Genomic DNA, 57,671 nt, shown 5'->3' with positions numbered 1-57,671 from the left:
TTTTTAGGAGGAACAAGTGTTTTTCAGCGGGCAGAAGCACGAAATGCAGAATGCGCGCGCGAAATGATGCAAAACAAGGAATGGATTGTACCAACTTTTAACGGAGAACTGCGTACCGATAAACCGGCAATGGAATATTACGGAATGATAGCGGGGTATTGGTTATTAGGTACAAACGAGGCAGGTGCCCGCTTATTTTCGGCTTTATGCGGGTTATTGGTGGTACTGGCAACTTTCTGGATTGCACAACGCCACTTTGGCGAAAAAGCTGCCTGGTGGTCGGCGTTAACCATGTTGGCTTCCATGCACTTAATAATCCAGTTCCGGCTGGCTACCCCCGATCCGTATCTGATTCTATGTCATACTCTTTCTATTTATTTCTTTTATGAAGGATGGCATTCGCGTAAATGGAAGTGGTTTGCCTTGATGTATATTTTCATGGGATTAGGAATTTTTGCCAAAGGACCGGTTGGTTTGTTATTGCCGGGATTGACAATTTTGCTTTTTATGCTGTTTACAAAAACGCTTACCTGGAAACGTTTTCTGGAACTAAAACCATGGTGGGGAATTATACTGGTTGCGGCCGTGGCCGTGCCGTGGTATTACGCAGTGCACATAAAAACAGGCGGCGAATGGACACGAATTTTCTTTTTCGAGCACAATTTAAACCGATTTGATTCAGGCATAAGTGGGCATCACGGACCGTTTTTTATGCCTTTTATTTTTGTGTTGGCAGGATTACTTCCTTTTTCGGTATTTTCAATTCGTGCTTTCAAAGAAACGTGGAAGCAACGTAAAAACAATCCACTAATGGTTTTAGCTGCTTTATCAACACTAGTTGTTGTTGGGTTTTATGCCCTGTCGCAAACCAAGTTGATAAATTATACTTCGCCGGCCTATCCTTTTTTGAGTTTGATGATTGGGAGTACCATCGCCGGACTTATTAAAAATCCTGAATCGCTTCGCAAAACAAAAATCGAAACATATATTATGGCGTTTTTGGCAATAGCGATACCTGTTGCCATATTCTTTTTTCTGAAATATTCCCCGTTACAAAATATCAGTTGGATAGCCTGGTTTATGGTTACGTTGCCCATCGGAGGAATTCTTGCTTTGGTGCTAAGAAAAAAATCTTCAGCGTATGGCTTGCTTTCTATTGCCGCGGCTTTTATGCTTTCTACATTTATAATTTTCTGGAAACCTTTTCAGATTATTGATAATCAATCACCGGTTCAGAAATATGGAGAAACAGTAAGCGCTCATAAACATGTGGTTGCCTACAAAGATTTTCACCATGCCTTTGCTTTTTATGCCAATACAAGAATTCCTGTTTTTCAAAATGAACAGAATTTGTTAGACTACCTGGCCAAACACGACGATGTAGTGGTATTGAGTAGAAACCATGATTTGAGCTATATGGATGAAATACCCGATTTAGAGCAAATTGGTGTAGGCAGAGACTTATTTAGCCGAAAGTCGTCAGGGATTTATATAAAACACTAGTGTTAAGTTAAGTCTCAACTTTCGGGGTCGTCATTCCGAACTTGCTTCGGAATGACTATTGATGAAGAGATGCTGAAATAAATTCAGCATGACGTACAGAAGCATCGTTGGTTTTATCCCAGATTTTTGCGACAACATTAGGTCATTATTCCTTCATCTTTTTAAACCACATGTATTCGCCTTTTTGGTAATACTTGTCCTTTAGTTCCGGATTTTGCTCTAATTCGTCAGATGTATATGGTTTATGAGGAACAAGCACATCGTCGCCTGGCTGCCAGTTCATTGGTGTAAGCACATTTTCTTTTCGAGTAAGTTGCAATGCCTGAACTGTTCGCAGTATTTCATCCATATTTCGTCCCACATTCATTGGGTAAAAAGAAATGGCCTGAATAATATTGTCAGGATCAATAATAAATACACCTCTAACATCTCTTTTGTCGTTCGCTGAATGATGCAACATTCCGTACTTTTTCGATACTTCTCCCGAAAGGTCAGCTACAATAGGGTATTCGATTTTTGTGGTTTTACCTTCATCCTTTAGTACTCTTTCCATAAATTCTTTCCACAATAAATGTCGGTCGATTTCATCAATTGAAACAACGGCAACTTTAACGCCCAGGGCATTTAGCTTTTCCTGGTTGCGGGCCAAACCACACAACTCTGAAGTACAAACAGCTGTAAAATCAAGCGGATGGCTAAATAATATTTTCCAGTTGGTGCCAAAGTCCCCCGGAAAATTCAATAGGCCATTTGTTGATTTTTCGGAGAAAGAGGGAGCCTTATCTCCAATTAACGGAACGCTCGTTCGTTTTGACCAGCTTGTTAGCGAAATAAGTACAATCAGAAAAGTTAATGCAAGTTGTTTCATAATTTCCGAAATTATTTGTTTAAAAAAGTTTACACATTGATTGCGTTACGAATAATAACATATTTGTGAAATGAAGGTTTGTTAACGGGGTGTTATTTTCAATTATTGTTGACTATCAGTGTGTTGTTTTGTAACTTGTTTAGTAAAACAGAAATTAACGGCTATAAAAAAGCATTTAATCACCGGGTTACTTTTTCTGTTGCTGGCTGTTGCCGGCAATGCACAAGGAACTTACTCTATAAGAAATTTGCAACAGGTTTCGAGTGAGGAACTTAACCTGTATTATCAAAAAGCACTGAATTTGGAACAAAAAGGCCAAACGTTGGCTATAACTGGAGTTGCTGCAGGATTAATTGGCATTTTAGGTGCGGCTACACAAAACAACAATTGTTCGTCGGGTGGATCAAGTGTAATGTGCGTAACAGCGGCTACCTTAATATCCGGGGGAGTAGCAGTCACCATAATCGGGTTTACCATGTATATGACAGGGATATCGCGAGTTGATAAAATTCGTAAAGTACAGTTCTCTAATTCGTATAAATTAGAGTTAATTCCGGGTAGATTCTATTGCTCGCATCCCCCAAACTACCCAACTGGAATAACACTCCGGATTACCTTTTAAAAAGCTTTAAATAGTGCGACGTTAACACTTAATATAAGCGAATCGACTGTGCGTACGCATTTGAAAAATATTCGGCAAAAGCTGGGCAGTATTAATTATTTACAAATAATGATTTATGCCTGTCAACACAATTTAATAAGCGATAATCATAAACCAATTTGCCCGAATTGCAGGTTTTCGGTTAACACTTTTTAATGATTTAAATAATTCAGTTGCTGTGCAGCTGAATTATTACAAAATAAAAAGGGTTTCCGTTTGGAAACCCTTTTACCGTTTTTAGTATTGTGTATGCAAAAATATGCTTATTCCGCAACAACTTCAAATTCAATCTCAACCACAACTTCTTTGTGCAGTTTGATTTTAGCTGTATGAGTACCAACTTCTTTGATGCTGTCTTCAGGAATAGTGATCTGTTTGCGGTCGATCTCAAATCCTTTTTTGTTGATCGCTTCAGCCAACTGGATGGTGTTAACCGATCCGAAGATTTTGCCTGAAGTACTTGTTTTTGCACCAATAGAAATTTTCTTGGCAACAATTTGCTCAGCAATTTTAGTAGCTTCTTCTTTCAATTTAGCTTCTTTGTGAGCACGTTGTTTTATGTTCTCAGCCAAAACTTTTTTGGCCGACTCGGTAGCAACAACTGCTTTTTTTGTTGGAATCAGGAAGTTACGTGCGTAACCTTGTTTAACTTCAACAATATCGTCTTTGCTTCCTAAACGCTCTACGTCTTGTAATAATATAATTTCCATTTCAAGTCCTCCTCTTATTTCATCATGTCGGTTACAAATGGTAACAATGCAACCTGGCGGGCGCGTTTTACGGCCTGGCCAACTTTGCGCTGATACTTTAACGAAGTTCCGGTGATACGACGAGGTAAAATTTTACCTTGCTCGTTAAGGAATTTCTTCAAAAACTCAGGGTCTTTGTAATCAACATATTTGATTCCGTTTTTCTTGAAACGGCAATATTTTTTCTTTTTGATCTCTACTGACGGTGGAGTCAGGTATCTGATTTCACTTCCTTGTGCCATGGTTTAATCCTCCTTTTTTTCTGATTTTGCTTTCTGAAGTTTTCTTCTCTTCTCGCTGTATGCAACTGCATATTTGTCGAGTTTTACAGTCATGAAGCGGATAACGCGTTCGTCGCGACGGAAATCTGTCTCCATTTTTGTAATGAATGCAGGATCGGCTTTAAACTCAAATAAGTGATAAAAGCCAGTAGATTTCTTTTGAATTGGGTAAGCCAGTTTTTTCATGCCCCAATCTTCTTCATGGATCATCTCACCTCCATTGGCTGTGATGAGATCCCTGAATTTTGTTACCGCTTCCTTTACCTGTGGCTCAGATAAAACGGGAGTACAAATGAAAACGGTTTCGTACTGATTCAACATAATCATCTAATTTTTAAATTATTAAATATAAATATCCAAAATTTTGGACGCGCAAAAATAGAAATAAATTGTTAAGATTCAAACACTTTGGAGGTTTTTTGTTCATCGGAATCGTATGATCTGGTTTGTCGTTGCAAATATACTGTCATTTCGACGAAGAATGAGGAGAAATCTGTAATATTTAGAAACAGATTTCTCAGTCGTTTCTCTCCTTCGAAATGACAGCTTTAGTTGAGCATTCAGATTGATTTTAACATTGATATATATCGAAAAAGAGATTGACCAAAAAGCAATAATTACCTTCAATCAATCTCTTAATATTTTATCTATCCAGATTTATCTTCAATCTGATTCAATCTGAACTTCAATCTACATCAATCTCTGTTAAAGCGGAATGTTTCCATGCTTTTTAGGTGGATTCGATTTCCGTTTGTTCTGCGTCATTTCAAGCGCATCGATCACCTTTTTACGTGTATCGCGCGGATGAATAATTTCGTCGATATAACCCAGCGAGGCTGCTTTGTACGGATTGGCAAATTTATCGCGGTAATCCTGCACTTTGGCGGCTTTTTCTTCATCAGTCATTTTTTCGCGATGAATGATATTAATTGCACCTTCAGGCCCCATTACTGCAATTTCTGCAGTTGGGTAGGCCAGGTTTACATCGGCACCAATGTGCTTGCTCGACATCACATCGTAAGCACCACCATAAGCTTTACGGGTGATTACTGTAATTTTCGGCACTGTGGCTTCCGAGAATGCATAAAGCAGTTTTGCGCCGTGTTTAATAATACCGCCAAACTCCTGTCCGGTTCCAGGCAAGAAACCCGGAACATCAACGAAAGTTACCAATGGCAGGTTAAACGCATCGCAGAAACGAACAAAACGCGCCGCTTTTACCGATGAATTAATATCCAGCACTCCGGCTAAATGACTGGGCTGGTTGGCAACAACACCTACCGGCCGGCCTCCAAAACGGGCAAATCCTACAATTATATTTTGTGCATAATTAGGCTGCACTTCCAGAAAATGTTTATTGTCGATCACATTCTGGATGATTTCGTGCATATCGTAAGGCTTGTTCGGATCGACCGGAACAATTTCTTCCAGTTCTTCGCTAATTCTGTCGGAAGGATCCATGGTCGTTTTTACCGGCGGATCTTCCAGGTTATTCGATGGCAGAAAGCTCAGCAGTTCACGAACCATCATAATGGTTTGTTCCTCGTCGTTACCGGTAAAATGAGCCACACCACTTTTCGAGCTGTGCGTATCGGCACCGCCCAATTCTTCTTTGGTTACATCTTCGTGGGTAACCGTTTTAATAACATCTGGTCCGGTTACGAACATGTGGCTTTTTTCTTTCACCATAAAAATGAAATCGGTGAGGGCAGGAGAGTACACTGCGCCACCGGCACACGGCCCCAATATGGCCGATATTTGTGGAATTACGCCCGATGAAATTACGTTGTTGTAAAAAATATCGGCATAACCGGCAAGGCTTTCAACGCCTTCCTGAATACGGGCGCCGCCCGAGTCGTTCAGTCCAACAAGTGGTGCTCCCATTTTTAGCGCCAGTTCCTGGATTTTTACAATTTTATCGGCGTTGGCTCTACTCAGCGACCCGCCAAAAACAGTAAAATCCTGGGCAAAAACATATACCAATTTGCCATTTACTTTTCCGTAACCCGAAATTAAACCGTCGCCTAGTATTTTTTTTGCTTCCATACCGAAATCGTAATTCCGGTGTGTCATCAGTTTATCAATTTCGGTAAAAGTTCCCGGATCGAGGAGTTGCAGAATGCGCTCGCGGGCCGTCATTTTTCCCGCAGCATGTTGCTTTTCAATTCTTTCTTTACCTCCTCCGAGTTCTGCTTGTTCATTAAATGCATCAAGCTGTTCGTATTTTGCTTTTAAATCCATTTTTTTTCCTTTAGTCCAATTCAATTAATACCTGGTTGCTATCTACTGTTTGCTGGTCTTTTACATGTACTTTTTTAACGGTGCCATCTTTTGGAGCTTTGTATTCGCTTTCCATTTTCATGGCCGAAATGATAACTACAGTTTCACCTTCCTGAACAACATCGCCTTCTTCAACCAACACTTTAACTACTTTGCCCGGCATAGGCGAAGTGATTTTGTTGTCGCCCGGCCCTGCGCCGTTCGCGTTACGGTTTTGCAGGTAGCGTGCTTCGGCATCAATTACTTCAACATTATAACGTTCGTATAAAGTGTAAGCGGTATATTTTTTTTGTGTTTCATCCGGAACCAGTTCGATGTCGTACGAATGGCCACCTTCAAGAATTGAAAATGTACCATCGGCAGTATGCATCAAATCTACATTGTATGTTTTTCCGTCAACTTCAACTTCCAGTATGTTGCCATCTTGTTTTAACAGGTTTACCCAGGCTTTCCTGTCGCCAATTTTAATTTCAACAGCCATAATTTTGGTTTAAAAATGATTTACGTAAGGAATTTTTTTCCAGCGGCTTTGTGCCGGCACAAACTCTTTGGTTACTGTGGCATTGCTTCCCAGTTTATCCAGGTAGTCGATAAATGCAGCTATAATAACCATGTCTTCCGGATTGTCTTTCATTCCGTTCGATAGCAGTTGTTCCTGGTTTTTTTCAATAAAATGAGTGTCGTAATTTCCGGCAATGAAGTTTTCGTTGTTCATTACGCGTTCCAACATTTTTATTGATGTTTTTACACCGGTAATCTTGTATTCGTATAGCGCCCGTCGCATACGTGCAATGGCTTCGTCGCGTGTTTTTCCCCAAACGATCAGTTTCGAAATCATCGGGTCGTAGTAAATCGGAATTTCATAACCTTCGTAAACGTATCCATCGGTGCGCACACCAAGTCCTAGCGGAGTAGATATTTTATACACTTTTCCGGCGCTTGGCATAAAGTTATTGTCCGGGTCTTCGGCATAAATACGGCATTCAATAGCGTGCCCTCTTTGTTTTAAATCCTCTTGACCGAATTCCAGTTCACGGCCTTCAGCAACATAAATTTGTTGTTTTACCAGGTCGATTCCGGTAACACGCTCGGTAATCGGGTGTTCCACCTGCAAACGTGTATTCATTTCAAGGAAGTAGTAATTGAGGTTGTTATCCACCAGAAACTCGATGGTTCCGGCACCTACATAATTTACTGCTTTTGCAGCTTCTACAGCTGCTTTTCCCATCTCATCGCGTAATTCCGGAGTCATTAACGGTGATGGTGTTTCCTCTATCATTTTCTGGTGACGCCGCTGAACCGAACATTCGCGCTCGAAAAGATGAACGGTATTTCCGTGTTGGTCGGCCAGAATTTGAAACTCGATGTGGTGTGGCGAAGTGATGTATTTTTCAATGTAAACGGCATCGTCGCCAAAAGCCGATTTCGCTTCGGAACGTGCTGCACGAACTGCAGAAACCACTTCTGATTCGTTTTTAACCAGGCGCATTCCTTTTCCTCCACCTCCGGCCGATGCTTTTATCATTACCGGAAGACCAATGGTTTTTATCACTTCCAGCGCTTCTGCTTCTGTTTTTATCTCTCCATCGGTGCCGGGCACCACCGGAATTCCGGCAGCAGTCATTGCTTCGCGGGCCTGAATTTTATCGCCCATTTGAATGATTACTTCAGGCGATGGACCAATAAACACGATTCCCTCTTCGGCACAGCGTCGGGCAAAATCGGCATTTTCCGATAAAAATCCGTATCCGGGATGAATTGCATCAGCGCCACTTTGTTTGGCAACTTCTATAATTTTATCAATGTTCAGGTAACTTTCGCTCGATGGAGCTTTACCTACACAATAAGCTTCGTGGGCGTAACGCACATGAAGCGAAGTCCTGTCTGCTTCCGAGTAAATGGCAACCGATTCAAGATCAAGCTCCCTGCAGGTTCGCATAACGCGAATCGCAATTTCGCCCCGGTTTGCGATTAGAATCTTTTTGATTTTCTTCATATAATTTTGAAATCAATATAAGTTTAAATCATCTTAATTTCTGCAACTATAACTCTGTTTTGCAAAAAATGTTTACACTCAAAAATTTTACTGTGGAAGTTACCTGTTGCGAGGTACCTCTGGCTTGGTTAATTGTTAATAAATCTAAAAAACTGTTTTATGTTAGCTTTTCGGGGAGCTGAAATTTGAATTCCAAAAGCAATGGGTCTAAAATTATATTTTTTATGATAAGCAATTGATTTTTGAGAAATATGTTTATTTTTGAAGAGAGTAACAATAAAAAGTTGACATTATTCCAAACCCTGGATTCCTTTTTCTCATTTTTGGTTTGATGATTATTTTTGTTAACAGTTCTTGCAGGCGAAGGAATAAGGCACAACGATATAAATTTTGGAGCTAACTAATTAACCACTTGGATGTACATATTTTTGTTTCAACTTCTAAAAAAAATTTTTCTGACCTCCCTATTCGGAATGTTGTTTCTTTTTGCTTTTGCTCAAAATGCCCAATTAAAGGGAGTTGTAGCAGAAGGCCCTACCGGAATTCCTATAAGATATGCAACTGTAATTGTTGAACCCCGAACCGATACCACTAAAATAAATGGAGATATAACCGGCGAAAACGGGTTGTTTCAAATTAGCGATCTTCCGTACGGAGATTATAAGTTGAAAATTAGTTATGTTGGCTATAATGTGTATCACATTGAAAAAATGGAGCTTAAAGATCCCGAGCTCGATTTAGGCCGGATTGATTTAAAGGTTGATCAAAAAACATTGGATGAAATTACGGTACAATCTAAAAATTCAGGAGTTAGATACGAAGTTGACCGAAAAGTTATTGAGGCGAGAAATTTTCCCGGGGCAAACAAGGCCATCGATTTAATGGAGAATATTCCATCGTTGGAACTGGATGTTGATGGCCGTTTAACTTACCGCGGCGATGGAACATTTTTGGTGTATATAAATGGCCGCCCCGAATTGAATGGAGAAGAAAAATTACGCCAGATTCCGGCAAATAAAATTCAATATATTGAAGTGATAACCAATCCATCATCGAAATATAATGCTGAAGGTACTGCCGGAATTATCCAGGTTATTTTGAAGCGTAATCGTTTGGAAGGTATTGAAGTAAATACCAGCCTGAATCTTTCAACACTGGGATCGTCAGAGTTTATTTTTTCGGTAGATAAAAAAGGAGAGCGCGGCGGTTGGTATTTGAATGGGCAGCTCGACGATTATGTCTCGCAAATTCAGTGGCAGCAAGGTAACCAAACCGTAACCAGTGACAACACCCAATACCAAACGCTTTGGGACGTAAAATCAAAAGACCGTGAGAATAATACTTTTATGGAGCTTGGTTTTAATTACGATTTAACAGATAACGATTACCTCGATTTTAAATTAAGTGCCGATCCGATTCGCCGGTCGAGCACTTCCAACGAGAAAGGAACATACTCATCAGGTGTATATGCAGGTAACAATTTGGAAACTTATGACGAGTATGGCTTTGATAGCCGATACCACCTGTACTACCGCTACCTTAGTGCTGTGGCCAGCTATGAACATGATTTTAATAAAGACCGTTCGAATTTATTGTCGGCATATATCAGCTCATCTACCTATTTGCAACCGCTTGAAGAACAAAAGCGTGACGAACTGATTTACAGCGAACATACTGAAAAATATGGCTACCAGACAAAAGAACACAACGAGTTACTTATTGATGCCAAAGTATCATACGAAAATAAATTGTCGGATAAAAGCCGGTTAGAGGCCGGTCTTGAAATTAACCTGGACCATATTCCAAAGGTGGAAACAGAAAGTGGTACTTTTGATCGCTACAATATTCTGAGTGTTTTTGTGAACAATAAGGAAAACGAAGAGATTGATTTTAAGCAGGATGTGTATGCCGGATATGCAACTTTTAAAAGCAGTTTTGGAAAATTGGAATATCAATTGGGAATGAGGGGGGAGTTTACCCACCGGCAGTCGAACTACAGTTACTACCTGGTTGGTGATAACGAACAGGTAACTGTTCCGGCAACAACACAATTCTGGGATTGGTTTCCAACAGCGCATTTCGTTTATAATATATCGGATGAAAATCAGTTTACCTTAAGTTACTCACGTCGGATTAACCGCCCTGATTACTGGGAACTAATTCCTTTGCAACGATATGAAACACCCTATATTTCCTTTTCCGGAAATGAAAACTTAATGCCATCGTATGTAAATGCCTACGAGTTGGGCTACCTGAAATCGTGGGACGATAATTTTGTTTCGGGAGAGGTATTTGCCCGGCAAACAGATAATCTGTCGCGAAATTATTACCGAACAGGAGAGGGCAACTCCATTGAGTGGACAAAGGAAAATGTTGGCGAGTCGCTGAGTATTGGTGTTGATTTTATGTTTGGCTACCAACTTTTTAAATGGTGGAATACGAACCTGTCAACGAGTACCTATTTTTACCAATTAACTACAACAATTGATGATAAATCGGATGTTCAGGAGATTTTCCGTGGAAGTATTCGCTCCAATAATAATTTCAGAATCTCAAAAACACTGAGCTTACGTTACCAATTGGTATTCCAAAGCAAGGGAATAAATGCCCAGATGGAAAGGGATGGATTTGCATACTCGAACCTTGTATTGCGCAAATCGTTCTTCAACAGAAGGTTGACGACTGAGGTTTCGTGGTCAAATATCTTCGATAGTATGAAGTATCAGACCCGAACTACAGGAGATAATCTGTATGTTGAAACTGACTTTGAAAGAAAGCCATTTGCCTCGTTTAAAGTTTCATACGTCTTTATTAAGCGAAAATAGTTGTGTTCTTGCATTATTGATAACCGCGAAGTTGTAGATTTGCGGAATGAAATTTCAAGATTATATTCCATTTTACAGGCGTAATCTAACCCTGGCGCTGCCGATCGTTTTATCGCAAATCGGACAGGTTACTGTATCGCTCGCCGACAACATGATGGTGGGGCACGTAGGAACCACGGAGCTTGCCGCAGCTTCGTTTGCCAACAGTGTATTCATGATCGGGATGGTTTTTGGTATGGGCGTAACAATGGGGCTTACACCTTTGGTTGGAAAAGCTTTTGGCCAAAACCAATTGCACAAAGCCATTATTTGGTTGAAAAATGGAATTGCAGCACATCTTACAGCCTCGGTGGCTTTAACGGCGCTTATGTTCAGCATTTATTTCTTTTTGCCATATATGGGCCAGCCCGAAAATGTTTTGCACCTGGCTCGCCCTTATTATCTTCTGCTTTGCAGCTCGTATCTGCCTTTTATGTTCTTTTTTACATTAAAGCAGTTTTTTGAAGGAATAGGAAATACAAAAATTGCCATGCAAATTACGCTTATTGCCAACGTAATTAATATTGTGGTGAACTATGTGTTTATATTCGGTAAGTTCGGTTTCCCTGAAATGGGACTTATGGGAGCTGGAATCGGGACGGTGGTTTCACGAATGTGTATGCCGCTGTTGTTTGCCTGGTTTATTCTTCGGAATAATAGGTATAAACGATATTTTGTATTTGCCCGCTATCAAAAAATCTTCAGGAAGGATATTGTAGCATTATTGAGAATCGGAATTCCCATTGGGTTTCAACTAATTGTTGAAGTTGCTGCATTTGCTATTGGAGCAGTAATGATGGGGTGGCTGGGCGAAACTCAGCTTGCGGCCCACCAGGTAGCGCTCGGATTAGCTACATTTACCTATATGATATCACTCGGCATTTCGCAGGCCAATACCATTCGCGTAAGCCATCAAATGGGCGATAAGGATTATGTATCGTTACGGCGGGCTGTTTTTGCATCAACACATTTGGTACTTTTAGTTATGTCGTTATCCGCTCTGCTTTTTATAGTGTCGCGAAAAATACTCCCATTACTATTCACCTCCGATGAGAACGTTATTCAGGTTGCGGCTACTTTATTAATAATTGCCGCCGTATTTCAGCTTTTTGATGGATTACAGGTTATAATGCAAAGTTCGTTACGCGGAATGGCCGATGTTACCACGCCAATGTTAATTGCATTTATTGCTTACCTGTTAATTGGTATTCCAACCAGTTATATTTTTACGTTTGTTTTAAATGCAGGTCCGCAGGGAATATGGTATGGTTATTTGGTGGGTTTGGGAACCGCAGGAGTTTTGTTTTATATCCGGTTTATGCGTTTGCTAAAACGTTTAGGCTAAGGCTGATTCAGTTTTTTTACCAAAAAAAAGCGGGTTATCTTTTGTTGATAACCCGATTGTTCATAGTCTAGTTTAGTTAGATCAGAAAACTTATTGGTCTAATAGAGAAAAGGTAGTTCTAATAAGTATCTAAATCGTTTTATTCATATAAGGCTCCGCTAATATAGTATAAAAATGAATTAAATCTTAAGTATTTTTTAAAATTAATTAATGTTTGTTAAAAAGTGCGTGTTCGAAAGACTTATAATATTGATTGTCAGTGTTTGTGATATTGACAATATGTTTTAGAATAGATTTGATCTTTTTTGAAAAAAATCGCATTTTATTCGAAAAATGCAAATAGCACCCATGTGGTGATAAATGTCATGTTCTTATAGTTGTGTAAACCATCACCCAATAATGTAGCATTTTGTATTATTTTCAGGTCACTGCTGTCCACTTAAAATAAGCTGAGGGACAGCTGGTTATAATTTAGTTCTTTGACATTTTTGTAATCTATATTTGTAAGCAGCTCATTTATAGGAGTTTTGTCCAGTAGTGATATTCCTAAAATTTGTAATATTTCGTAGGTTGAGCGTTCAATTTTCAACTCTTTACCTACAATTGCAACTAAACAGTAGGCTATGATCGCTGAATAAATTTGTATTCTGACTGCGTTTTCTGACGTACCCCAGAATGCTTTAATCTTCAGGTGTTGTTTTATCCATTTAAAAAATAACTCAACCTGCCATCTGTTTTTGTATAGAAGCACAATTTCTTCGGCTGTCAATTCCATGTTATTTGTCAAGTAAACGAAGTAACGGTTTCTTTCAGCATCAAAGAATTTGATTCTCCGTAGTTTATCAGGATAATCTTTTGAGACATAAAAACCAGACAGTTTCCCAATCTGGTCGCAAACCAGACCTGATTGTCTGTCGACTTTATTCGAATACATTCTGTAAAACTTCAGGTTTGCCTTTGCCCTTACTACAAAAAACGCAGAAAGTGTTGTTATCCGATAAAGGCGCTCAAAGTCAACATACCCACGGTCGAAAATGTAATATGCTCCTGTTTCGTAAGGAATAACATCCATTGCGTTGACGTCGTGAACCGAAGCTGCCGTGATGTGGATAAACGCTGGTATTTGTGTGGTAATATCGTAAAGTGTATGGAGTTTTATGCCTCCTTTTGTTTTACGAAAACTTGCCCACCAGAAAACACTTAAACATAAATCGATGGTTGAAGAATCGAAGGCATAAATTTTTCCTTTGATTTCAAAATCATCGTTAGCAAGCTTTTTCCTGGCCAAGTCAATCATGTAATAAGCAAAATCTTCAAAGATTCTGTAATTGCGCTTTTCGTTCGCTTTGGCCAGATTGCTCCTTGTTACTGATTTCCCAAAACCAAGATGATAAGATTTGTTTCGGTGAGCGTCAATAATGACAATCAAGTCACGCAAGCTATCACGGTTGGTCAATTGACCGAAAATCATACACAGCAACTGGTTCCAGCAGGTAAAGTGCCTAACATATTTATTGCCCGTATATTTAGTAACACATTTATCAAATACCCTTTGTGGCAAAAAACTTATTAATTGAGCGAAAACGAATTTTCCGTTATTCATGTGATTTTAAAAATCCACGAACTTAACAGATTCAAATCGTCACGCTTAAGAAAGCCGCGTAAAGTATAGATTTACAATTGTTTCAAAGAACGTTATTTAATTTTTAGTGGACACTAATGTTTTCAGGTAAATTCTCAGGTTTTATAGTGTAGTGGTTTAACGTTTTTCAATGTTATACCTACTAATTCGCAAACGAACTCCGGTAATTTGATCGAATAAATACCTGCAATTTTATAAGAATAAAGAACGAAATAAAGTTAGGTGCTTTTTTATTTGGCACGAATGGTTCCAGATCGTATTTTTATTAAAAATCTTAAAGCGGCAATAAAGCCGGTATTCAATTTGCAAATAGCTAATTCTTTAAAAAATGAAAGCAGTAGTATTAACCGGTATCCGGCAAATGAAGTTAATCGAAACAGCTGAGCCGGTGTTAACCGGCGAGACGGATGTGAAGATAAAAATCTCAACTGTTGGAGTTTGTGGATCAGACATTCATTATTACTCGGAAGGAAAGATCGGCTCGCAGGTTGTTGAATATCCTTTTAAAGTAGGACACGAGTGTTCTGGTGTAATTGTAGAAACCGGCAAAGAGGTAACAAATGTAAGGGTTGGCGATCTGGTGGTGGTTGATCCATCGGTACATTGTGGTACCTGCGACCAGTGTTTGGCAGGCCGTCCGCATACCTGCCGGAACAACAAGTTTTTAGGTTGCCCCGGACAAATTGAAGGATGTTTAGCGGAATACATCGTAATGCCTTCGTTTACGTGTTATCCGGTTACCGATAAATTAAATGCCCGACAGGCAGCGTTGATCGAGCCACTTTCGATTGGTGTTTATGCGGTTAACCTGGCTCAAATTCAGAAAAAGGAAACTACTGTTGGTATTTTTGGTGCCGGGCCAATTGGTTTGAGCATTCTGCTGAAATTGTTAGCTGATAATATAAACAATGTTGGTGTGATTGAACCACTGGAATATCGCCTGAGTAAAGCCAAAGAAATTGGTGCATCATGGTTAATAAATCCTACAAATGAAGATGTAGAGACTGCCGTACAAAAACAAGAAGAACTGTTGCTTGATGTGGTTTTTGAAGCAAGTGGCGAGCAAGATGCGGTAAATAATGCCATAAAAATTCTGAAACCGGGAGGAAAACTGGTGCTGGTTGGAATTCCGCCTGACGCGCAATATATTTTTGATATGGATTTAATGCGCCGAAAGGAATTAACCGTAATCAATGTACGCCGGCAAAATCATTGTGTTGAAGAGGCGATTGATTTGGTAATTTCCGGTGCTGTGCAGGTTTCGAAAATAGTTACCCACGAATTTACGCTGGAAGAAACTCCGGTGGCTTTCGATGTTGTTGAGGGCTACAAATTTGGTGCAATAAAAGCGATGATAAATTTCGAACTATAAAAAAAGGAAGCAGCTGCTTCCTTTTTCTTTTGTCTTATTTAAACTTTTAAGCGTTGTAGGTCGACGATGCGGTGTCGCCACCACGTCCGGTCCAGTTGGTGTGGAAAAATTCGCCACGTGGTTTATCAACCCGTTCGTAGGTATGTGCGCCGAAATAGTCGCGTTGTGCCTGAAGTAAGTTGGCAGGCAAACGTTCGCTGCGAAAACCATCGAAGTAACATAAAGCTGATGTTAATGCAGGCACCGGAATTCCATTAGCCAATGCCGTTGCACAAACACGACGCCAGCCTGCCTGTGCCTCTTCAACTTTTTGTTTGAAGAACGGATCGAGTAGCAAGTTTGGCAATTCCGGATTGTTATCAAATGCTTTCTTTATATCTCCAAGGAAAACCGAACGAATGATACAACCACCACGCCACATCAGGGCAATTCCGCCGTAATTCAGGTTCCAGCCGTGTTCGCTGGCAGCTTCCATCATCAGGTTGTAGCCTTGTGCGTATGAAATTATTTTGGCGCCCAACAATGCACTTTCAATATCATCGATAAATTGTTTTTTGTCGCCATTAAATTCCGGTTTTGGGCCTTCAATTACTTTTGAGGCCTGAACACGCAAATCTTTCTGAGCCGATAAGCAACGGGAAAAAACCGATTCACCAATTAGTGTAAGCGGAATACCCAGGTCGAGTGCTGAAATGCCTGTCCATTTACCGGTGCCTTTTTGGCCGGCAGTGTCGAGAATCATTTCAACTGTTTCCTCGCCATTTTCATCTTTATAGCCTAATATGTCACGTGTGATTTCAATCAGGTAACTGTCTAAAATGCCTTCGTTCCATTTTTTGAATACTTCGTGCATTTCATCGTTGCTCATTCCCAGCAATTCTTTCATCAGCTGGTAGGCTTCGGTGATAATCTGCATATCGCCGTATTCGATTCCGTTGTGCACCATTTTTACAAAATGTCCGGCACCACCTTCACCAACCCAGTCGCAACAAGCTTCGCCACTTTCAACTTTTGCCGAAACGGCCTGGAAAATTTCTTTTACGTGTGGCCATGCATCCGGCGATCCGCCCGGCATAATCGAAGGACCTTTTAATGCGCCTTCTTCGCCACCTGAAACTCCGGTTCCGATATACAGCAAACCTTTGCTCTCCACATATTCAGTACGGCGAATGGTGTCCGGAAAATGTGAGTTACCACCATCGATAATAATATCGCCCGGCTCAAGATGCGGGATAACCATATCGATAAAATCGTCAACCGGCTGACCGGCTTTTACCAACATCATCACTTTACGGGGCTTCTCCAGCGAGGCACAAAACTCCTCGATTGAGTGTGCTCCGATAAAGTTTTTACCGGCTCCTCTGCCATTTACAAATTTGTCAACTTTTTCAACTGTGCGGTTGTAAACGGCCACTGTGTAGCCTTTGCTTTCCATGTTTAGTACCAGGTTTTCGCCCATTACGGCTAACCCGATCAAACCAATATCTGCTAATTTTTTCATGCTATTGCGTATTATTTGTTTTTAATCTGAAATCCTAATTCTATAAGTTTTTCCAAAGTTTTGGTTTCAATATTTTTTGCTTCGATGGTGTAGGTGTTAAACTCCCGACGAACAGGATAATCTCCTCTCAATTGTTCAAATTTCAGGGGCGAATCACGTAGGTCGTCATCATCGTTTTCAATATCGTATGTGCTCAAAATGGCTTCTGCCAAAATTGAATATTCGCGGCGTTGGTTGCCATCAATTTCGATGCTTGTAGTTGCCGGTAGTTCAACGTTTGTTGGTTCCCAATTGTTGATTCCTAAACCAAAAAAACGGCTAATGGCCTGTACACTCATTTTTGTTCCGTTGGCTTTCCCGTCTTTTGAATAGCCTGCAATGTGCGGTGTGCCGTATTCGCAAAGGTTTAACAAATCGAGGTTTATATCCGGTTCATTCTCCCAGCAATCGGCAATAAATCCTTTGATATCACTCGCTTCAATGGCGTTATAGATGGCTTCTGAATCACAAACTTCTCCACGACACGAATTTATTATTAACGGATTTTTCCTGAGGTTTTGCAAAAAGTCTTCATCTACCATATGAAAAGTAGCATCTTCGCCGCTCATGTTTAAGGGAACATGAAAGGTAATAATGTCGGCTTCGTTTTGAATTGTCTCCAGCGAAACAAATTCCCTACTTCCTTCTGTTCGTTCACGTGGAGGGTCGTTCAACAGAACATTCATTCCAAGAATTTTGCAGGTCTTCGCAACGCGCTTCCCAACGTTTCCTACACCAACAATTCCGATGGTCAATCCGGTAAGATCGGTTCTTTTTCGCATTGCCCATGAGCACAAGGCAGAAGCAATATACTGATTTACACTCTCTGCATTACATCCTGGCGCATTGGTCCACTTAATTCCTGCTTGCTTGCAGTAATCCGTATCAATGTGGTCAAATCCGATGGTTGCCGTTGCAATATATTTTACCTTCGAATCGCGAAGTAATTTATCATTGCAAATGGTTCTTGTTCTGGTAATAATTGCATCAGCGTCTTTTACAATCTCGGGAGTGGTTTCACTTCCCGGCAGGTAAATTACCTCTGCAAAAGGTTCAAGCGCACCTTTTATATAGGGTATTTTATTGTCGATAATAATTTTCATTTTTTTTAACCACATTAGACACATTAGGAATCAATAGTGTCGCTTTATTTATTTAATTCTTTTTATATAATATGGCATCACGTAGTTTCCTGGCTATTCTTACTTGGTGTGCTACTGAAACAAACGAAAAGCAGCAATTTGTATAGAAATTCATCCTAATATGACCTATTGAATCTATGCGTTTCAATTAAAAAGAATGTAGGACGCATATTTTTTTAATAATTCGTTATTCGATTGAAATTATCTTTATTCTTTCGGTAACTTCCTAAAGTGTTCTGTTACGAATGTTTTTTGTCCTTCTCTATAAATATTTGTACAATTAAAATTTATCAATATACCTTTCGGCTTCTCTAAAAGTTTCAAATAGGTCAGTAGCTGTGCTTCATGAATGGGAAGTAGGTCTTGAACAGCTTTCAATTCAACACCTATTAAAGCTTCTACCAATATGTCGAATCTTAAATCAGCGTCAATTTTTAATCCTCTAAAATTGACTGGGACAGCTTTTTGGTACTCAACTTTCATCCCATTTTCTTGCAATACGTGACCAAGACACTTTTCATAAACACTTTCTAGGAGTCCTGGCCCAAGTTCTTTATGAACTTCAATAGCACATCCAATTATATCATATGTTATAGCATTTACTATTTTTTGAGTCATCATAACTAATGGGTCCTATTGTGCCTACTGTGGTCCATTGTAATAATCTCTAACCATCTCATCAAGTACCCAACTTGTGCGGGCTGCCGATTCGCCGGTGCTCACACACTTACCATTTTCCAGTAATTCATTTACAACCTGTTCAACCAGGTTTTGTGAGATGTGTTTCGGATTATTAAAACTCAGTTTTTCTGTTCCTTTTTGGTTTTTTACAATAACATCGCCGTGCGTGAAACAAGGCAAACAAATTTCGCCTTTTTCTCCGACAATCTGAATATAATCTTCCACCGAATTTTCATCCACAACAAAACACCAGCTTCCTGTTCCAACAACTCCTGATTCGTGTTTCCAAACCCCTGTAACTGTATCTTCAGCAGGGTAGAGGCCAGACTGGTTAACCGCTTGTCCTTTCACTTCGGTAATTTTTCCAAATACAAAATCAAGGTAGTCCAGTTGATGTGAGGCCAGATCGAAAAAATAGCCGCCACCGGCAATCTCCGGAAATACATGCCAGTGCATTTCTTCCGGTTTTTGATTGGCTTCGCGAGCCTGTTTGTACAATTTAATATTCACCATTAATGGCTTGCCGATGCTGCCATTTTCTACCAGCTCTTTTACTTTTAAAAAGGCAGGTAAAGTTCGTCGGTAATAGGCCACCCACAGCGGAGTTTTTGTTTCTTCAGCAACTTTAAGCATCTCTAAACATTCGGCATAATTTCGCGCCATTGGTTTTTCAACGTAAACCGGTTTGCCGGCTTTTAGCGCTTCAATGGCGTACGATGCATGGGTATCGGGAGGAGTTGCGATATATACGGCATCCACTTCCGGGGCGTTAATTAATGCCGATCCGTTGTTGTACCATTTTAGAACATTATGGCGACGGGCATAATCTGCAGCTTTTTCGGCATTTCGGCGCATAACGGCAACCAGTTTCGAGTTTTCGACTTTGTAAAAAGCCGGTCCACTTTTAACTTCGGTTACGTTTCCAACACCGATTATTCCCCAATTGATGCTTTCTTTATTCCTGTTAATACTCAACTTTGCTGCTTATTTGTGTTAATATTCAAAACGTTCGCGGTATGCCCATAATCCAATTGCCGGATTTGAGATGTAAAATATTTCTTCACCATCGGGCAGGGTGTTAAAGCCGTCTTTTAGCTTTTTAGGATTGTATTTGGCTGTAACTTCATCGTAATCGCCATACTTAAATCCAACACTTTCAATTTCCTGCTGGGTTACATTTTCTTTCCCTTTACCCGGGCAGTAGGTGATGTTGAAACGCCCTTCGGATGATCCGTGAATAAGGTGTGCTGCAGCTCCCAGGTTATTTTGCAGGTCTTCGTTTTCTTTTACCAATTTCAAGGTGTGTGGCGTTCCAAAGTAGCCGTATTTTCGTATCAAGGCATCAATTTGTGGGTCTTCACCAAATTCTTTTAAGGCCGGAGCCAAAACAATCAGTTCAGCGCCGTCGGCTAAAGCCATGCGCGTGCGGTAAATACTTTTGTTTCCCAGCCAGGTACTTTTAAATTCGGAAGGATCGAGCCAAACCGCGGCTTTCGTGATTGGTTTTTCTACCATTTCAAAATTAACTTCGAGCGAAAGCTTTGCTGCTTTATCAAATACCTCGAAATCGTCGCCGATAAAAAGCCCGTATGTTTGCAGTTTGCCATCGTTATTTAATCCAACTACTGTTTGTACATAAACAATAGGCAGGTGGTTGGAGAAATTTTCGGAGGCATAATTAAAAATCTTCCGAACTGGCGTATCGGCACGGCCCATCATGCGCTCCATTCCGTATGCAGCGCCAATGTAATGGCTTTTGTTAATGCCCTCAGCGCCACCGGTACCCACAAAAATATTTTTATTGTAATTGGCCATTCCAACCACTTCGTGCGGAACAACCTGCCCGATAGACAATATCAGATCGTAATTACCCTCAACCAGAATTTTATTCACCTGTGCCGGCCACGAATAATTAACAGCACCTTCCGAAACCTCCTCTACAAATTCAGCCGGAACGGTACCCAGTGTAACCACATCGTTTCGCCAGTCGTGTTCGCGAATCAGGTCGGATGGCATTTTGCCAAACATGTGGCTGATTTGCTCCATCGTCATCGGCGTGTGCGTTCCCAACGCCGGAAGTACATCGGTTAAGCGTTCGCCAAAATATTCCCAGGTAAATTCGGTAAGCTCGCCTGCCCGCGAGGGGAGACGTGTATAATCCGGAGGAATGGCCAAAACCTTTTGTTTGGCTCCCATTTTTTCGAAAGCTTCAAACAGGCCATTTTTCAGATCCTCGGCACTGAGTGCTGTTTCGGTAGATCCTTTTTCGAAATATATCATTTTGATCTGTTTTAAAATTGAAGATTAGCGCTTAACGCGTGCATTACCGCCCCAAACACTCCAAACCTGTTCTTCGTCGGCAGGTTGCGCATAGTCGGTTAAAAATGTGGTTGCCAAAGCGCCGGTTGCCCAGCCAAATTGAGGCCATTTTTCAGGTTTCCATTCTTTTAAAATACCGTATAACATTCCGCCAACAAAACCATCGCCGCCGCCAATGCGGTCGAGAACGCGGATGGTACGTGGTTCAACCACATGCCAGTTTTCGCCTTCCAACATAATGGCTCCCCAAAGGTGCTCGTTTACACTGATAACTTCACGCAGTGTTGTTGCAAAAACCGATGCGTTAGGAAAGGTTTCTTTTACGCGGGTGATCAATCCTTTAAATCCTTCTATTTTGGCATTCAAACCTTCGCCGCCGGCAGCAGGGCCTTCAATTCCAAAACATAGCTGGAAATCTTCCTCGTTACCGATGAGAATATCAGAAACGGAAGCAATTTCGGTAAAATCTTTCCGAAGTTGTTCTTCGCGGCCTTTCCAGAAGGATGCCCGGTGATTCAGGTCGAACGAAATTTTAGTGCCGTGTTTTTTTGCGGCTCTTGCCACTTCCAGGCAAAACTGGGTTGTTTCAGGAGAGAGCGCACCAATTAATCCCGACAGGTGTACGATTTGCACGCCTTCTTCACCAAAAATACGTTCCAGATCGAAGTCTTTTATATTTAATGTGCGGCCCACCTCGCCGGCGCGATCGTTAAAAACACGTGGTCCGCGGCTACCGTATCCACTGTCGGCAATATTTATCTGGTGGCGGTAACCCCACGGATTGCCTTGTTCCACCTCCGGGCCTTCGTAGTCCATATGTCGGGCCTTTAAATTGCTCTGAATGAATTTTGCAATCGGACTGTCCTTTACAAATGTGGTTAACACTTTAACCGGCAAACCCAGGAACGATGAGATGCTTGCAACATTGGTTTCGGCACTGGTAGCGTAAAGGGTAAATTTATCGCTTGAGTGAACCGGTTGTCCGTTTTCGGGAGTAATGCGTGTTCCCATACTTGTGGGGACCAGCATGGCATATTTACAATTTTGTTTCAGTTTCATCTTTTTTGATTTTCTATATAATGAAAAGCAGTTAGCCAACGATTTGTGTCTGGCAAAATTTTCGCAACAATAATTTAAACGCCACCAAATGCGCTGTAACCTCCGTCAACCGGTATTACAATTCCTGTTATAAAGTTTGAAACGTCGGAGATCAGGAAAAGTGTTGCGCCCTGAAGATCTTCCGGTTCACCGAATTTTCCCATTGGTGTGTTGTCAACAATTTTTTGCCCGCGGGGGGAGTAGTTGCCTGTTTTTTCATCCATTACCAAAAAGCGGTTTTGGTGAGTGATAAAAAAGCCGGGAGCAATGGCATTTACCCGGATACCAACTTTTGCAAGATGCACCGACAGCCACTCTGTAAAATTATTGATAGACGCTTTTGCAGCCGAGTATGCCGGAATTTTGGTTAGCGGTTTATACGAATTCATCGACGAAACATTAAGCACAACGCCTTTTCTACTTTCAAGCATGTCGCGGGTAAATACCATTGTTGGCAGCAAGGTTCCTGTAAAATTCAGGGCAAAAACTTTGTCGAAACCTTCCATTTGCAAACCATAAAAAGTGTCTTCGAGGTTATCTATGTTGTCCTCGGTTATGGTTTCCACTTTTGTTGTTGCCTGTGGGCTGTTTCCGCCGGCACCATTTATTAAAATGTCAATTGGCCCCAATCGTTTGTTTATCTCCGTTTTGGCAAACTCAAGCGATTCTTTGTCGAGCACATTGGCTGCAACACCAATCACTTCAGTCCCCGAATCAGCGGCAATCTCGGCAGCAACTTTATCGGCCACTTCTTTATTAATATCGGCGATGGCAATTTTGGTTCCAACCGATGCAATTGCTTTTACCATGGCGGTACCCAAAACTCCGGCACCACCGGTAATTACGCATACTTTGTCTTTTAAATCGTTAAATGATAGTGCCTGCATAATATCTATTTAAATTCTTTATAATAATCAACATTCTCTTTGGTAACAATGTCAATAGGGGTGTAACTTTCTTCCTGAATTTCTCTTTTCTGTACGATGCTTCTGAACAGTTTGTTCACCGAGTTATATCCCTGCTCTTCGGGGCGTTGACAGATTAGGAACTGAACAAGGTCTTCTTTCAGGTATTTAATGTTTTCCTTAATAAGGTCGTGCCCTATTACTTTAATGTTTCTGATTTCTAATTTTTTAAGCAATCGGCCCACATAAAACACTTTCGAATTGGTAACCAGTATTCCTTTAATATTTTTCTCCGAAATATTTTGCTCAACCGTTGCCATCCATTCATCCGATTTGGTATCCGGAATTTCAATGGTAAACAGCTTGTGATTGTTATCCTTTTTTTGCTTAAACCAGTCGTGAATTCCCATTTCGCGCTGCACCAGGTGGTTTTGGTTATCCATTTCTTTCGCAAAATGAATAACAAGAATGTTTCCTTCGGGTAACATCAGGTCGAGCAGTTTCCCCGACACCATTCCGCTTTGATATGAATTTTGCCCGATGTAACTGAGCTGTCCAACATCCTGAATATTTGAATCGATAAAAACAAAAGGTATTTCCTGCTCTTTCAGTTTTTCGATAAAAGCTGTAGCCTCTTTTTTGAAAAAGGGAGCCAGTACCACACCATCGGGTTTCATGGCAAGCACTTTATCGGCCTCTTTTACAAAACTTTTTGAATCGGACTGGTTAAAGGTAAACGACTGAATTTGTAAGCCGTATTGCGGCAACTCCGAGATGCGTTTTTTTATTCCTTTAATTGGTTTTGTCCAGTAGCCTTCTCCAGCCGGAGGTTGGGGGAGTAGCGTGGCAAATGTGGCCGACTTTTTTGAGGCCAGCATACTTGCCAAAATATTGGGCTGGTAGTTTAATTCCTTTACAATTTCAAGAATTTTCTTTTTGGTGGCAGGTGCAACCTCTCCGCGGTTATGCAAAACCCTGTCAACAGTGCCAATCGATACCTTTGCTCTTTCGGCAATATCTTTAATCCGTATTTGTTTATTTAGTTTGATAGCGCTTTAAATTTTTAAGATTTTAAACCGTAGCTTTAGCTACTTGCTTTCAAAACTAAATAAAAATATTAGTATTCCCGTGTTCGTACACGGAAAAATATTTCAAAAATGTTCAGCAACATTTTTGTATTGGATTTTGCTTAAAATTTAGCCAGGTTTTCGTCGGGCTTTTCTTCCAGCAGGTGTGGATTTTTTAACAGGTATTTAATATGCCGAAACAGGCGTCCTCCGTGCGATCCGTCAACAACGCGATGGTCGAGCGTTGCAGACAGTAACATGATTCGGCGCGGAACGATTTCCCCGTTAACAACTGCCGGTTTGTTCTGAACGGAGCCCAAAATCATAACGAGCGATACATTCGACGATGGCAGCAACGAACCATAACCGGTATCGAGGCCAACGGTACCAATATTTGAAACCACGTACGATCCAAAACTATTTGAATCGAGACCGATTCCCGGCAACGAAATTCCCCAGTCGATTGTAAGTACACGGTATAAGCGGAACAACCACTTGCGGAAAGGCCACGGAACCCGCGCCAGCATATTTTTCGATTGCATTTCGTCGCGTTCGTTACCTTTTCGCGACTGGCGGATATGTTCGGCAATTTCGTCGGTAACTTCCTGAATGGTGCGCTGATCGGCATTCTCAACTTTTACCGAACCCATTTCGCCACCTGCCAGCAGAACACTTACCACACCGTCAACCTGTTTGCGCTGGGCAATTTTCGAGCCCTTTACAAAGGTGTTCAGTTCGGGTACTTCATTTCTGATTGCCCTGCCAATTATAAGTGTGATAATATAAGTAAGCGTGGTTTTTAAGCCTTCTTTTCTCTTCTTGGCGATGTATTTTTCAATATCGGTAACATCCAACTCTACCATTCCATAAATTTTGGAATCGGTAGGCTTTTTGTAAATAGTTGACGCTACTCTGCGCCAGTCTGAATTATAATCAATTTGCTCCATATAACGATTTTTTTAATGTCAATCGTTTTCTGTAAAATCTCGAATAATTGTGGCTTTAGCCCGCAAATGTAATTGTTTCTGTGAAAATAGCACCTGAACAGAAGAATTAATCAGGAGATTTCAGCATTATTCAGAGTGGTAATTATAAAATTACGAAGTTAAAAGCAAGTCGGTTTTTGGAAGAATACACAAATTGTCTTAAGTTTATTAGCCTAAATCAACAACAATTCATTCTAAACTTATACACATGCAAAACAGACGAAACTTTCTGGCCACTATTGGCACCATTGCTGCAGGTGCAGTGGTCTCCAATCCTTTAAAGGCTGCTGTACTTTCCGAAGGCGAAAAGCTAAAACTGGTTTTGGTGGGCACCGGAATCCGCGGAAACAGTTTTTGGGGAAAACGACTGGTTGATGAATACAGCGACATCCTTGAATTTGTGGCGCTGGTAGATATCAATCCGGGCCGGGTAAAATATGCTGCCGATTATATCGGAGTTGGTAAAGACTGCAAAACTTATACTGACTTTGATGAAATGATCGGGGAGCAATCGCCCGATTTAATCATTGTAACTACCCCCGATGCCACGCATCATCAATTCATTATAAAATCGTTGGAAAACGGTGTTGATGTGCTTACTGAAAAGCCATTGACTACCGATGAAGACAAGTGTCAGGAAATATTGGACGCAGAACGACGGTACAAACGTAAAGTAATTGTTGGTTTCAATTATCGCTGGAGCCCGTACAATACAAAAATCAAGGAGTTGCTGATGAACAATGCAATTGGCAAACTGGTTTCGGTTGATTTTTCGTGGATGCTGAATACCAGTCATGGCGCTTCGTATTTTCGGCGGTGGCACGGTCAGCGCGAGTGGAGCGGAACTTTACTGATACACAAAGCTACACACCATTTTGATTTGCTGAACTGGTGGATCGATTCCGATCCGGATGAAGTGTACGCCAAAGGTGATTTGGAGTTTTATGGCAACCGACGCGATAAAAGTGGTGTAAACTGCCGCTCGTGCGATGAAAAGGATAGTTGTCCGTTTTTCTGGGATATCACGAAAAGTACTACAGAATACAATCTGTACGCCAAACACGAACACTACGATGGTTACATCCGCGATAACTGCCTGTTCAGGCCCGAGATAAACATTTACGATAAAATGAATGTGAATGTAAAATACGCCAACAATGTGTACCTGAATTACATGCTTACAACTTATTCGCCATGGGAAGGCTGGCGCGTTGCATTTAACGGTACCGAAGGCCGAATTGAAGCATTTTTGGATGTGCCGTATCTGGAAGATGTGCAAATTTCGCAGGAAGATATGCACCGCGCAGAAATGGACCAGAGCGGTAACCAGGAACAAATTATGAAACCAATAATTCTGCACAAATTGTGGGGCGAGCAGGAAATAATAAACGTGGGTTACAGCCGCGGCGGACACGGTGGAGGTGACGAACGCTTGCACGATCATATTTTCAGAACTCCTGATGCCGAAGACGAATATCAGCACCTGGCAGGAACGCGCGACGGGGCCATGTCGATTCTTGTGGGTACAGCTGCCAGAAACAGCATTGAATCGGGGATGCCCGTAAAAGTTGGTAGTTTAACTACTTTGCAACCGCGAAGCAAACGATTAACGTAAATTACTTTTCTACCATAAAATGAAAAACGCAGTAAACGGTAAGTTGCTGCGTTTTTTTATGCTTTGTAAAAAGTTGTTTCTATTAATCTTCTTTTACTACCTGTGGTTTTTCGCCCTTAACAAATCGCTTTATTTTAATGTTCAGGTAAGCAAAAAGAACAGTCATAAACGGACTGATGATATTGAAAAAGGCATAAGGAGCATACGACCAGGTGTCAACGCCCAATACTCTTGACTGTGTGGCTCCACATGTATTCCACGGGATAAGCACGGAGGTAATTGTACCGCTGTCTTCCAGTGTTCTGCTCAAAACTTCGGGCTTAAGACCTTTGTCTTCGTAGGCTTTCCGGTACATCCTTCCGGGCACCACCAGGGCAATATACTGGTCGGAAGCCGTGGTGTTAAAAAAGATACAGGTGCCAACGGTTGATGCCACCAAACTTCCGGTGCTTTTGGCATACTTAACAATGGGCTGAGTAATTCGTTTCAGTAATCCTGCCGATTCCATTACGCCGCCAAAAACCATTGCCGAAAGAATGAGCCAAACCGTGTCGAGCATTCCGCGCATTCCAGAGGTACTCAGCAATTCGTTTACATTGGCATTCGACGTTGTAAGGCTAACATCGCCAAACATGGCCTGCATAACCGAATAATACGATGCGGTTCCGTAGTTGTTTACACTACCTGCAATAGTGTTTATAATATCAGGTTGAAAAATAATGGCAAATAAACCGCCCAGTAATGTGCCAATCAACAACGATGGAAGCGGCGGTACTTTTAATATGATTACGGTAATCAGAATTACCGGTACCAAAAACAATAAGGGGCTGGTGTTAAAAGTAGTGTCAATGGCCACTTTTACATCTTCAACGTTTATCGAGGCATGTGTAAAATCGTAATTGAAACCCATAATCAGGAAAATGATCAGGGTGATTGTCATCGTTGGCACCGTAGTTAGTGTCATGTATTTTATGTGGGTAAACAAATCGGTGCCGGCCATTGCAGGGGCAAGGTTGGTGGTGTCGCTTAACGGACTCATTTTATCGCCAAAATAGGCACCGCTGATAATCGCTCCGGCAACAATGGCTTCGTCAATTCCAATGGCTTTTCCAATGCCAAGCAGCGCAATTCCGATTGTGGCAATGGTCGACCACGAACTTCCGGTGGCCACACTAACAATCGCACTCACCACAACTGCCGTAAACAGAAACATTTTGGGGCTGATAATATCCAATCCGTAATAAATCATTGCCGGAACAACACCGCTGATCAGCCAGGTTCCCGCCAGCGAACCGATCAACAACAAAATTAAAATGGATGGCATTGCCGAACCGATAGTCGAAACGATTTTACTTTTGATTCTGTCCCAGCTAAATCCCAACCGATGAGCAACAATGCCTGCAATAGCAGCTGCCAGCATCAGTGCAACCTGGTTGGCGCCGGATAAAGTATCGTCGAAAAGTAATACGTTAAGCGTTAACAGACCAATTAAAATAAGAATGGGCAACAATGCCAGAAAAAGTGATGCTTCGCGTTTTGTTGTCATATTTAAGTAGCGGATATCAAAATGAAGCGCCAAAATAACATATTATAGTCGAAAAGTGTAATAAAATTGCGCTGAATTCGTACATTTTGTAAAAAACAAGCCCCAAAACAAAAACAAACTACATTTTATTTAGCGTATAATTATTTGTTCTTATTTTCGTTCTTTGTTAATTAACAAATTGATATGAAGCAAGGGGTTACATCTATATTAATCATTTTATTTTTTGTTTTTTGTGTTGGCCAGACCATGGCCCAGCGCGCCAACGGTTTGGCGATTGAAGGGTTGGTTACCGTTCAGGAAGGATCGTCGGAAGGATCGATTATACAAATGTATCGCGATGGACGACGACTGGATAATTACGGTATTGGGGCCGATGGAAAATACAATGTAGAACTGAACTGGAACCACAAATGGGAACTGGTATTTGAACACGAAGGAAATTTTAGCCAGAAAATTGTGGTTGAAACAGCTGTTCCGCGCGATGTTTTGAATACCGATCCTAAATTTCCTCCATTTCCGGTAAATATTAATTTGTTTACTGAAATTCCCGGAATCGATAATTCGTTTGCCGAGAATACTGTGCTAAAAATATTTTACAGCCCAAGCGTTGATAATTTTGTAAAGGAACTTTATTATAACGATGCGCAAATTGAACGCCTGATTAACCAGGCAATTGCACAGGCGCAACAAATAGACGAGAATGCCGATTTTATGGCGCGATTAACCCGTGCCGAACTGGCTGAACTTCGGAAAGAATACAATGAACTGCTGGAACAGGCCGGACAAGAATACAGCAACGAAGAGTTTCTGGAAGCTTTGGATGGTTATAAAGCTGCCAGTAAAATATTTCCAAGTGAGCAGTTTCCGAAAGACCGGATTGCTGAAATTAACGATTTGCTGGGATTGATAATGGCTGCCGAAGAGCTGGATGCAGCGATGTTGGCCCGTTTCAACAAGTTGGTTCGGGAAGGCGATTTGCACCTTGGCAATCGACAATTGCCCGAAGCCAAAAAATCATACAACCGCGCACTGTCGATAAAACCGTTGGATCAGTATGTCAACGATCAGCTAAAAAAGCTTGCTGAAATGCAGGAACAACAACGACTTGCCGGAAACTATCAGAACCTGATTGAGCAAGGCGATCAGGCAATCGACGAACTGTTGTTTAACGAGGCGCTTGGCCTTTTTAATCAGGCGCTTGAAATCAGGCCCAACGAACAATACCCAAAAACTAAAATTGCCGAAATTAATGGTTTGCTTGCCGAACAGCGCAAAAATCAGGAAGATCAGAAAAGTTATAATGATGCTATGTCGGAAGGAGAGCGTATGTTTTCCAAGCAGTTTTTCGATCGGGCACTTACTTCGTTCGAGAATGCATTGTCGTACAAACCCGGCGACATTAAGGCTACACGCCGCATTGAGGACTCGAAAAAGGAAATGAAGCGCATCCTCGATCGCATGGAGTTTGATAAATTTATTGCCGCTGCCGATAAAGCGTACAAAAAGGAAGATTACCCCGATGCTTTGTCGAACTACGAGCAGGCACTGGAACTGGTTCCCGATGAGCCACGAACAAAAAAGCGGGTAGAGGAGATCAGCGAAATTCTTTATGCACTAAACAGCTTTAACGAATTTGTGAGTCAGGCCGATAAGCAATTTGATGCACAAAGTTATGCTACCGCCAAATCACTTTACGAGAAAGCAAATGAATTAAAAGCGGGCGACAAACATGTGCAGGAGCGAATTGCTGAAATTGCGCAGCTAATAGCTCAGCAGGGAGTTGATGAGCAGTATGCACAGGTAATTAAACAGGCCGACAATTTGCTTGCACAGAAAAATTACGAAGATGCCAGGAGCCAATACACGGAAGCTTTGCAAATAAAACCGCGCGAACAGTACCCAAAGGATAAACTGGATGAAATTGCCTCCACTTTAACGGAATTAGCTCGTTTGGAACGGCAGTACAATGATTTAATTGCAGAGGGCGATCGTTTGTTTGGACGTGAGGATTATACCGATGCGAAATCAACATTTGCCCAGGCAGCACAGCTTAAACCGGAAGAAAGCTATCCTCCTGAGATGATGGATAAAATTGATGGTTTAATAGCCGAGAACGAACGTTTGGCGAGAGAAGAAGCTGAAGCGGAAGCAGCCCGATTGGCAGCCATCCAGGCCGAGAAAGATAAAAACTACAACGATGCCATTGCACGCGCCGATGAACTGTTTGCCGCTGAAAATTACGAAGAAGCACGCAACGAATACCGCGCAGCACTGGATATAAAACCGGAAGAAGCTTACGCGCAGCAACGTATCGATGAAATCGGAAACGTGCTGGCGCAACTTTCGGCAGCACAAAAAGCTTATGAAGATGCAGTAGCCGAAGCCGACCGTGAATTCCACAGCGAAAGTTGGGAGGCCGCCATTGCTGCGTACAATACGGCCAAACAAGCCAAAGCAGACGAAACTTACCCAGATGAACAGCTGGCCAAAATCGATTCGATTGTAAGCACAAGAGAACGTCTTGCACGGGAAGAAGCCGAAGCTGAAGCCGCCCGTTTGGCAGCCATCCAGGCCGAAAAGGATAAAAACTACAACGACGCCATTGCCCGTGCCGATGAACTGTTTACCGCGGAGAACTACGAAGAAGCACGCAACGAATACCGCGCAGCACTGGATATAAAACCCGAAGAAGCTTACGCGCAGCAACGTATCGATGAAATAGGAACAGTGCTGGCTCAACTTTCGGCAGCACAAAAAGCCTATGAAGATGCCGTTGCCGAAGCTGACCGCGAGTTTCGTGGAGAAAGTTGGGAAGCTGCCATTGCTGCTTACAATGCGGCAAAACAAGCCAAAGCAGACGAAACTTACCCGGATGAGCAGCTGGCCAAAATCGATTCGATTGTAAGCACAAGAGAGCGTATCGCCAGGGAAGAAGCCGAAGCTGAAGCCGCCCGTTTGGCAGCCATCCAGGCCGAAAAGGATAAAAACTACAACGACGCCATTGCCCGTGCCGATGAACTGTTTACCGCGGAGAACTACGAAGAAGCACGCAACGAATACCGCGCAGCACTGGATATAAAACCCGAAGAAGCTTACGCGCAGCAACGCATTGACGAAATCGGCAACGTGCTGGCACAACTTTCGGCAGCACAAAAAGCCTACGAAGATGCTGTTGCCGAAGCTGACCGTGAATTCCGCAGCGAAAGCTGGGATGCAGCAATTGTAGCCTACAACACCGCAAAACAAGCCAAAACCGACGAAACTTACCCGGATGAACAGCTGGCCAAAATCGATTCGATTGTAAGCACAAGAGAACGTTTGGCAAGGGAAGAAGCCGAAGCGGAAGCGGCACGTTTGGCAGCCATTCAGGCCGAGAAGGATAAAAACTACAACGACGCCATTGCCCGCGCCGACGGTTTGTTTGCTGCTGAGAATTATGAAGAATCACGCAACGAATACCGCGCAGCGCTGGATATAAAACCCGAAGAAGCTTACGCGCAGCAACGCATTGACGAAATCGGCAACGTGCTGGCGCAACTTTCGGCAGTACAAAAAGCTTATGAAGATGCAGTAGCCGAAGCCGACCGCGAGTTCCGTGGCGAAAGTTGGGAAGCTGCCATTGCTGCTTACAATACAGCAAAACAAGCTAAAGCTGATGAAACTTACCCGGATGAGCAGCTGGCAAAAATAGACTCGATTGTAAGCACAAGAGAACGTTTGGCAAGGGAAGCAGCCGAAGCTGAAGCAGCCCGTTTGGCAGCTATCCAGTCCGAAAAAGATAAAAACTACAACGACGCCATTGCCCGTGCCGATGAAATGTTTGCCGCTGAGAATTACGAAGAATCACGCAACGAATACCGTGCAGCTCAGGATATAAAACCGGAAGAATTGTATCCACCGCAACGTATCGATGAGATCGACCGGATTTTAAGAGAGTTAGCGGCGGCTCAGGCAGCGCAGGCAGAGTTAGACCGGAAATATGCGAATTTGATTATGCAGGCCGATCGTTTTTTCGCTGCAAATAGTTACACGCCATCAAAAGAGAATTACACAGAAGCGTTGGCATTAAAACCGGAAGAAACGTATCCGAAAGATAAAATTGCCGAAATAGACAGAATTCTTGAGCAACGAGCTATCGACGAAAAATACAGAAGTGTTATTGTGGTGGCCGATGGTCATTTCAGAACACAAGCGTACGACGATGCCCGCCTGCAATATGAGATTGCTTTAGGCGTAAAACCTAATGAAGAATATCCGAAAGAACAGATTCGTAAAATAGATGCAATTCGTGAAAACGAACGCCAGCAAATTGCTCAGGAACAAGCTAATGCCGAGGATCTGGCAAGAAGAAGAGATCAGATTGCTCAACTGGAAGAGGAGTTGGATGAGCAGCGAATTCTTGAAGAATCAGGGTTAAATGCGCTTTATGATCAGATCATTAAAAAGGCCGATGGTTCTTTTGATATCGAACTGTACAACGTGTCGAGAGCGTGGTACTACAAAGCACAGGATCTGAAACCGGAAGAGGCTTATCCGCCACGACGCATTGCCGAAATTAACCGAATATTGGGCGACATGATGTTGAGCGAACGCGACCGCGAATACCAGCGTTTTATCGACCTGGCGGATGAAAGTTTCAGGAATAACGAGCTGGCAGTGGCCAGAGGTTGGTACAACCAGGCTTTGTCGCAAAAGGATACTGAAAACTATCCGAAAGAACAGCTGCGTGAAATTGAACGTCGTGTGGCCGAGCGTGTTGCCGGGCAGAGTCAGCAGCAATTTGAGAACTTTAAAACTACGGCCAACAGTGCTTTCGAGGCGGGGAATTATAATGTAGCCCGTTTCTACTACCGAAAAGCCTTGGAGTTAAGATCGGATGATGCAGAGGTGAAAGCAAAATTGCAGGAAATAGAAGCATTACGTTAATGTAAAAACATCAATTCAAAACATCCTTTCCGAAAAAAGCCCGGTAACGATTTACCGGGCTTTTGCGTTTTTAAGTCCCCTTATAATTTCGAAAACTCTTTGCTCAAACATTTTAGCATTTCCAGGTTAAGTGATTCTGAGAATATGCGTATCAGGTGGGTGAGTTTTCCATCGTTGTACACCACACCCTGCTCCGCATCGAAAAGCTTGCATATGCCGTTGTATCGTATTTGAGTAATGGTTGCCTCAAATTCTTCTGGTGAAAGATGGCTTTCAGCTACAAAATATCCTTTGTGTTCTTCGATGAGGTCAAGGTAGAAATTGGGTTCTAATTCTTCCAGAAAAAAAGGCTTGCTGACGATAGTTTTAACCCGTTCGTCCAAATGAATTTTTTCAATAAACACTATGTTTTTTTCTTGTAAGCATTTTTCCAACTTTACCAGCTGGCTATAGTCCGGGAAGTTTTTTATGCGGATAGCAGGGTATTGTTTACCGCCTGATTCCACAAGCGCGCTGGCAATATTAATTCGTTCAAACAAACATTTTTCCAAACTCGATGAATAGCAGATTAGCTCCTCCAGGAAGTGAAATTTTTTAGTAAAAAGAAAGATTGAATTGGGTTTGGCTGTTCGGGGAAGTTGGCCGTAATAATTTGCATAAGGAGTTGAAGCTTCTGCAATGTAAATATTGTCGGGGATGTTCAGTTTTATTTGTTCCAGCTTTTCGTGTTTGATAATAAGTCCGCTAAAATATATTTTCTGTTTCATCGTGTTTATTTTAATGATCGTTACGTTTATATAAGACAATATTTGTACAGAATGATACGGTTACAAAGGGGAAATGTTATACCATTTTACAACATTATTTACATAAAAAAGTTAGCTGTTGAGTTTAATATAAATTTGAATTTATCGTAAAAAACGAACGGAAGACGGTGTTTGTGGCTGAATGATTATTTAGAACAAAAGTACAATGATGGGCTTGTGATTATTTATTTTTAACCAGCCATAAACATTGGTAAGCTTTTAATTTCTTTGATGTGAATTCGGAATTAGAAATGATATCGAAAGAAAATTCTGCCGGTATTTCTATTCCTGTTTCTTCATCGCAAAGGTTAACAATAGCGAGAATTGTCTGATCTTGTGATTTTCGTTGTATGGCAAACACTGCATGGCCAAAATCAAGAATTTTCTGCTGCGCATTCGGATGAAAAGCGCTTTGTTTTTTACGAAGCAGAATAAGTTGTTGTAACGATTGAAATACTTTTTTCTGTGGCGTATCATTGTTTAACACATCCTGCAATTCATGAAGCTGCCATTTGCGTCGATTTATGGTGCGGTTGTGCTGTGTTTTTGCAACGCCTTCGTAATAATTTGGCGTTGCCGTTAAACTGTGTATATAAAATGCCGGAACGCCTGCCAAACTCATCATACAAACCTGCGAAGCCAGAAAACGATCGACCTGAAGGCTGTCTTCGCCCTTGTGTGTGCCTTTAAGCGCATCGAAATAGGTAATGTTCAATTCGTACGGACTTTGGCTGCCATCAGGGTTGGATTTGTAGTTTACCAGGCCGCCAAAACCTTTCATGTTTTCCACCAACGAATTTTTCTCGTCGTCGGGCAAAAGTCCTTCCAGCGGACGAACGCCAATGCCATCGTGCGAAGCGGTGAAATTGAAAAAGGTTTTATCGCCGTTGAGTTGAGGTAAGCTTTTTGCCCAGGTTGATAAATAACGTGAATTACCCGTATGCAATGCATGCAATAACAGGGGAGGGAGGCTAAACTGGTAAACCATGTGTGCTTCGTCGCCATGGCCAAAATAGCTCAGGTTTTCTTTGTTGGGAACATTGGTTTCGGTAAGTATAATTGTATCGTGATTGATAAATTCGGCCACATCGCGCATCAGTTTTACCACTTCGTGTGTTTCGGGCAAATGCAAACAGGTTGTGCCCACTACTTTCCACAAAAATGCTATCGCGTCGAGGCGGATAATTCGTGCTCCTTTGTTGATGTAGCCAAGCAGAATATCCATCATTTCAACCAGCAAATCGGGATTGGAAAAATTCAGATCTACCTGGTCGGCACTAAAAGTTGTCCAAACGTGCTGGGTGCCGTTTGCCGTTTCGTAAGAAGTTAAAAGTGGCGTACTGCGCGGACGGGTTACCAGCGAAAGGTCTGTTCCCGGATCTTCAGTAATAAAATAATCCTTACCTTTTCCGTGCTGCTTCAAAAAGTTAAGAAACCACTGGTTTTGGCTCGATGCATGATTGATCACCAAATCGGCCATCAGGTCGTAATCGTTTGTTAAATCCTCAATATCTTGCCAATCACCAAGTTCCGGATTCACTTCCCGGAAATCGATCACCGAAAAACCGTCGTCGCTGCTGTAAGGGAAAAAAGGCAAAATATGAACAACGGTTAATTGTTCACGTAGATTTTCGTTTAAAAAAGTGCGGAGTGTTTGCAACGGAGCTTCATTATCCGTTTTTATACTGTCGCCGTAGGTAATCAATACCACATCTTTTTCATTCCATTTTTGGCCTTTTGATGCGGCAATCCGGTACGACGAGATAACACTTATCAAATCGGTGAGAATTGATTTCTCATACTTCTCCTTGTAGATAAACTTTAGCCGGCTTTCAATTTTTTCGATGAAAGAACGATCGGGATGAATCATATTGTTTCCGGATTTTAGATGATACTGTTATCGGCTTCCACAATCTCATAAAACTCTTCCAGAATATTGGGGAATGCACTTTGCACACGTTTCCAGCTGGGCATATTCGGTACATTATCCGGGTTTTCCAGAAATTGAATACCCGATTGATACACGTTTTTCACAAACAGATCGATTACCTCCTCTTCTTTATGAAAATCGTACGAGAGGCCATTCATTGCTGCATCGGCTTTGTATAATTCAACAAATTCGAGTGCAATACGGTAGTAGGTAGCTTTTAAGGTTCTGAAAAACTCAGGGCTTAAAGTTACCCCGTCGGAAGCCAGTTTGCCAAAAATAGCACGCGAAACATCGCGACTCATTTTCGATAATCCTTTTTCGGCATCTTCGGCTGAAAGGTCCTGGTGTTTATGGTCGTAGCGGTCGGCAATTTCAACCTGACAAATCCGGTTAAACGAGTTGTTACGTTCTACCTCGTTTAAAATACCAATTTCAAGTCCCCAGTCGTAGGGAATGCGAATGGTTTTTATAATGTCGGCACGCATTGAGAATTCCCCGGCCAGCGGGTAACGGAAGCTATCGAGATATTCGAGGTAAGTATGGTGCCCCAGTAATTTTTTCAGGGTTCGTAGCAGCGGGGTAACCAGCAAGCGCACAGCACGGCCGTGTAGCTTTTCGTCGTCGGTTCTGAAATAGAAACCTTTACAATATTTAAAGTTAAACGATGGATCGGCAACCGGGTAAACCAGCCGTGCCAGCATTTCGCGGTTGTAGGTAACAATATCGGCGTCGTGCAGGGCAATTGCTTCAGAGCGTCCCGAGGCGATCATGTAGCCAAAGCAGAACCAAACATTTCGGCCTTTTCCGGGAACGGTGGTAACGATATTCTTCGACGCCAGTTTCTTTTTGAATTCCTGCATACGCGGTCCGTCGTTCCATAAAACCCGGTGATGCTGTGGTAATTCTGCAAAAAATTCAAGCGCATTTTTGTATTGATAATCGTCGGCACGATCTAATCCGATAACAATTTCAGAAACATACGGGATGTCTTTTAAAACCGAAACAATATCTTTTAATGCCTGGCGCGAAAGTTCTGAATATAAGGAGGGAATGATTAATCCAATGGGACGTTTTTTACTAAATTTTTCCAATTTTTGTTCCAGCTCTTCATAAGGCCGGGCACGTAAATTATGCAGTGTTGCTACAAATCCATTCTGATAAAAATCACCCATTTTTTACTATTTTATGTCTTTCAAATAACTGATGTATGGTGCCGATATTCCGGCGACCTTTTAAATATAAAAAACATTTACTTTAAACATTGCCCATTTGTTTTGAAATGGCACGTTAGGCCGAATAATTAATATGCAACTTTCGTATTACAACTCGCGCATGTACATACTTTTTATAATCGGCTCAAGTTTATCAGCAATTATTTTATGATCGAGTTTTTCCTTTAAAACCTTAAGGTTGTGTATTACCACTTTGTTTCTGTATGGAATATCAGTAAGTAGTCGATACGCCGAATCAACCAACTCTTCAGTTACTCCTCCGCCATCAATAGCCGGCAAATCAAAACCATATTGCTCAATTTCTTGTTTGTACACCTCGTATTTGTTGATTACCGCCGGCAATCCGTACGACATCATTTCCAGCAGGTTGTTACCAAAACCTTCCACATCGCTGAAATAAGTTCCAAGTCCGCCATGAGCAGCCACAATAGAAGGTATTTCAGCAAATTTGTAGAACTTTTTATCAACGATGATGTCGCGGTGCGAAAGGATGTTGTGTTCGCCAAAAATCAATACCACATTGCTGTCGGGATGTGCTTTGCAAAGTTCGGTGTAATGCTCGTTCAGGTTGTTGAGGTACTGGTTTTGCTCGTCGCCCGAGTGGCCACTAACAATTACCGCAACACATTTTTTCTCACCATTCGTAGCGAATTTCTTCTCCAGTTCAAAAGCCAGATCGATGGCCAGCTCAATTTTTTTACGGGGAACAACGCGGGTGTGTTGCAGCAGGATTACGGTTTCGTCCATAGTAAAACCACGGCTTTCAACTTGCTGAACAAGGCCGATGTCTTTCATAAACGAGTCGTTATAATTGTCTTGTGCCGGGCAAATTAATTCTTCGGTTTCCGGGGCGATGTTTTCCCAATCCCATGGAATTTCGCAAGTGTTTGGTACAACAGTTGTTCGCAGTTTAAAGAATTTCTCGAGTTTACTGGCGTTGTGCTGCTCGAAAAGCCTTTTCCCCAGGTCGATTTGTTGCTTGTTAATAAAAGCAATTGAATTTACAAAAGTAACTCCAGGCAGGTATTTCAAATACTTTTGAATCACTTTGTTGGGATTCGAGAAAATAGCGCGCTCGAAATACGAGTCGTGCCACCACACCATCAATTTCGGCCAGATAATTCCTTCTGCGCGCAACTCTTCAATGTAATAACCCAATCCAACGGCAGTGATAAAATTATACGGATGCGAGGTATTGTGGGCAATAATAAGGTCGATATCGTTTTCGTCAACCCATTCCTGAATTACCTTTTTTGCATAGAGCGCATTTTCATGAATCATCTCATCCAGACCTTCAGTGTCGGGATTATTGAAGTTATTCAAAATGGTTTTATGCGCCTCGCTTTTGTGCCAGAATACATCGTTGGTTTGTGCATTAAAACGCGGCGATGAGTGGGCTGCCAAAAAGAAAAAGTTACCAATGTTTATGCCGAGATGTTCCGACATGGCTTCAACGGTTTGGTCGATAACAATGGAAACGCCATCGTTTTTGCCAATTAAGGAGTGGATAATTCCTACGCGTAATTCGTTTAGCTTCATCCTATAATTTTCAGTAGTTGTTTTAAATCGTTGATAATAAAATCGGGGAACATTCCTTTTACACGTTCGTCGTCTTCGCGCAGGCGTAGCGAGCGTTCGTCGCCGGCAAACAGCACCGTTCGCAAACCTGCTTTTGTGGCTGTGTAAACGTCTTTTAGCATGTCGTTGCCCACAAATATGGTTTCCGATGGTTCGATATTGTATTTGCTCTTCAGTGCCGGAATAAATTTGTTGAACAAAGCCGTATCGGGTTTGGCCCGCAGTTCTTTGAATGAATACACCGAAAGTTCTTCCTCAAAAAGATCGATATGCTGATTGGTTGAAAATTCGCCGGTAAGAAAATAATTCATGATAATTGGCGTGTAGAATTGCGCGTTGGAAACAATACCCATTGGGATGCCCGTTTTTTTTATTGCCAGCAGCACTTCTTTCATTCCCGGCATGGGGTATACGCGGTTGCTTAGCAGTTCGAAAACCATTATGGTATCTTCCCACGATTCGGTGCCTCTCAGTTTTAACAATCCTTTGTTTTCGGCTGCTTCAAACATGTTTTTCCACACCTCAAAAATATCTACATCGGGGTAGGGATGGCCTTTTGTTTTTAGCTCTTCGTGTTGCTTTTTTACCTGTTCCTGAAACTGGTCGAGCAGAAAACTGCAGGTTTCCTCTTTGCAACCCGATAAGTCGAATCCACCGGCTTCCATGGCAGTGCGCATATTGTCTTTATTTAGCGAAACCTGATCGATATCGCCTGACGATGAAATAAGCAAAGTTCCGTAAATATCGAAAATTACGGCTTTAATTTTTTCTTTCGAATCGGTTTTTATGTTGGGACAAAAAGTGGTGGGAATGGGTTGCAGTTGCTCTGAACTATCCAACCATTTTTTTATATCGTTTCTGAAGTTTAATTCCATATCCCTGTAAAGAATAGTTGTTTTTGATAATTGTCTTGTTTTTTTCTGTAATATATAACTTTACGTCACTAAACAAAGTGTTTAGTATGGAGTTTTGTTCAAACAGTTTGTGTTTTTCTATCTTTCCGCTAATAATTGCAGAAATGATCTCCATCTGCATTTTTAAGTTCAGATATTTAAAATCTGTTTTAATTCCCGGTATATTCAATTTGTAATAAAGTGTAGGAAAGCTAAAACCGTCGTTTTTAAAATCGCGGGTGATAAAATCAATATCCCGGCCAACCACAGGTGTGTCCAGTAACCAGGGTTCGAGGTACACCATTCCAAAACCTTCCTTGTAACTTGTGGTGATGCAGAAATCGCTGCCCCGCAGTAAATTTTCGAAGTTTACTTTTTGGCCGGCTTCAAATACAATATCAATCTCATTCTCGTTACAGAATTTAATCCATTGTTTGTACATTTCAAACTCTAGAGGATTTTGGGGTGGTTGTGTTACCGCAAAATTTGCCCGGTGCCGGAATAAAATGGAGAGCAAGATAAACTCACCAATATTTTTGCGTTGAATAACACGTACCGGGTAGGTCACCAACAGTTTGTCGGCATCAATATTCAGCTCTTTACAAACGGCTTGCTTTGCAACTTGTTTTTCGGGCAGGTCATCCGATGCATCAAATGTTACCGGGTTAGGGAGCCACTCAATGCGGTCTTCTGTAACACCCAGCTCTTTCAACCGGTCGAAATCAAACGAATTCAGCACCCCAAACTGATAATTCGGAAGATTTGGGTAAAGCACTTCGTTAAGGTTCTGCGAAAAATTATCGTAAATAATTTCTTCCAGAAACGAATAATTGCTGGGGCGGTCTTCGGCAAAATCGTGAGCATGGTTAAACACTTTTACACCTTCTTTTGCCAACAGGTAAACAGCATACGTTACAATCGGATTTTTACCCAAATTAAGGTTGTGAAAATGCAAAATAGTATCGCGGGTAAGGTGTTCCCGAATCTCGCGATGTATTTTATGCAGCATTTCCATGGCTTCCTGGTCGGTGTATTTCCGGCGCTCCAGGTAATTTAAATCGGGTATTATATGAAGCTCCGCATTTTTCGATTTTATTTTGCTGCCATCGGGGCAGGCACCTACCAAAACTTTTATTTCTTCGCCTTGCAGGCTGTCGATTTGCGATTCAATAATCCGGTTAACACCACCCGGATTTAAATGACTGTGTGCGATTACTACTGGCATATTTTTAGTTTATGCATAAAAATAGGAAATCGTTGCTAAATAATTTCTAAGAATTTATTTTTATGGAAATATTAACTAAAACCTAAAACCTATGAGAAAAATTGCAACATTTTTGCTTTTGGCGATCGCTACATTTGTTTCAGCACAGGATTTGCCGTATCGTTTGGAAGAATTAACCGCCCCCGATTTTATTAAAGCCGTTGAAAAAAGTTCAAAAACCTGTATTATTCCTATCGGAGTAATGGAAAAACACGGCGCTCAATTACCTTTGGGAACCGACTTGTACATGTCGAGAGAATATTCGTTGCGGGCAGCCGAACAGGAATATACGGTCGTTTTTCCGTGGTACTATTTTAGTCAGATTAACGAGGCACGTCACCAGCCCGGCACCATTTCGTATTCGCCCGAATTGATTTGGAAAGTGCTGCAGGAAACCCTGGACGAACTGCACCGAAATGGTTTTGAAAAGATCATTATTGTTAATGGCCATGGCGGCAACAATGCTTTTCTGAATTATTTTGGAATGGCACAACTTTCAGAACCGCGGGATTACTCCCTGTACTGGTTTCGCCCGGAAGGTAATCGTGAAATTGATGAAAAGGCCGAGGCTTTAACACGACACGATCCGTACGATTCTCATGCAGGCAACAGCGAAACTTCAGAAATGTTGGCAACAGTACCCGATGTAGTACATGTCGATCGGGCCAAACAGCAATCGGGTGTTGATCAGGACCGGATGAATGCATTAAAATATGTTTATACCGGAATTTGGTGGTATGCCAGTTACCCGAATCATTACGGGGGAGAAGCCTGGGATGCCAATGCTGAAGCTGGGGAATTGTTTATTAATGAAAAGGTAGAGCAGCTGGTTGAAATGATTAAATTGGTTAAAACCGACACTGTTGTACCAGCTTTGCAAGAGCAATTCTTTAAAGAAGCTGCTGATCCGTTAGATACAAAACAGTGATTAATTCGGTAAAACAGCTGCTGTAAATTGAACACTTTATTTTTGCTGTAATGCGATGAAGAAATTCGGTGCAGTAACGAACAACGGAAAGGACTTTTCGGTAGTTTTGCGCCGAATTTTTTACGAATTATGAAAGCATTTTTGACCGTTGGATTGCTGATCCTTTCCAATACCTTTATGACCTTTGCCTGGTACGGACATTTGAAATTTGCCGAAATGAAGTGGTTCAGTAAATTGGGAATAGGATCGATCGTTTTAATTAGCTGGGGAATCGCCTTGTTTGAATACTTCTTTCAGGTACCGGCCAACCGCATCGGATTTCGGGATCATGGCGGCCCGTTTTCGCTCATCGAGCTAAAAGTAATTCAGGAGGTAATAACGCTGGTGGTGTTTTCGGTTTTTACATTTGTACTTTTCCGAACCGAAACATTTCGCTGGAACCACTTTATTGGTTTCATGTTTCTTATACTGGCCGTTTATTTCATTTTTAAAAAATAGGTGGCAAAAAGTTAAGTCGAACTTATTGCAGGGGAAGGTTTTATGCGCTAAGTAGTTTTGAACCGCTAAGCGCATATTAAAATAACTTTTTCAGCAATTCTTCTTCAATCAGGAACTGCGATTGTTGTTTAAAATTCTCAAAATCCAGCTCAATCATTTCTTTGGCAATTTCTTTACTTACGAGTTTCCCTTTTCTACTACCGGCGTAATCACGAAACGAAGAAAATTCCCAGTCAGATAGGGAATTGGCAATTCCTGCAATCACCGGATTCTGGTGTATGTACAGAAAACATGCGGTGGTATAGTCTGGCCTATGCGCTAAGCGGTTGGAACCGTTAAGCGCTTCTTCAAAAGCAATGTCGTTCAGGTTTTTAGCTTTTGTGTTATGCGAGAATAATTTTCCTCTTCTGTTTCGCTCTTTGTTTATCGCCTGAGTATAAGAACTTAAAATATTACCAAATCGTTTTGATAAAAGTTGAATATGCGGAAGATGAGATTCGTTGTCTGTTCTGCAACCATTTGGCGTTGCCTGAATTAAAAAATGAAAATGGTTGGGCATAAGTACCCAGGAAAGAATATTACAAGCCGGTTTTATTTGAAGTTGAACTTTCTTTAGAAAATACAAATAGTTTTCACGAGAAAAGAAAACTTGTTCATTTGATCTGTTGTAAACGTGATAAACGGCATCTGGTTCGAAATGCATTTTTATTTAAAGGTAAGAATTTTACAATTATTTGCAGGTTTTAAGCGCTAAGCGCATAGATTAAGTAAATTCCTCATTCCTCAACATATTCCAAAATATCACCAGGTTGGCAATCCAGAGCTTCGCAAATCGCTTCCAGCGTACTGAAACGTACAGCCTTTGCTTTTCCGGTTTTTAATATCGAAAGGTTGGCCAGTGTGATGTTTACTTTCTCCGAAAGTTCGTTGAGCGACATTTTTCGCCGCGCCATCATTACATCAAGATTTACAATTATCGGCATAGCTTTAAACCGTTAAATCGTTTTCATTCTGTAACTCAACTCCGCGCTTAAATATTTGCGAAATTATAAATACCAGGCCGGCCATAAACAGGTATTGTCCGTGATTCCATGAGTCATTAAGATTGCCTGCCTTTTCTCCTAACCATGCAATAAAACCACCTGTAGTAACGGCGAATACCCACACTGCAAAAAGCAAATAACTAATGCGCTCCAGTTTAAAAGCAACTTCAGAAGCAAAAGGATTTGTCAACTTTATTTTCGTGATGAGTTTTACCACCATCCACCATACAATTGCTTTAATTATAGAAGTGACAAATTGAGAGGCCATCAAAACCGAATAGAGGTTGAAATTTTCTTGTCTTAATTGATACAGGTTGAGGCCTTCGTGAATATTTTTCGCGCTTTCGGGATTCCATACACTTGAAAAATAAGAGAATAGTAAAACACCTGCGGCCACAACAAAACTAAAAAATGCAATCCAGGCTACTACTTTCATAAGAATTAGAACATGTTCGGTTTGTGTTTTTTCCACCTTTTTCATTGTAGTTGTATTAAATGTTTTATGCAAATTAAATAATAAATTATCGAAAAACAATAAATAAAAATTCTAAATCAATAAATATTTATTGATTAGTGCTGATTAGGTGGTGACTACACTATTATTTGTATGTGTTATATTTCAATAGTTAGTAGCTCATAGTTTCTTAATTCAGACAAATTTATCTTTACTTTGCAGCCTGAAAAGAAAGAAGAAAAGTTATGGCGAAGAAAAGGGTAAATGTGGTAACCATGGGGTGTTCGAAAAACCTGGTTGATTCGGAGGTTTTACTAAACCAGTTGGAGAAGGGGAAATTTGAAGTATTGCACGATTCAAACGAAACCAATTTTGATGCAGTATTTGTAAATACCTGTGGTTTTATTCACGATGCCAAGCAGGAATCGATTGATATGATTCTGGATTATGCCGAGGCTAAAAAACGTGGCGAGATCGATAAGCTTTACGTTATGGGATGTCTCTCGGAGCGTTATCACAACGAGCTGGAGGCTGAGCTGCCCGAAGTAGATAAATACTTTGGAAAGTTTGATATGAAAGCCATGGTTGAAGAGCTGAAAGTTACCTACGCGCCCGAATATATTTACGAGCGCAAAATTACCACGCCATCGCATTTTGCCTATCTGAAAATCTCGGAAGGTTGTAACCGTTCGTGTTCGTTTTGTGCCATTCCGAAAATGACGGGACGCCACAAATCACGCACCATCGAAAGTTTGGTAAAAGAAACTCGTTACCTGGCCAAAAAAGGAGTGAAGGAACTGTTGCTTATTGCCCAGGACCTTTCGTATTACGGAATCGATTTATACGGTAAAAACCAGTTGGCTGAACTGATAAATGAGGTTTCGAAAGTGGAAGGAATTGAGTGGATTCGTTTGCACTATTTGTATCCTACCAAATTCCCGATGGAGATTTTGCCGGTAATGCGCGAAAATCCCAAAGTGTGCAAATACCTTGACATGCCCTTGCAGCACATCTCAAACCGCGTGCTGAAAAATATGTTGCGCCATGTTACCCGCGAAGAAACAGAAGCTTTAATTGCCAAAATAAAAGAAGAAGTTCCGGAAGTAGTTATTCGCACAACCATGTTGGTTGGTTTCCCGGGCGAAACAGAGGAAGATTTTAATGAATTGAAAGAATTTGTACAAGAGCAGAAATTCGGTCGATTGGGTGTTTTCCCGTATTCTGATGAAGATGGTACGTATGCGGCCAAAAAATTCGATGACAATTTGCCCGAAGAGGTAAAACAAGCGCGTGCCGACGAAATTATGGAAGTGCAGCAATATATTTCTGCCGAACTCAACCAGCAAAAAGTAGGGAAGGAGTTCGACGTGATTATCGACAGAAAAGAAAGCGATTACTATGTTGGACGTACCGAATTTGATTCGCCCGAAGTTGACGGCGAAGTTTATATTACCACCGACGAAGAATTAAAAAACGGCACCATTGTTAAAGTGAAAATAACAGGTGCCGAAGATTATGACTTGTACGGAGAATTGATTTAAAACAATTTATAGTTTTTCCATCTCCATTTCATTTATTTCTTTACCCCAGTTCGGATGAAGCGGTGATTCCGGTTCGAATTTGTCGAATTTTTCTTTTGCCGTTTCAAAATGAGGACGGGCAACTTCTGCGCCGCCACCAAATTGTTCGGGCATATTAAACAAGGTAATTGCGCGCAAATAGTAACTTCTCGGATTTTCCGGATTCAGCGCAATTGCTTTATCGATTGCCGCATTCATTTTAGGCATGTATTCAATTCCTCTGGTCATCGGATCTACCGTAATCCGCGATGGAATAAGAAATGCCTGAAGTGAATATAATTCCGATTCATCGGGAGCAATCTTAAGCGCTTTGTCCAAAAATTGTTGCGCTTTATCCAGGTAAGCATCTCTCTTGTTAAGGTCCTGATCGAGGTAACTGATCACGATAATTGAATACGATGCGTAATACAACGGCAGCCATTCCGAGGTTTCGGTCATGCTGATTCGTTCAAAAGTATTTGCAGCCTCCTGAAACTTGGCCACAGTTTCCGAGCTGTTCATTTTTTCGAGGGCAGCAGTCATTGCTGACTCGTAATTTTTTCGCTGTGCTGCGGCAGTCAAAACTACCAGGCTAAAAATAAGCGTTAATAAAGTTTTCATGATTATTTGTTTTAGTTTATAATTGAAATGATAGTAGAAATACAATAAGTCGTTTTTGCCCCGGCACGATGGCTTGCGATTGGTAAACTCCATTGTTGTCGGGTGTTTGAGCGTAGTTGTAACCAAATACATTGTTAAATCCCAAAACGTTGTTTACGATAACATGCGCTACGGTTTGCGTGTTGAAAAGGTAAAACAGGTGTGTGAATCCGAAACTTACATCGTTGTAGGTTTTGGTTTTTCGGACCATAAATTCGGGCGTGTTCGGGTTATCGTACGGACGTCCGCTGGCAAAAGTGTATGAGCCCGAAATAAATGAGTTGATCTTTGTAAAATACTGCTTGTAAACCACCGAAAGGTTGTGTTTCGAAACGTAGTGAGGCGTTACTTTTATTGGGTAATCGCGGTAATTCCGTTTTGAATCGATCCACGAATATGAAATCCAGTAATCGGCTTTTCCAAACTGTTTTTGGTCGCGCCAGAAAACGTCAATTCCCCGGGAATAACCGCTACCGGAATTGTTGTAATTTCCGGGTTCTGCTGAAAATTCTTCATCAAATTTTACCAGATTGGTATAGTTTTTATTGTAGGCTTCAATGCGCAACGTGCGACTGTCTTTTTTATACTGCCAGGTTAAAATGGAATGCGTTGATGTTTCAGGAGCCAGCTCGTCGGTGAATTTCAGGTAGTCGTCGCCAGGATTCTGAAAAAACTTTCCATACGCGGCAGAAAGCTGGCTGCTCTTGCCGGTTTTTACTGCTCCCGAAAATCGGGGAACGGCATTCAATTCATTGATGAGTGAGTTATATTCTGTTCTGACTCCGGCTTTTAAAGCGAGCTTTTTTGTTACTTTCCATTCTGATTCGGCAAAGCCTGCAAACAGGTTGTTGTTGAATGAAAGCTTGAAATTTCCATCCATTTCAATGTCCTGATCATACTTGTAAATCAAAGCTTCAGCACCGAAAGTTGTTGTAACATCTTTAATGGAATAATTGGATAAGGTAAGTTTAAACTGGCTGCTGTTTCGCGAAGTAGCAATTTCATCCGAATCTATATCCATATTCTCCTGATCGATGTTAAAAGCTACACCGGTTTGTATCATCCATCCTTCATTCAGCATTTCGTTATAGGTGGTGTTCGAATACAAATTTTTATTGCCCAACGAAACTTCCTGAAAGGCAGCTTGCTCAAAATTGTCGTATAGCAAACTGCTGGTGTCGTAATTAAAAGTGGCAAACGATTTAAGCATTCCTGTTTCGCTGGTTTTGTGCCGGAACAGCATGGTCGAGCCAACAATAGCCGGTTCTTGCAACCACTCAACATTTTGTTTAAATAGCTTGTTACTGAGCGTCGTATTTAGATACTCGCCACTAATGGACAGCGAAGTATTTTTCCATCTTTTTGCATGCGAACCCTGTAGTCCAACCGAAAGAACAGAGATACTTGATTTGGTTTCCGGTTCCAACGCAACGGTATTTAACGCTACAATCGACGAAAGTGCCTGCCCGTATTCGGCCGAATAACCTCCGGTGCTAAATACCGATCCGTTAAAAAGGATAGGGGAGAACCGCCCGCGTGTTGGCAGGTCGGGCATTTTCGAATAGTATGGCGTGTTTACCAGCATGCCGTCCATAAAAGTTTTGGTTTCGTAACTTTCGCCACCACGTACAAAAAGCCGTCCTTCTTCGCCCACTGTAAGCGAACCGGGTAATTTGCCAAAAGCTCCAAAAATATCACCGTTTGCTCCTGCCGTTAGTGTCACATCAAGCGGTTTTAAAACCACTGATTTCTTTTTGTCGCTGGCTTCAAAAGTTCCGGCGTTGATTATTACTTCGTCTAGTTCGCTAATTTCCTCAATCAACACAATTTTTAAACCTGAAACATCTTCTGTGAGATTCAATGCTTTTCCATATGTTTCAAACCCTACGCAACTGGCAATTAATGTTTGTTCGCCGCTTGCATCTGTTTTAAAAGTGAATACTCCAAGACTATCGGTTGTTGTGCCATCGTAAGTTCCCTGTATAAAAATATTCACCCCGGCAATCGGGCTTCCTGATTCTGATAGAACAACTCCTGAAATTTTTACCTGGGCGTGTGCAAACAGCATCAGAAATTGAAGGAGCAGTATTAAACGTGTCTTCATGGTTTTTCTGTTTTATTGTTTTCGTACTTCAAAGTTCTTTCAGAAAAGGAAGAAGGAGAAATAAAAAAATACAGTTGGTTGGCTTTTTAGTACAAACGGGAATAATACGAGTACCAGCCGGAAGATGGTTGTGGAGCGAACAGGCTTCTTGTTTTTGGGAATATTGATGCTTCGCTACTGCTCATTGGCTACATCGAAACGCGTGTTTACGCCGGCAAGGAATAGTCCGATTTTCTGTCAAAGTTCAAGAATCCTCATTTTCGGGAATTGAAATATGCTTTTAATACCGATTTAACAACTAAATGTCACTTACTTTCACTTCGTTCAGTCTCCTTTTTTGTTGTTATATTGGCATTAACTCCCGAAAAGATTTCGGGACAGACTATAGTAAACTTTCTTATTGCCATGCGGCAAAATAAATACAATTGGTATAAACTCTTTTAAAAACGAAACCCATAATATGTAATTGCTGTAAAACTAAATCGAAAAGAATACGATTGTTCTTAAAGAAATTAGTGAAATTGTAAATTTTAAAGCATTAAACTACATTTTATGCCAGTAAAAAAACTTAAAGCATTTCTTGATGAAAACGATGTAAAGTACACTGTAATCAGGCATTCAAGTGCCTTTACTGCTCAGGAAATTGCAGCAAAAAGTCACATCTCGGGTAAAGAGGTAGCAAAAACCGTAATTGTAAATGTTGATGGAAAAATGGCAATGACTGTACTTCCTGCTTCGTACCAGGTTGATTTTGAACTGTTGAAAGACATTTTTGGATCGCAGCATGTTAATTTGGCGACCGAGGCTGAATTTCAACGCTTTTTCCCTGACTGCGAAATAGGAGCGATGCCACCATTTGGAAACCTTTATGATATGGAGGTTTTTGTAGCCGAAACTTTGGCTGAAGATGAAGAGATTGCATTTAATGCGGGAAATCACACCGAGATGATTAAAATGAGTTATGCTGATTTTGAGCGTATGGTTGAACCGCGGGTATTTAAGTTCTCGTGGAAAACTGTTTCGATGCCTGGCGACCCGAGCGAAAGATGGGCAATTGAATGAACAAAAAAAAAGGATTTCTGAAGTAGAAATCCTTTTTTTATATAACGTTTGTTGTTTGTCTTACATTAAGAAACTCAACAAAATACCGGCTGCTACTGCCGAGCCAATAACACCCGAAACGTTTGGTGCCATAGCGTGCATTAACAAGTGGTTAGTTGGGTCTTCTTTTAATCCCATGTGTTGTACAACCCTTGCACTATCAGGTACAGCTGATACACCAGATGCACCAATCATTGGGTTGATCTTGTTCTCTTTTTTCAGGAACAGGTTCATGATTTTGGCTCCGGCAACACCACCCGCAGTTGCAATAACGAACGAGCCGGCACCCAAGGCAAAAATCTTGATTGAAGCTGGAGTAAGGAATACGTCGGCCTGAGTTGATGCTCCCACAGTAATACCTAACAAAATTGTAATGGTATCGATAAGCGGGTTGGCAGCAGTTGTCGCCAAACGTTTTGTTACACCCGATTCTTTCAGCAAGTTTCCGAAGAACAACATACCAATAAGTGGTAATGCTGATGGTGCAATGTAAGCGGTTAGAATTAAACCAATAATCGGGAAAAGAACTTTTTCTGTTTTTGAAACCGCGCGTGGAGGTTTCATACGAATTAGACGTTCTTTTTTAGTAGTCATCAGTTTAATTACCGGCGGTTGAATAACAGGTACTAATGCCATGTAAGAATAAGCTGCAATTGCAATTGGCCCAATCAGGTTTTTCACCGTAGTTCCATCCGGCAGTACGTTTAGTCCATTTGCCAGTTTCGACGAAATGAAAATCGCAGTAGGACCATCGGCTCCACCAATAATACCAATTGCACCGGCTTCAGGCGCTGCAAATCCCAGGTAAATAGCTCCGAGGAATGTTAGGAAGATACCAATTTGTGCAGCAGCTCCCAGTAACATCAATTTCGGATTAGAGATTAACGACGAGAAGTCGGTCATCGCTCCAATTCCAAGGAAAATAATAGGTGGATACCACCCCTGAACAACTCCCTGGTAAAGGATATTCATAACCGAACCGGGTTCGTAAACACCTAATTTCAGGTTAAAGTCTACTACCTGGAACATTGGAATATTACCAATTAGAATACCAAAACCAATTGGTATAAGTAACATCGGCTCAAAGTCGTATTTAATAGCCAGGAATAGGAAAACAAATCCTATCAGCATCATAATTACATTACCCCAGGCGATATTTGCAAAACCGGAAAATTCGTAGAAATTGAATAATCCCGACATTGCTCCGCTGTAATGTTTGTATTCATGACCGTCGCCAACAAGTTTACCATTATCAGAAAGGTGTAACACTCGTTGCGGGAGTTTTACCATTTCTGTTTCGGTATCGTAACCTGTTGATTTATTCGGATCGGTATTGGCACGCAAGTGCGTAACCGGAACTTCGTTAAAGTTCAGAATCGCTTTATCACCGGAAATTGTAAAACGCCCTGTGTAACGCGTTTTTGCAGAGTCTAAAATAAACGCTCCGTGCTCTTCAAAAGTGAAGGTTTTAAAACGCTTTACAGTGCGTGGCTTTTCGGTTTGCGTTCCATCCTCTTTGTAGGTTGGAATAGGAACATATCCATCAGAATAGTTAACCCATTTCCCTTCTGTCAATACTTCGCTGATTTTTTCTGATTGCTCAGCACCAAAAACCGTTGGTGTAATAAAAATCAGTAGTAATAATAGTTGAAATATTTTTCTCATTGTAACAAAGGTTAACCGATTTCAATCAAAACATCATCCTGTAACACACTATCGCCAACACCTACTTTAATTGCTGTAACCTCGCCGGCTTTTGTAGTTTGTACCTGGTTTTCCATTTTCATGGCTTCCATAACCATTAGGTTTTGGCCTTCGGTTACTACATCGCCAACCGATACATTAATTTTTAGAATTGTGCCCGGTAGTGGTGCTGTTACTTTGTGTTTTCCTGTTGATTCTGATTTTTTGATCTGACCTTCGCCAGGCATCTTTTCAACAGGTTTACGAATCAGTTTCGGAGTTTTTGATGTTTTTACTTCTCCGTGAATCTCAACTTCGTATATGGTTCCGTTTACATCCAGTTCAGCAACATTGTCTTCAATGTCTTTTAAATGAACGTCGTAATCGTTACCACTGATTGTGAATTTATATTTTTTCATTGTATTCTTTTTTTACTCTTTCTATTCAGAATTATTTATCGCGGCCAGTTGTTTTGTACACTATAAATTTTTGAACTCCAAGGAGAGTACGATTTTTTCGTCTTTTTAATGGTAACGATGTTACTCTCTTCGTCGTGCAGTTCGTTAAAATACATGTGTAGGGCTAAACTGATTGCTGCAGTAACGTTACCTTCCATATATTCTTCGTCTTCTTTAACTTCAGCCTGCCCTTTGGTTTTATTTCTTTTCAGCTTCTCCTTGTTGAATTTCATGTTAATCAACTTTGGAGTATTGCTGAATACAATAACCAAACAGGTAAGTGCTGAGAAAACGATGCAGAATCCAACGATTGCAACCGTGTACCCAAACTGAACAGAACTGGCTAATAGAATTGATAATGGTTCCATAATTTGTTCTGTTTTTTAAAGTGGAATATTTGAATGTTTCTTAGGTGGATTAACCAGTTTCTTGGTAGCAAGGCTTTGTAATCCGCGAATAATTCTGAACCTTGTATTACGAGGCTCGATAACATCGTCGATATAACCAAAAGATGCAGCCTGATAAGGATTTGCAAATTTTTCTTTGTATTCCTCTTCGTGGTCGGCAATAAATTTAGCACGCTCTTCAGCATCCTCAATATCGCGTAATTTTCTTCCGTGAAGTACTTCAACAGCACCTGCAGCACCCATAACTGCAATTTCGGCAGTTGGCCAGGCGTAGTTAAGGTCGCCACGTAATTGTTTACTCGACATTACATCGTGCGCACCACCATACGATTTACGCAGTGTTATTGTGATTTTTGGAACAGTAGCCTCGCCGTATGCAAACATCAGTTTTGCACCGTGAGTAATAATGCCACCGTACTCCTGACGACTTCCCGGCAAGAATCCCGGAACATCAACAAGTGTGATAATTGGAATATTGAACGAGTCGCAGAAACGTACAAAACGAGCTGCTTTTACTGATGCATTAATATCGAGCACACCGGCTAAGTAATTTGGCTGGTTGGCAACAATACCAACTGGCTGTCCGTCGAATTTAGCAAAACCAACAACGATGTTTTTCGCATAGTTACGGTGAATCTCCAGGAACTCGCCATAGTCAGCAATGGTATGAATAACATCTTTAACTTCGTAAGGTTGGTTCGGATTGTCAGGAATAATTTCATTCAAGGCATCATCCAAACGATCAATTGGGTCGGTACTGTCAGTAACAATCGGATCTTCCAGGTTGTTTTGTGGCAGGTAGCTAATCAGTTTACGCAAGATCGAAATACCTTCCTGTTCGTTTTCAACAAGGAATTGAGCAACACCTGATTTAGATGCGTGAACTTTACCACCACCAAGATCTTCAACTGAAATGTCTTCGCCGGTAACTGTTTTAACAACTTTTGGTCCGGTTACAAACATATACGAGTTTTCCTCGGTCATCATAATAAAGTCGGTTAGGGCAGGAGAGTAAACAGCACCACCGGCACATGGTCCGAAAATAGCTGAGATTTGAGGAATAACTCCCGATGCCAAAATGTTACGCTCGAAAATTTCGGCATAACCGGCCAGCGAGTTCACACCTTCCTGAATACGAGCACCGCCCGAGTCGTTGATACCAATTACGGGAGCTCCTGCTTTCATGGCCATATCCATAACCTTGCAAATTTTCTGTGCAAAGGTTTCTGATAACGATCCGCCGAAAACGGTAAAGTCTTGCGAGAAAACGTAAACTACACGTCCGTCGATTGTTCCGTGACCGGTAACAACACCGTCGCCCAAAAATTTGGTTTTTTCTAAACCGAAGTTGGTACAGCGGTGTGTAACAAACATGTCAAATTCTTCGAAACTTCCTTCATCTAACAGAAGTTCTATTCTTTCGCGAGCAGTAAATTTGCCTTTTTTGTGTTGTGCTTCAATTCTTTTTAATCCGCCACCCAATTTAGCTTCTGCTCTAAGGTCGATTAACTTTTTAATTTTATCCTGGTTGCTCATAAAGTCGGTTATTATAGTTTCCTTATTCTTTTCCGCATAGTTCAGTTAGTACTCCCATGGTAGCTTTTGGGTGAAGGAAACCAATGTTAAGTCCTTCAGCTCCTTTTCTTGCTGTTTTGTCGATCAACTGAACGCCTTTTTCTCCCAGCTCGTTCAACGAATCGTTAACATTGTCAACAGCAAAAGCAAGGTGATGTACTCCCTGTCCTTTTTTCTCCAGGAATTTACCAATTGGTCCGTCAGGACTGGTTGATTCCAATAACTCGATTTTAGTGTCGCCAACCTGGAAGAAGGCGGTTTTTACTTTTTGGTCTGCCACTTCTTCAACGGCATAGCATTTTAGACCCAGCATCTCTTCGTAGTACGGAATAGCTTCTTCTAAACTATTTACTGCGATCCCAATGTGTTCTATATGTGAAATGTTCATGGTGTAAATAATTGTATTCTAAAAAATAAACAGATTTTGAGGCGGTTAGTACAGTTGTTTAGGTATTAATCGTTTCGTTACCTGCTTATTTAGAATGGTTATAAAATATTAATAGTCAAATTTTTAAATGCCTGCAAAGTTATTCTTCTAAAAATTCTCTATTCGCGAAAACCAAAAAACCTGAGTCTTTTGACTTACGATTTTAGAATTAGTTAATATTGGCTTGTTATTGTAATTTTTGTGAATGATTTTAGTCATAAAAAAAGCAGACTACCGTCTGCTTCTTTAACCATATGTCTTTTATTCGCCCCTTACATAATGGTAATGCGGACCGAATCGTTCAAACGATGCTTTGTCTAACGATTCCTGATGGTCGGGGTGAGCGATAGAAATCAGAAGTTTTGCTCTTTCCTGAAGCGTTTTACCATAAAGGTTAACTTTTCCGTATTCGGTTACCACCCAGTGCATGTTGGCACGAGTAGTTACAACGCCCGAACCTGAAATTAAAGTTGGGCTAATTTTAGAAATACCTTTATTAGTAACTGATGGAAGGGCAATAATTGGTTTACCTTTTTTAGAGTGACCGGCACCACGGATAAAGTCGATTTGTCCACCAACACCCGAGTAGTGAGTAATACCAATCGAATCGGCGCAAACCTGACCTGTTAAGTCGATAGCCAGTGCAGAGTTGATTGCTGTTACTTTGTCATTCTTACGGATGTTTGCTACGTGGTTGGTGTGTGCAACGTCCATCATGGCAACACGTGGGTTGTCGTCAACAAAATCGTAAAGTGCTTTCGATCCCATAAGGAACGATGCTACCATTTTTCCCGGATCAGTTTTTTTCTTTTTACCGGTAATAACTCCTTTTTCAACCAAAGGAAGAATACCATCGGCAAACATCTCGGTGTGTACACCAAGGTCTTTGTGGTTTCCTAATTGCGCCAAAACAGCGTTTGGTATACCACCAATACCCATTTGTAAACAAGCACCATCTTCAACTAATTCGGCGACATTGGTACCAATTTTAATATCCATGTCGGTAAGTGGAGCCGGATCGTGAACATATAAAGGAATGTCGTCTTCAACGAAAATATCGATTTCATCGATATGCATCATGGCATCGCCCCATGCTCGTGGTACATTTGGGTTTACAGCTGCAATTACCGTGTCGGCATTTTCAATAGCGGCGCGGGTGGCATCAACTGAAGTACCTAACGAAACATAACCATGTTTGTCGGGAACCGACACCATAATCATGGCAACGTTTACTTTTAAATAACCTCTGCGCATTAAACGTTGGGTTTCGCTCAGGAAAATTGGAATGTAATCGGCGTACCCAGCCTGAGTTTGTTTTCTCAGGTTTCCACCAACAAAGAATTGTTCAGAATGAAAGATTCCTTCGAATTCAGGATCGGCATAATCTACCTGGCCTTCGACATGGATATGCTGAATGGTAACATTGTGGAACTCTTTGTTGCGACCTCTCTCAACCATCGGTTTAATTAAGGTGTGAGGAGTGACGGCAACACTACTTAAATGGACTCTGTCTCCGGTTTTGATAACCTTAACAGCTTCTTCCGGTGATACGTACTTGATATTTTTCATGTTTTATCGGATTATAAAATACGGCTAATAATTTCAGGTGCGCAAAGATAGAAATTTAATCACCCCCACTATAATTCGAATATTATTTAGAAAGGTTCGATTGGGTTTGTAAACTTTGTGTTAAAGAAGACTCTTTGGTGTGAATTGTTTTGTGGAATGGGAGGATTACTGCTGTTTTGCTAACAGAAGGTTGATATAATAAGAGGAATATGTCTCATTTTGATTAAAAAATTAAAAATAAACTTACAAATTATCATTGTTTTTTTGAAAAGTTATTGATATCTTGAATACATTTCTTTGAAATAATTAACTTTTGTTTATTAATCAAACTGTTCACCTCTGATATGAATACCTATTACAAGAAGCTCCTGATCTTAAAATCGATTGAGTTTACCGACAATCAATTTGAATTGGCTTTAAAAAAAGCCGGTTACGAAATTACCACAGCCGTAAATGTTGAAGTGGTTTTAGAACGAATCGCCAGCCAAAAGGTTGACTTAATAATTTGTCCCCGAAAACTAAATGGTGAGTCGGGCTTTAGTATATTTAAACGATTAAGACCTTACTTGTTAACCACTGCTGTTCCGTTTTTTTTATTCCTGCAAAAATACGATGAAAAAGATATAATGATAGGATTGGAAATGGGGATCGATAATTTTATTTTCAAACCTATCGATATCGATTCTGTTATCAGAAAGGTGGACAGGGCCTTTTACAAAAGAACCGAATTAAATGTTTTTACATTAAAACATTTTAAGAAATATTTTTCAAAATCGGATGTGCCCATGTTTTTTCTGGAGGGGAACCAGGTAGCTTGCGTAAACGAAGCTTTTAAAAAGCTTGTTAAACGAAAAAGTGAGGATATGGAAAACCAGCGCTTCGATTGGTTGTTTTCTATCGCTAATTATGAAAAAAACGAATACCATTACAGGCAGTTTGTTAATGGCGTTACGGAAATATGTAAATTAAAAGAGGTGACTTGTTGTAGCACCAATGGGGTGAAATACAACATTAATCTGCATCGGGGAAATCAGTTTGATATCCGTTCAGCTTTTGCTGAAATATTACCACTGAATAATGATTTTGCAAAAGTTGATTCCAAATCGGATGAGAAGGAGGCGTTAAGCAGGCTCGATATTGCAAAAGAGAAATATGGTCTCACCAAAAGAGAATTGGAAGTTTTTCATTTATCGGCAAATGGGTTAACAGTGAAAGAATTGGCGGCTGAGCTCAAAATATCTGAACGAACCATTGAAAAACACCGGGCAAACATCAGGAGAAAAACGCAAACAAGAAGTATCCTGGAAACTATGTGGGTTATTGACTCTAATCATTAAGCATTTGTTCAATAGGTGCTTCGTTTTTAATCCCGATTGTCATCGTTTTTTCAATAGAGGAATAGCGAAAACCATATTTCCTCAAAAATTTTAATCAAAATGTTATTTTTTTTGGAAACCTTTTGCAATGCTGGATCTGGAATAAATGTATGCACAATAAGTGTAAAAAACTTAGTGAAACCACGTAATAATTTTTAAAGGGTCGTAAAACTACGTATTTCAATTGATTGGATACCTGCGTAATTTAGACATCGGAAAACAAGGAATTGCCCCCTAAGCGTTCCTCCGATCTCCGACGATAAAAATTAAGGGTTTATCTTCAGATCATTTCCATAAATAATTTTAACAAATCCCAACTGTTAAATCAACTTTTAAAATTAATGCTTTTGCATAAATGAATGCATGGTGTAACTGTGTAAAGTATGTTGATATAATATAAAATGTTAAACCAAATTATTATGGAAAGTAATTTCAAAATTGTTGAAAAAGTGTAAGCCACAATCACGTTAGAATCGTGACGTAGTACGTGGCACTCCGCTTGTTTCGGTAGATTATCAGGCTACGCTGATGAATACACCGGAAACTAATCCTGTCTCCTCGGGATTATCAAAATTAACAGTCTTTTTAAAAACAACTTAATTAAAAAAAATGAAAAAATTATTGAATATCCGTATTTAGTCATAGTCCAGTAATTCCAGCAATAACCAGCCTGTCAAAGAGTTTTTCTCCAAAATACCTCCGGTTTAGCTTGTAGACGAACTCATTCAAATACATTTGAA

At 41.0% G+C, this 57,671-nt stretch carries 48 protein-coding genes and 1 pseudogene (1 of these 49 running past the window's edge); 13 read left to right on the top strand and 36 right to left on the bottom strand.

The window, feature by feature from the left end; genetic code table 11:
• A protein-coding gene (locus tag BMW53_RS00240) for an ArnT family glycosyltransferase (RefSeq protein ID WP_038561663.1) crosses the window boundary here: on the top strand, positions 1 to 1,503 show its 3' portion. Its footprint begins 51 nt before the window's first position; only the last 1,503 of its 1,554 coding nucleotides appear in the window; its start codon lies off the left edge, out of view; it ends in the stop codon at positions 1,501 to 1,503.
• A 145-nt stretch (positions 1,504 to 1,648) separates the two neighbouring features.
• Here the strand turns inward: BMW53_RS00240 and BMW53_RS00235 are convergent, their stop codons facing one another.
• Positions 1,649 to 2,371 carry a peroxiredoxin gene (locus BMW53_RS00235; protein WP_051567988.1) on the bottom strand — a complete coding sequence of 241 codons (723 nt, stop codon included), beginning with the start codon at positions 2,369 to 2,371 and terminating at the stop codon, positions 1,649 to 1,651.
• Positions 2,372 to 2,693: 322 nt separating this feature from the next.
• Between BMW53_RS00235 and BMW53_RS20710 the strand changes: the two genes are divergently transcribed.
• Positions 2,694 to 2,993, top strand: a complete 300-nt coding sequence (locus tag BMW53_RS20710; RefSeq protein WP_139177977.1) for a hypothetical protein — start codon at positions 2,694 to 2,696, stop codon at positions 2,991 to 2,993.
• 33 nt (positions 2,994 to 3,026) lie between these two features.
• Positions 3,027 to 3,188, top strand: a complete 162-nt coding sequence (locus BMW53_RS21455) for a helix-turn-helix transcriptional regulator (RefSeq protein WP_081804896.1) — start codon at positions 3,027 to 3,029, stop codon at positions 3,186 to 3,188.
• Between the two features lie 107 nt (positions 3,189 to 3,295).
• Here BMW53_RS21455 and rplI read toward each other — a convergent pair whose 3' ends face one another.
• From rplI to accC, 6 genes are all read right to left on the bottom strand, one after another.
• Positions 3,296 to 3,742 carry a 50S ribosomal protein L9 gene (rplI, locus tag BMW53_RS00220; RefSeq protein ID WP_038561670.1) on the bottom strand — a complete coding sequence of 149 codons (447 nt, stop codon included), beginning with the start codon at positions 3,740 to 3,742 and terminating at the stop codon, positions 3,296 to 3,298.
• 14 nt (positions 3,743 to 3,756) lie between these two features.
• Entirely contained in the window at positions 3,757 to 4,023 is a 267-nt protein-coding gene (gene rpsR / locus BMW53_RS00215) for a 30S ribosomal protein S18 (protein ID WP_038561673.1), read from the bottom strand.
• Positions 4,024 to 4,026: 3 nt separating this feature from the next.
• Complete coding sequence (rpsF, locus tag BMW53_RS00210) at positions 4,027 to 4,383, bottom strand: 30S ribosomal protein S6 (protein WP_139177976.1); 357 nt, start codon at positions 4,381 to 4,383, stop codon at positions 4,027 to 4,029.
• A 384-nt stretch (positions 4,384 to 4,767) separates the two neighbouring features.
• Entirely contained in the window at positions 4,768 to 6,303 is a 1,536-nt protein-coding gene (locus BMW53_RS00205; RefSeq protein ID WP_038561676.1) for an acyl-CoA carboxylase subunit beta, read from the bottom strand.
• A gap of 10 nt (positions 6,304 to 6,313) precedes the next feature.
• The gene (locus tag BMW53_RS21430) at positions 6,314 to 6,823 is read right to left on the bottom strand and encodes a biotin/lipoyl-containing protein (protein ID WP_038561679.1); all 510 of its coding nucleotides are present in this window, start codon (positions 6,821 to 6,823) and stop codon (positions 6,314 to 6,316) included.
• A gap of 9 nt (positions 6,824 to 6,832) precedes the next feature.
• A complete protein-coding gene (accC, locus tag BMW53_RS00195) occupies positions 6,833 to 8,338 on the bottom strand; it encodes an acetyl-CoA carboxylase biotin carboxylase subunit (RefSeq protein WP_038561681.1) in 1,506 nt (501 codons plus the stop codon).
• A gap of 473 nt (positions 8,339 to 8,811) precedes the next feature.
• On the opposite strand from accC, the gene BMW53_RS00190 reads away from it, so the two are divergent.
• Both BMW53_RS00190 and BMW53_RS00185 read left to right on the top strand, forming a co-directional pair.
• Positions 8,812 to 11,163 (top strand): TonB-dependent receptor, encoded by a 2,352-nt coding sequence (locus BMW53_RS00190; protein WP_038561684.1) that lies wholly within the window; start codon positions 8,812 to 8,814, stop codon positions 11,161 to 11,163.
• A gap of 46 nt (positions 11,164 to 11,209) precedes the next feature.
• Positions 11,210 to 12,547 (top strand): MATE family efflux transporter, encoded by a 1,338-nt coding sequence (locus tag BMW53_RS00185; RefSeq protein ID WP_038561686.1) that lies wholly within the window; start codon positions 11,210 to 11,212, stop codon positions 12,545 to 12,547.
• Positions 12,548 to 12,986: 439 nt separating this feature from the next.
• Here BMW53_RS00185 and BMW53_RS00180 read toward each other — a convergent pair whose 3' ends face one another.
• Positions 12,987 to 14,150 carry an IS4 family transposase gene (locus tag BMW53_RS00180; RefSeq protein WP_038561689.1) on the bottom strand — a complete coding sequence of 388 codons (1,164 nt, stop codon included), beginning with the start codon at positions 14,148 to 14,150 and terminating at the stop codon, positions 12,987 to 12,989.
• Between the two features lie 367 nt (positions 14,151 to 14,517).
• Here BMW53_RS00180 and BMW53_RS00175 point away from each other — a divergent pair, with 367 nt between their 5' ends.
• Positions 14,518 to 15,561, top strand: a complete 1,044-nt coding sequence (locus BMW53_RS00175; RefSeq protein WP_038561692.1) for a zinc-dependent alcohol dehydrogenase — start codon at positions 14,518 to 14,520, stop codon at positions 15,559 to 15,561.
• A gap of 46 nt (positions 15,562 to 15,607) precedes the next feature.
• On the opposite strand, the gene gnd is transcribed toward BMW53_RS00175, so the two are convergent.
• The 9 genes from gnd to BMW53_RS00130 all read right to left on the bottom strand — a co-directional run bounded on the left by gnd (position 15,608) and on the right by BMW53_RS00130 (position 25,260).
• Positions 15,608 to 17,062 carry a decarboxylating NADP(+)-dependent phosphogluconate dehydrogenase gene (gnd, locus tag BMW53_RS00170; protein ID WP_038561694.1) on the bottom strand — a complete coding sequence of 485 codons (1,455 nt, stop codon included), beginning with the start codon at positions 17,060 to 17,062 and terminating at the stop codon, positions 15,608 to 15,610.
• A gap of 11 nt (positions 17,063 to 17,073) precedes the next feature.
• Complete coding sequence (gene pdxB / locus BMW53_RS00165) at positions 17,074 to 18,204, bottom strand: 4-phosphoerythronate dehydrogenase PdxB (RefSeq protein WP_038565287.1); 1,131 nt, start codon at positions 18,202 to 18,204, stop codon at positions 17,074 to 17,076.
• 246 nt (positions 18,205 to 18,450) lie between these two features.
• Positions 18,451 to 18,864: a GxxExxY protein gene (locus BMW53_RS00160; RefSeq protein ID WP_245748999.1), complete on the bottom strand. Its 414-nt coding sequence runs from the start codon at positions 18,862 to 18,864 to the stop codon at positions 18,451 to 18,453.
• A gap of 21 nt (positions 18,865 to 18,885) precedes the next feature.
• A complete protein-coding gene (locus BMW53_RS00155) occupies positions 18,886 to 19,899 on the bottom strand; it encodes a Gfo/Idh/MocA family protein (RefSeq protein WP_245748998.1) in 1,014 nt (337 codons plus the stop codon).
• 18 nt (positions 19,900 to 19,917) lie between these two features.
• The gene (locus BMW53_RS00150; RefSeq protein WP_038561699.1) at positions 19,918 to 21,204 is read right to left on the bottom strand and encodes a nickel-dependent putative hexonate epimerase; all 1,287 of its coding nucleotides are present in this window, start codon (positions 21,202 to 21,204) and stop codon (positions 19,918 to 19,920) included.
• Positions 21,205 to 21,228: 24 nt separating this feature from the next.
• The gene (locus BMW53_RS00145) at positions 21,229 to 22,302 is read right to left on the bottom strand and encodes a PfkB family carbohydrate kinase (RefSeq protein ID WP_038561702.1); all 1,074 of its coding nucleotides are present in this window, start codon (positions 22,300 to 22,302) and stop codon (positions 21,229 to 21,231) included.
• A 74-nt stretch (positions 22,303 to 22,376) separates the two neighbouring features.
• On the bottom strand, positions 22,377 to 23,228 hold the full coding sequence (locus BMW53_RS00140; protein WP_038561705.1) for an SDR family oxidoreductase: 852 nt from the start codon (positions 23,226 to 23,228) through the stop codon (positions 22,377 to 22,379).
• A gap of 5 nt (positions 23,229 to 23,233) precedes the next feature.
• On the bottom strand, positions 23,234 to 24,262 hold the full coding sequence (locus tag BMW53_RS00135) for a substrate-binding domain-containing protein (RefSeq protein ID WP_256999166.1): 1,029 nt from the start codon (positions 24,260 to 24,262) through the stop codon (positions 23,234 to 23,236).
• 173 nt (positions 24,263 to 24,435) lie between these two features.
• Positions 24,436 to 25,260 (bottom strand): 2-oxo acid dehydrogenase subunit E2, encoded by an 825-nt coding sequence (locus BMW53_RS00130; protein ID WP_038561711.1) that lies wholly within the window; start codon positions 25,258 to 25,260, stop codon positions 24,436 to 24,438.
• A 247-nt stretch (positions 25,261 to 25,507) separates the two neighbouring features.
• Here BMW53_RS00130 and BMW53_RS00125 point away from each other — a divergent pair, with 247 nt between their 5' ends.
• Positions 25,508 to 26,914: a Gfo/Idh/MocA family oxidoreductase gene (locus BMW53_RS00125; protein WP_038561714.1), complete on the top strand. Its 1,407-nt coding sequence runs from the start codon at positions 25,508 to 25,510 to the stop codon at positions 26,912 to 26,914.
• Between the two features lie 82 nt (positions 26,915 to 26,996).
• On the opposite strand, the gene nhaC is transcribed toward BMW53_RS00125, so the two are convergent.
• Positions 26,997 to 28,460 carry a Na+/H+ antiporter NhaC gene (gene nhaC, locus BMW53_RS00120; RefSeq protein ID WP_038561717.1) on the bottom strand — a complete coding sequence of 488 codons (1,464 nt, stop codon included), beginning with the start codon at positions 28,458 to 28,460 and terminating at the stop codon, positions 26,997 to 26,999.
• A gap of 183 nt (positions 28,461 to 28,643) precedes the next feature.
• On the opposite strand from nhaC, the gene BMW53_RS00115 reads away from it, so the two are divergent.
• On the top strand, positions 28,644 to 33,386 hold the full coding sequence (locus tag BMW53_RS00115) for a hypothetical protein (RefSeq protein WP_074780026.1): 4,743 nt from the start codon (positions 28,644 to 28,646) through the stop codon (positions 33,384 to 33,386).
• Between the two features lie 80 nt (positions 33,387 to 33,466).
• Here BMW53_RS00115 and BMW53_RS00110 read toward each other — a convergent pair whose 3' ends face one another.
• The 6 genes from BMW53_RS00110 to BMW53_RS00085 all read right to left on the bottom strand — a co-directional run bounded on the left by BMW53_RS00110 (position 33,467) and on the right by BMW53_RS00085 (position 41,050).
• The gene (locus BMW53_RS00110) at positions 33,467 to 34,153 is read right to left on the bottom strand and encodes a hypothetical protein (RefSeq protein ID WP_038561726.1); all 687 of its coding nucleotides are present in this window, start codon (positions 34,151 to 34,153) and stop codon (positions 33,467 to 33,469) included.
• A 220-nt stretch (positions 34,154 to 34,373) separates the two neighbouring features.
• Positions 34,374 to 36,062 carry a sugar phosphorylase gene (locus tag BMW53_RS00105; protein WP_038561729.1) on the bottom strand — a complete coding sequence of 563 codons (1,689 nt, stop codon included), beginning with the start codon at positions 36,060 to 36,062 and terminating at the stop codon, positions 34,374 to 34,376.
• Positions 36,063 to 36,076: 14 nt separating this feature from the next.
• Positions 36,077 to 37,294, bottom strand: a complete 1,218-nt coding sequence (locus tag BMW53_RS00100) for a glycosyltransferase family protein (RefSeq protein WP_038561732.1) — start codon at positions 37,292 to 37,294, stop codon at positions 36,077 to 36,079.
• 147 nt (positions 37,295 to 37,441) lie between these two features.
• Entirely contained in the window at positions 37,442 to 38,893 is a 1,452-nt protein-coding gene (locus tag BMW53_RS00095; RefSeq protein ID WP_038561735.1) for a hypothetical protein, read from the bottom strand.
• Positions 38,890 to 39,771: an HAD family hydrolase gene (locus BMW53_RS00090; protein ID WP_175463504.1), complete on the bottom strand. Its 882-nt coding sequence runs from the start codon at positions 39,769 to 39,771 to the stop codon at positions 38,890 to 38,892. Before BMW53_RS00090 ends, BMW53_RS00095 begins: the two co-directional genes overlap by 4 nt.
• Entirely contained in the window at positions 39,764 to 41,050 is a 1,287-nt protein-coding gene (locus BMW53_RS00085; protein WP_074780020.1) for a glycosyltransferase family protein, read from the bottom strand. The genes BMW53_RS00090 and BMW53_RS00085 overlap by 8 nt, the downstream gene beginning before the upstream one ends.
• A 91-nt stretch (positions 41,051 to 41,141) precedes the next feature.
• Here BMW53_RS00085 and BMW53_RS00080 point away from each other — a divergent pair, with 91 nt between their 5' ends.
• Positions 41,142 to 42,017, top strand: coding sequence for a creatininase family protein (locus BMW53_RS00080; protein WP_038561737.1), 876 nt, complete (start codon positions 41,142 to 41,144; stop codon positions 42,015 to 42,017).
• Positions 42,018 to 42,146: 129 nt separating this feature from the next.
• Positions 42,147 to 42,515: a DMT family protein gene (locus BMW53_RS00075; protein ID WP_038561740.1), complete on the top strand. Its 369-nt coding sequence runs from the start codon at positions 42,147 to 42,149 to the stop codon at positions 42,513 to 42,515.
• Between the two features lie 76 nt (positions 42,516 to 42,591).
• Here the strand turns inward: BMW53_RS00075 and BMW53_RS00070 are convergent, their stop codons facing one another.
• The 3 genes from BMW53_RS00070 to BMW53_RS00060 all read right to left on the bottom strand — a co-directional run bounded on the left by BMW53_RS00070 (position 42,592) and on the right by BMW53_RS00060 (position 44,039).
• Positions 42,592 to 43,218 carry a hypothetical protein gene (locus tag BMW53_RS00070; RefSeq protein ID WP_038561743.1) on the bottom strand — a complete coding sequence of 209 codons (627 nt, stop codon included), beginning with the start codon at positions 43,216 to 43,218 and terminating at the stop codon, positions 42,592 to 42,594.
• A 73-nt stretch (positions 43,219 to 43,291) separates the two neighbouring features.
• Positions 43,292 to 43,498: a helix-turn-helix domain-containing protein gene (locus BMW53_RS00065; protein WP_038561746.1), complete on the bottom strand. Its 207-nt coding sequence runs from the start codon at positions 43,496 to 43,498 to the stop codon at positions 43,292 to 43,294.
• 4 nt (positions 43,499 to 43,502) lie between these two features.
• Entirely contained in the window at positions 43,503 to 44,039 is a 537-nt protein-coding gene (locus BMW53_RS00060; protein ID WP_038561749.1) for a DUF2975 domain-containing protein, read from the bottom strand.
• A 218-nt stretch (positions 44,040 to 44,257) separates the two neighbouring features.
• Here BMW53_RS00060 and rimO point away from each other — a divergent pair, with 218 nt between their 5' ends.
• On the top strand, positions 44,258 to 45,553 hold the full coding sequence (gene rimO, locus BMW53_RS00055; protein WP_038561752.1) for a 30S ribosomal protein S12 methylthiotransferase RimO: 1,296 nt from the start codon (positions 44,258 to 44,260) through the stop codon (positions 45,551 to 45,553).
• Positions 45,554 to 45,559: 6 nt separating this feature from the next.
• Here the strand turns inward: rimO and BMW53_RS00050 are convergent, their stop codons facing one another.
• A complete protein-coding gene (locus BMW53_RS00050; RefSeq protein WP_074780017.1) occupies positions 45,560 to 46,192 on the bottom strand; it encodes a hypothetical protein in 633 nt (210 codons plus the stop codon).
• 16 nt (positions 46,193 to 46,208) lie between these two features.
• Positions 46,209 to 48,335, bottom strand: coding sequence for a TonB-dependent receptor (locus tag BMW53_RS00045; RefSeq protein ID WP_051567992.1), 2,127 nt, complete (start codon positions 48,333 to 48,335; stop codon positions 46,209 to 46,211).
• Between the two features lie 552 nt (positions 48,336 to 48,887).
• Between BMW53_RS00045 and BMW53_RS00040 the strand changes: the two genes are divergently transcribed.
• Positions 48,888 to 49,397, top strand: a complete 510-nt coding sequence (locus tag BMW53_RS00040) for an aminoacyl-tRNA deacylase (protein WP_051567993.1) — start codon at positions 48,888 to 48,890, stop codon at positions 49,395 to 49,397.
• A 60-nt stretch (positions 49,398 to 49,457) separates the two neighbouring features.
• On the opposite strand, the gene BMW53_RS00035 is transcribed toward BMW53_RS00040, so the two are convergent.
• From BMW53_RS00035 to BMW53_RS00010, 6 genes are all read right to left on the bottom strand, one after another.
• A complete protein-coding gene (locus BMW53_RS00035) occupies positions 49,458 to 51,101 on the bottom strand; it encodes a sodium ion-translocating decarboxylase subunit beta (RefSeq protein ID WP_245748997.1) in 1,644 nt (547 codons plus the stop codon).
• Positions 51,102 to 51,112: 11 nt separating this feature from the next.
• The gene (locus BMW53_RS00030; RefSeq protein ID WP_038561755.1) at positions 51,113 to 51,538 is read right to left on the bottom strand and encodes a biotin/lipoyl-containing protein; all 426 of its coding nucleotides are present in this window, start codon (positions 51,536 to 51,538) and stop codon (positions 51,113 to 51,115) included.
• 35 nt (positions 51,539 to 51,573) lie between these two features.
• Entirely contained in the window at positions 51,574 to 51,945 is a 372-nt protein-coding gene (locus BMW53_RS00025; RefSeq protein WP_038561758.1) for an OadG family protein, read from the bottom strand.
• A 15-nt stretch (positions 51,946 to 51,960) separates the two neighbouring features.
• Positions 51,961 to 53,520, bottom strand: coding sequence for an acyl-CoA carboxylase subunit beta (locus BMW53_RS00020; RefSeq protein WP_038561760.1), 1,560 nt, complete (start codon positions 53,518 to 53,520; stop codon positions 51,961 to 51,963).
• Positions 53,521 to 53,542: 22 nt separating this feature from the next.
• Complete coding sequence (gene mce / locus BMW53_RS00015; RefSeq protein WP_038561763.1) at positions 53,543 to 53,947, bottom strand: methylmalonyl-CoA epimerase; 405 nt, start codon at positions 53,945 to 53,947, stop codon at positions 53,543 to 53,545.
• A 300-nt stretch (positions 53,948 to 54,247) separates the two neighbouring features.
• A complete protein-coding gene (locus tag BMW53_RS00010) occupies positions 54,248 to 55,555 on the bottom strand; it encodes an acetyl-CoA hydrolase/transferase family protein (RefSeq protein WP_038561766.1) in 1,308 nt (435 codons plus the stop codon).
• 344 nt (positions 55,556 to 55,899) lie between these two features.
• Between BMW53_RS00010 and BMW53_RS00005 the strand changes: the two genes are divergently transcribed.
• The gene (locus BMW53_RS00005) at positions 55,900 to 56,892 is read left to right on the top strand and encodes a LuxR C-terminal-related transcriptional regulator (RefSeq protein ID WP_038561769.1); all 993 of its coding nucleotides are present in this window, start codon (positions 55,900 to 55,902) and stop codon (positions 56,890 to 56,892) included.
• A gap of 678 nt (positions 56,893 to 57,570) precedes the next feature.
• On the opposite strand, the pseudogene BMW53_RS20705 reads toward BMW53_RS00005, so the two are convergent.
• Positions 57,571 to 57,671 (bottom strand): annotated as a pseudogene (locus BMW53_RS20705) (IS1595 family transposase); the annotation flags it as partial.

Source organism: Draconibacterium orientale (genome assembly GCF_900111425.1).
In the GTDB taxonomy this organism is placed as follows: Bacteria; Bacteroidota; Bacteroidia; order Bacteroidales; family Prolixibacteraceae; genus Draconibacterium; species Draconibacterium orientale.
Note: the sequence above shows the minus strand (reverse complement) of the source record. Positions and strands in the feature narration are given on the sequence as shown.

Bases quoted from the DNA above. Each gene is read 5' to 3' on its own strand.
- BMW53_RS00150 (WP_038561699.1), bottom strand. From the start codon at position 21,204: ATGATATATTTCGAAAAAGGATCTACCGAAACAGCACTCAGTGCCGAG.
- BMW53_RS00115 (WP_074780026.1), top strand. From the start codon at position 28,644: ATGAAGCAAGGGGTTACATCTATATTAATCATTTTATTTTTTGTTTTT.
- BMW53_RS00140 (WP_038561705.1), bottom strand. From the start codon at position 23,228: ATGCAGGCACTATCATTTAACGATTTAAAAGACAAAGTATGCGTAATT.
- BMW53_RS00070 (WP_038561743.1), bottom strand. From the start codon at position 43,218: ATGCATTTCGAACCAGATGCCGTTTATCACGTTTACAACAGATCAAAT.
- BMW53_RS00190 (WP_038561684.1), top strand. From the start codon at position 8,812: ATGTTGTTTCTTTTTGCTTTTGCTCAAAATGCCCAATTAAAGGGAGTT.
- BMW53_RS00160 (WP_245748999.1), bottom strand. From the start codon at position 18,864: ATGATGACTCAAAAAATAGTAAATGCTATAACATATGATATAATTGGA.
- gnd (WP_038561694.1), bottom strand. From the start codon at position 17,062: ATGAAAAAATTAGCAGATATTGGTTTGATCGGGTTAGCCGTAATGGGC.
- rpsF (WP_139177976.1), bottom strand. From the start codon at position 4,383: ATGTTGAATCAGTACGAAACCGTTTTCATTTGTACTCCCGTTTTATCT.
- BMW53_RS00050 (WP_074780017.1), bottom strand. From the start codon at position 46,192: ATGAAAACTTTATTAACGCTTATTTTTAGCCTGGTAGTTTTGACTGCC.
- BMW53_RS00175 (WP_038561692.1), top strand. From the start codon at position 14,518: ATGAAAGCAGTAGTATTAACCGGTATCCGGCAAATGAAGTTAATCGAA.
- BMW53_RS00040 (WP_051567993.1), top strand. From the start codon at position 48,888: ATGCCAGTAAAAAAACTTAAAGCATTTCTTGATGAAAACGATGTAAAG.
- BMW53_RS00060 (WP_038561749.1), bottom strand. From the start codon at position 44,039: ATGAAAAAGGTGGAAAAAACACAAACCGAACATGTTCTAATTCTTATG.
- BMW53_RS00205 (WP_038561676.1), bottom strand. From the start codon at position 6,303: ATGGATTTAAAAGCAAAATACGAACAGCTTGATGCATTTAATGAACAA.
- pdxB (WP_038565287.1), bottom strand. From the start codon at position 18,204: ATGAAAATTATTATCGACAATAAAATACCCTATATAAAAGGTGCGCTT.
- BMW53_RS00235 (WP_051567988.1), bottom strand. From the start codon at position 2,371: ATGAAACAACTTGCATTAACTTTTCTGATTGTACTTATTTCGCTAACA.
- BMW53_RS00025 (WP_038561758.1), bottom strand. From the start codon at position 51,945: ATGGAACCATTATCAATTCTATTAGCCAGTTCTGTTCAGTTTGGGTAC.
- rpsR (WP_038561673.1), bottom strand. From the start codon at position 4,023: ATGGCACAAGGAAGTGAAATCAGATACCTGACTCCACCGTCAGTAGAG.
- BMW53_RS00095 (WP_038561735.1), bottom strand. From the start codon at position 38,893: ATGAAGCTAAACGAATTACGCGTAGGAATTATCCACTCCTTAATTGGC.
- BMW53_RS00125 (WP_038561714.1), top strand. From the start codon at position 25,508: ATGCAAAACAGACGAAACTTTCTGGCCACTATTGGCACCATTGCTGCA.
- rplI (WP_038561670.1), bottom strand. From the start codon at position 3,742: ATGGAAATTATATTATTACAAGACGTAGAGCGTTTAGGAAGCAAAGAC.
- BMW53_RS00085 (WP_074780020.1), bottom strand. From the start codon at position 41,050: ATGCCAGTAGTAATCGCACACAGTCATTTAAATCCGGGTGGTGTTAAC.
- BMW53_RS00080 (WP_038561737.1), top strand. From the start codon at position 41,142: ATGAGAAAAATTGCAACATTTTTGCTTTTGGCGATCGCTACATTTGTT.
- BMW53_RS00180 (WP_038561689.1), bottom strand. From the start codon at position 14,150: ATGAATAACGGAAAATTCGTTTTCGCTCAATTAATAAGTTTTTTGCCA.
- BMW53_RS00005 (WP_038561769.1), top strand. From the start codon at position 55,900: ATGAATACCTATTACAAGAAGCTCCTGATCTTAAAATCGATTGAGTTT.
- BMW53_RS00035 (WP_245748997.1), bottom strand. From the start codon at position 51,101: ATGAGAAAAATATTTCAACTATTATTACTACTGATTTTTATTACACCA.
- nhaC (WP_038561717.1), bottom strand. From the start codon at position 28,460: ATGACAACAAAACGCGAAGCATCACTTTTTCTGGCATTGTTGCCCATT.
- accC (WP_038561681.1), bottom strand. From the start codon at position 8,338: ATGAAGAAAATCAAAAAGATTCTAATCGCAAACCGGGGCGAAATTGCG.
- BMW53_RS00130 (WP_038561711.1), bottom strand. From the start codon at position 25,260: ATGGAGCAAATTGATTATAATTCAGACTGGCGCAGAGTAGCGTCAACT.
- BMW53_RS00020 (WP_038561760.1), bottom strand. From the start codon at position 53,520: ATGAGCAACCAGGATAAAATTAAAAAGTTAATCGACCTTAGAGCAGAA.
- BMW53_RS00105 (WP_038561729.1), bottom strand. From the start codon at position 36,062: ATGATTCATCCCGATCGTTCTTTCATCGAAAAAATTGAAAGCCGGCTA.
- BMW53_RS00145 (WP_038561702.1), bottom strand. From the start codon at position 22,302: ATGAAACTGAAACAAAATTGTAAATATGCCATGCTGGTCCCCACAAGT.
- BMW53_RS21430 (WP_038561679.1), bottom strand. From the start codon at position 6,823: ATGGCTGTTGAAATTAAAATTGGCGACAGGAAAGCCTGGGTAAACCTG.
- BMW53_RS00100 (WP_038561732.1), bottom strand. From the start codon at position 37,294: ATGGGTGATTTTTATCAGAATGGATTTGTAGCAACACTGCATAATTTA.
- rimO (WP_038561752.1), top strand. From the start codon at position 44,258: ATGGCGAAGAAAAGGGTAAATGTGGTAACCATGGGGTGTTCGAAAAAC.
- mce (WP_038561763.1), bottom strand. From the start codon at position 53,947: ATGAACATTTCACATATAGAACACATTGGGATCGCAGTAAATAGTTTA.
- BMW53_RS00065 (WP_038561746.1), bottom strand. From the start codon at position 43,498: ATGCCGATAATTGTAAATCTTGATGTAATGATGGCGCGGCGAAAAATG.
- BMW53_RS00030 (WP_038561755.1), bottom strand. From the start codon at position 51,538: ATGAAAAAATATAAATTCACAATCAGTGGTAACGATTACGACGTTCAT.
- BMW53_RS00075 (WP_038561740.1), top strand. From the start codon at position 42,147: ATGAAAGCATTTTTGACCGTTGGATTGCTGATCCTTTCCAATACCTTT.
- BMW53_RS00045 (WP_051567992.1), bottom strand. From the start codon at position 48,335: ATGAAGACACGTTTAATACTGCTCCTTCAATTTCTGATGCTGTTTGCA.
- BMW53_RS00185 (WP_038561686.1), top strand. From the start codon at position 11,210: ATGAAATTTCAAGATTATATTCCATTTTACAGGCGTAATCTAACCCTG.
- BMW53_RS00110 (WP_038561726.1), bottom strand. From the start codon at position 34,153: ATGAAACAGAAAATATATTTTAGCGGACTTATTATCAAACACGAAAAG.
- BMW53_RS00010 (WP_038561766.1), bottom strand. From the start codon at position 55,555: ATGAAAAATATCAAGTACGTATCACCGGAAGAAGCTGTTAAGGTTATC.